Origin of the sequence: Microbacterium sp. HA-8 (assembly GCF_046111165.1) — a bacterium.
GTDB lineage: Bacteria > Actinomycetota > Actinomycetes > Actinomycetales > Microbacteriaceae > Microbacterium.
In genome coordinates, this window is sequence record NZ_CP162025.1 from 2,734,650 (window position 1) to 2,791,740 (window position 57,091).

The following is a 57,091-nucleotide window of genomic DNA, read 5'->3' on the forward strand; positions in this document are numbered from 1 at the left end:
CGCAGCCGCCAGACCGAGGATCACGAGGTGCCTCGGGTAGCGCGCCGCGAGACCCGAGATCGTGGGGGCCCCGATGACGACGCCGAGCGCATACAGGGTGATGAGCCAGCCCGCGTCGGCGATGGCCCGGTCGGGCGAGATCGCCCAGACGTCGGGCAGCAGGTCCTGTGCGATGTCGGGCAGCAGGCCCATGACGGTGAACTCGGTCATGCCGATGCCGAAACTGCCGACGGCGAGCGAGAGGAGCGCCCACGCCGCCGCCCCCCGCGTGCGAGAAGTGGGGGTCACAGGGGCGAGTCTAACGCACCGATCGAATCGATTCGACGAGGGATGCCGGAGGTCAGGGCGTGTCGTCGATGGCGCGCTCGAGGCGCTCGATCTTGCCGTCGAGCTCACCCGTGAAACCCGGGCGGATGTCTGCTTTGAGAACGAGCGAGACACGGGATCCGAAGGGCAGCACCGCCTCGGTGGCCGCACGGACGACGTCGAACACCTCGTCCCATTCCCCCTCCACCTCGGTGAACATCGACGTCGTGCGGTGGGGCAGGCCGGAGTCGCGGACGACCCGCACCGCGGCGGCGACCGCGTCGTGCACGGATCCGTCGGCACGACCGGTGCCGCTGGGGGCGACGCTGAAGGCGATGAGCATGAGGACCTCCGGGGATTCGAGGGAAGGGATCAGGACGAGGGTGCGTACCGCGCGTCGGCCTCGGCGCCGGGTGCAGCCGGCCGCCGGATGCGGGCCCGCCGCACGGGCACGCGCGCGAGGTGCACGAGAACGAGCACGAGCAGACCGATCACGAGCGCATTGCGGGCGGTCAGTACGGTGGCGGCGAAGGAGTCGGCGGCCAGCAGCCCGCCGTAGGTCAGCGGGTACACGGCCATGGTGAGGGCCGCGACGATCAGCGCCAGAGCGGCGGGCAGTCGCGCGGCCGTGCGATCGAGCACGATCCACAGCACGAGCGGCGCGATCAACCAGGTCTGGAACTGCGGCGACCCCACCTTGTTCACGACGATCAGCACGAGCACCAGCGCGAGGGCGAGCGGCGGCATCAGCCGGGCGAACGACGCGCCTCGCCAGGCCTTGATGGCGCCGAGCACAAGCACCGCGCCGCCCGCGCACGCGAGCAGCGGCGTCATGAGGGCGATCACGACGTCGACCTCGGGACCCGCGACCTGGAAGGTGAGCATGTCGCCGTCGTAGTAGATGAAGGACCCGTCCTCGCCGAGGACCGCGCGCCACAGGTAGAACGCGCTCACCGGTGCCTCGAGCTGCAGACCCCGGCCCGTCTGTCCCGTGACGAAGCCCAGCGCGTGCGCGGCACCCCCCGCCGCGACGATCGCACCGAGCACGGCGAGACTGACCGCCGCAGCGGACACGATGACCGAAACCCGGCGGCGAACCGCGACCGCGGCCGCGGCCACCAGCGCGGCGGGCCAGACCTTGATCCACGCACCCGCGGTCAGGAGCGCGGCCGCGAGCACCGGCCGGCGGGCCAGCAGAAGCAGCGCGACCACCGCGATCGGCACGGTGATCGCGTCGATCCGGTACATCCCGATCGGCCCCAGCAGCAGCGCGAACCCGAGCCAGAACCACGCCGCCCGCACACGACCGCGCGATCGCGCACGGCCGACGAGCACGGCGAAGGCGACAGCATCCAACGCCGTCACGAGCACCGCCCACGCGATGATGTACCCGCCTGCCCACGACAGCGCCTCGGCGAGGAGCATCGGGACGAGGGCGAGCTGCGGGTAGACGAAGCTCGAGTGGATGCCCGGGATGCCGGACCCGCTGAGCGTCGACGCCGCCCACGGTTCGTACACGAGATACACATCGCCCATCGGCTGGTTGGGCAGCAGCCAGCCGAGCGCGGCGACGATCAGATGCACGGCGGCGAACGCCGTCCACAGCAGCCCCCGCCTCGACACCCGACAATCCTAGGCGCGCGGGCCCGCGCCGCCGCCGAGCAGGTCGCCGATGACTCGCGGCAACGCCTCGGCGACCTCGAGCGCGACGAGGGGATGCCCGGGGCCGTGTCCGTCCGGATCCCCGGCCGCGCGCCGCCCGGCCACGCCGTGCACCCACGCCCCGGTCGCGGCCAGCGGCCCGAGCGTCTCGACGTCGAATCCCTCGCGCTCGCTCGCCGCCGCGATGATCGCCCCGAGGACGCCGGCCAGCACATCTCCCGTCCCCGCCGTCGAGAGCCACGGGGTTCCGGAGCGGATGCGGGCGCACCAGCCGCCGGGTGTCGCGACGATCGTCTCGGCGCCTTTGCGCAGCACGGCGGCACCGAGCACCGAGGCCGTGCGGCGCACCGCGTCGACATCGGCGCCCGCATCGGGGTCGAGCCCCAGCATCCGTCGCAACCGCGCGAACTCGCCCGCGTGCGGGGTCACGAGCACGGGAGCGGTCGCTGCGGCGGCGAGATCCAGGGCCCCCGCGTCGACGACGACCGGCGTCTCTGCACCGAGCAGGTCGCGAAGGGCCCGCTCCTCCTGCGCGCTGCGATGCTTCGGGTCGGTTCCCGATCCGATCACCCAGGCCTGCACGCGCCCCGCGGCGAGCACCGTCTCGGGGCGCCGGGCGAGCACCGCGCGACCGACCTCGGGCTCTCCGACGTAGCGCACCATGCCGGCGCCCGCGCGCCACGCGGCCTCGACACCCAGAACGGCCGCACCCGGATACGCCGGCGAACCCGTGCGCATCCCGACGACGCCGCGGGTGTACTTGTCGTCGCGATCGGCCGCGGCGCGCAGGTGCGCGGCGGCGTCGGCTCGCGACCACGACCCGGAGTCCTGCATGCCTTCACGCTACTCCGCGGCTCCGAGACCCCGCGCCGACGCGCGCGGGGCCTCCGGTCCGGCGGTCAGACGCGCCGGGTGGCGTCCTGCACCTCGCCGACGAGCTCCTCGATGATGTCCTCGAGGAAGAGCACGCCCGTGGTGCGCCCCTCCCCGTCCCGCACACGGGCCAGGTGGCGGCCGGCGCGACGCATCGTGGCGAGGGCGTCCTCGAGGTCTGTCGTCTCCTGCACGGGGATCATGTGGTGCACCCGCTTCGAGGGAACCGGCTCGTCCAGACGCGCATCGGAGACATCCGCCTCGCGGAGGATGTCCTTGAGGTGCACGTAGCCGACCGGCTCGCCGCCGGCGTCGACGATCACGTAGCGCGAGTAGCCGTGCGTGGCGACCGCGCGCTCGATCTCGAGCGGCGTCGTCGTCTCGGGAAGGGTGACCAGATCGTGCAGGGGCACCGCGATGTCGCGGGCCTTCTTGTCGGTGAACTCCACCGCGGCGAGCACCGCTCCGGTGGAGTCATCGAGCACGCCCTCGCTCGTGGACTGGTTCACGATCGTCGCGACCTCATCGAGCGTGAACGTCGACGCCGCCTCGTCCTTCGGCTCGACTCGGAACAGGCGCAGCACGTGGTTCGCGATCCAGTTCAGCGTCCAGATCACCGGGTGCAGCATCCGGGCCACCCACACCAGCGGCGTCGCGAGCAGCAGCACCGCGCGATCGGGGAGGGTGAAGGCGAGGTTCTTCGGCACCATCTCGCCGAACACGACGTGCAGGTACGACACGATCAGCAGCGCGACCACGAAGGCCGTGACATCGACCGCCGCCTCGGGCAGGCCCGTGAGGGAGAAGGGGATCTCGAGCAGGTGGTGGATCGCGGGCTCGGAGACGTTCAGGATCAGCAGGGAACACACGGTGATACCCAGCTGCGAGGTCGCGAGCATGAGGGTCGCGTGCTCCATGGCGAACAGCGCGGTCTTGGCGGCGCGGGAGCCCTTTTCCGCCAGAGGCTCGATCTGAGACCGTCGCGCCGAGATCACGGCGAACTCCGCGCCGACGAAGAACGCGTTGACCGCGAGCAGCACGACCAGCCAGATGATTCCGGCCCAATCGCTCATCGTGCACCCCTCTCGCTCGCCACGCGGTCCCTGAGGATGCGCTGCGGTCCCGTCATCTGAGCGGTGTCGGCCTCGGGCTCGGGCTCCGGGTCGGGGGTGAAGCGCACGCGGTCGACGCGTCGTCCGTCCATGCGCTGCACCGACAGCATCCCGCCCTCCAGACGGACCTCGTCGCCGACGACGGGGATGCGTTCGAGCTCGCTCATGAGGAAGCCCCCGACGGTGTCGTAGACCTCGCCCTCGGGCACGCGGATGCCGGTGCGGTCGATGAGCTCGTCGGGGCGCCAGTTGCCGGGGAAGGTGATCGAGTCCTTCTGCCGCACGATGCCGGCGCGGCTGCGGTCGTGTTCGTCGGCGACCTCGCCGACGATCTCCTCGACGAGATCCTCGAGGGTGACGACACCGGCGGTGCCGCCGTACTCGTCGACGACGATCGCCAGCTGATAGCCGCGCGCGCGCAGCTCGGCGATGAGGCCGTCGAGGTGCACCGTCTCGGGCACGCGCAGCGGCTCGCTCGCGAGGGCGCCGGCCGGCACTTCGGCGCGGCGCTCGCGCGGCACGGCCACGGCAGCCTTGAGATGGACGACGCCGACGATGTCATCGAGCGACTCGCCGAAGACGGGGAATCGGCTGTGCCCCGTGCGCCGGGCGATCTGGATGACGTCGTCGGCCGAGTCGTCACGGGAGAGGGAGTGCATCGAAGGGCGCGGCGTCATGACATCGGCCGCGCTCAGACGGGAGAAGAGCAGGGTGCGGTTCAGGAGCGACGCGGTGTCCTGCTCGAGCACGCCGGCGCTCGCGGAGCGCCGCACGAGGGAGGAGAGCTCCTCGGCCGTGCGGGCGCCCGAGAGCTCCTCCTTGGGTTCGATGCCCATCGAGCGGAGGATGCCGTTGGCCGAGCCGTTGAGGAGGGCGATCGCGGGCCGGAACACGGCCGTGAAGGCGACCTGGAACGGGATGACGAGCTTGGCGGTCTGACGCGGCAGCGCCAGGGCGAAGTTCTTGGGCACGAGCTCGCCGACGATCATCGACAGCACCGTGGCGACCGTGACCGCGACGATGACCGCGAGCGGGGAGACGAGCCCCGAGGGAAGCCCCCACCCCGTCAGCACCGGCCGGAGGAAGTTCGACAGTGCCGGCTCCATCGTGTATCCGGTCAGCAGCGTCGTCAGGGTGATGCCCAGCTGCGCGCTGGAGAGGTGCGTCGAGGTGATCTTCAGCGCGCTGATGGTCAGCGAGAGCCGTGTCTCGCCGCGATCGCGGCGCGCCTCGAGGTCGGCGCGGTCGAGGTTGACGAGGGCGAACTCGCTCGCCACGAACAGGCCGGTGCCCACGATCAGCAGAAGCCCCACGCCCAACATGATGTAGTCGTACGTCATGCGTCAGCCCCTCGGATGCGAGAGAGCGGGCGGTGGGGCGTGCGTCTGCAACTGGGAGGGTCGTCCATTGTGCCGATCAGTCTAACGGCAGGACGCCCGCCGAAAACCGGGTGACGGCATCCCCGCTACCAGCTGACCGGCAGCGCCTTGCCCTCCTCGTACCCGGCGGCCGATTGCAGTCCCACGAGCGCACGGTCGTGGAACTCGGGCACCGACGCCGCACCCGCGTACGTGAAGGAGGACCGCACACCCGACGTGATCATGTCGAGCAGGTCCTCGAGGCCGGGACGCAGCGGGTCGAGATAGATCCGCGACGACGAGATCCCCTCCGCGAAGAGTTCTTTGCGGGCGAGTTCGTAGGGGTCGAGCCGCCCGAACCGCTCGTGCACGGCCTTGGTCGAGGCCATGCCCCACGACTCCTTGTAGGCGCGGCCTTCGGCGTCCACCAGGAGCTCGCCGGGTGCCTCGATCGTGCCCGCGAACCACGATCCCACCATCACGGATGCCGCCCCCGCCGCCAGCGCGAGCGCCACATCGCGCGGATACCGCACCCCGCCATCGGCCCACACGTGCGCGCCCATCACGCGCGCAGCCTCGGCGGTCTCGAGCACCGCGGAGAACTGGGGACGCCCCACCGCCGTCATCATGCGGGTCGTGCACATCGCGCCGGGACCGACGCCGACCTTCAGGATCGTCGCGCCCGCGACGACGAGATCGTGCACGCCCTCGGCGGTGACGATGTTGCCCGCGGCGATCGGAAGTCCGAGGTCGAGGGCCGCGACCTCGCGGAGCGCCCTCAGCATGCCCTCCTGATGCCCATGGGCGGTGTCGACGACGAGCACATCCACGCCCGCGGCCGCGAGCGCGCGCGCTTTGCCCGCGACGTCGCCGTTGATGCCGACCGCCGCCGCGACGGCGAGGCGGCCCGCGGCGTCCACGGCGGGTCGGTAGAGCGTCGAGCGCAGAGCGCTGCGGCGGCTGAGCGTGCCGACGAGGTGGCCGTGCTCGACGACCGCGACGAGATCGACGCCCGCCTCGACGATGAGATCGAACGCCGCGCGGGGGTCGGTGACGTCCTCGGCGTCGAGGGCCGGGGCGTCGGGTCGCGCGAGGTCGCCCAGTCGGGCGTCGGGCAGCGCGGTCGCGAGCCGTGCGGCCGGCACGATGCCGTTGATCGCGCCCGCTCGCACGCGGGGCCCGCCCTCCCCGACGACGATGCCGTGACCCGGGGTCGCCGGCAGCAGCCGCAGCGCGTCGGCGGCGGTCGCATCGGGGGGCAGCACGAGCGGCGTGTCCCAGGGCACGGGCTGCGACTTCACCCACCGGATGGCGGAGTCGAGCTCCTGCAGCGGGAGGTCCTGCGGCAGGACGCCCAGTCCGCCCCGCCGGGCCAGCGTCGCCGCGAGCCGCGCGCCCGTGACGGAGTTCATGTTGGACGACACGAGCGGGATCGTGGCCGGGGTGCCGTCCGCGGGCGCGAGGTCCACCTGCAGGCGGCTCGAGACATCGGATCGCCGCGGTACCAGGAACACATCGGAGTAGGTCAGATCGACCATCGGGCGTTCACCGGAGAAGTCCATTCCTTTAAGGTAACCCTTCCGCCCGGCCCCGCCAGGGCCGCGCGTGCCGGAACGGGGGCGCGGATTCTGGGATAGGTTGGTAGTCGTGCGCGGCAGGCACGAAAGCCACGCGCGAACCACACTTCATCGATGAAAGAGGGCGATCGAGCGTGTCGAGCCAGGTGGCGGGCGTCGGGACTTCGAACGAGGGAGAATTCGGGGCCAACGAGTGGCTCGTGGACGAACTCTACGAGCAGTTCACCGCGGATCGGAATTCAGTGGACAAGGCCTGGTGGCCGATCCTCGAGGCCTACCACCCCGTCGATGTGGAGAACGGCACGGATGCTGCAGCCGGCGCCGGCGAGCAGTCCGTGCCCACGGCGCCGAGGTCCGAGGCGGCACCGCCGTCGGCGACCGCCGCGAAGGCCGCACCCCCCGCCCCGGCTGACCCGGCGCCCGCGTCGAACTCCGCCGGATCGGAGCCGCACCCCGGGACCGCTCCCATCCCCGTGATGGGCGCGCAGCCCGTCGCCCGGACGACGGCCAAGCCCGCCGCGCGCCAGCCGATCCCCGCGCAGGCACCCGTCACGTCGGCGACGTCCTCCGAAGAGCCGCTCGAGGCCGACAAGGTCACCCCGCTCCGCGGGATGCCGAAGGCGCTCGCGGCCAACATGGACGAGTCGCTGACCGTGCCGACCGCGACGAGCGTGCGCACGATCCCGGCAAAGCTGATGATCGACAACCGGATCGTCATCAACAACCACATGTCGCGCACGCGTGGCGGCAAGATCAGCTTCACCCACCTGATCGGCTGGGCGATCATCCAGGCACTCAAAGAGTTCCCGAGCCAGAACGTCTTCTTCGCCGAGGTCGACGGCAAGCCCGCCGTCGTGGCTCCGGCGCACATCAACCTCGGCATCGCGATCGATCTGCCCAAACCCGACGGCACGCGCGCGCTCATGGTTCCGAGCATCAAGCGCGCCGACACCATGGCGTTCGGCGAGTATCTCGCAGCCTACGAAGACCTGGTGAGCCGTGCGCGGGCGGGCAAGCTCGCGGCGACCGACTTCCAGGGCACGACGATCTCGCTCACCAACCCTGGCGGCATCGGCACGGTGCACTCCGTGCCGCGCCTGATGAAGGGCCAGGGCTGCATCGTGGGCGCCGGCGCCCTCGAGTATCCGGCCGAGTTCCAGGGCGCGAGCGACAAGACCCTCAACGAGCTCGCGATCGGCAAGACGATCACCCTGACGAGCACCTATGACCACCGCGTCATCCAGGGCGCGGGATCGGGCGAGTTCCTCAAGAAGGTGCACGAGCTGCTCATCGGGCAGCGCGGCTTCTACGACGACATCTTCGCGGCGCTCCGCATCCCGTACGCACCGATCCACTGGGCCGCCGACATCAACGTCGACGTCGCCGAGCGCATCGACAAGCAGGCGCGTGTGCAGGAGCTCATCAACTCCTACCGGGTTCGCGGGCACCTGATGGCCGACACCGACCCGCTCGAATACGTCCAGCGGACCCACCCCGACCTCGAGATCGAGGAGCACGGGCTGACGTTCTGGGACCTCGACCGGGAGTTCGTCACGGGCGGCTTCGGCGGCAAGCGCATGATGAAGCTGCGCGACATCCTGGGCGTGCTGCGGGACTCGTATTGCCGCACACTCGGCATCGAGTACATGCACATCCAGGACCCGGAGCAGCGCCGCTGGTTCCAGCAGAAGGTCGAGGTCAAATACACCAAACCCGGCCACGACGAGCAGCTGCGCATCCTCAGCAAGCTCAACGAGGCCGAGGCGTTCGAGACCTTCCTGCAGACCAAGTACGTCGGCCAGAAGCGCTTCAGCCTCGAGGGCGGCGAATCGCTCATCCCCCTCCTCGACGAGATCCTGCAGGGCGCGGCCGAGGCCCGCCTCGACGGCGCCGCGATCGGCATGGCGCACCGCGGTCGCCTGAACGTGCTGACGAACATCGCGGGCAAGACCTACGGTCAGGTGTTCCGCGAGTTCGAGGGCTCCGTCGCGCTCGGCAACAAGCGCGGCTCCGGCGATGTGAAATACCACCTCGGCACCGAGGGCACCTTCATCAGCGACGGCGGCGAGGAGCTGCCGGTCTACCTGGCGGCCAACCCCTCGCACCTCGAGACGGTCGACGGCGTGCTCGAGGGCATCGTGCGGGCCAAACAGGACCGCAAGCCCGTCGGCACCTTCTCGTGGCTGCCGATCCTCGTACACGGCGATGCGGCCTTCGCCGGCCAGGGGGTCGTGGTCGAGACCCTGCAGATGTCGCAGCTGCGCGGCTACCGCACGGGCGGCACGATCCACGTCGTGGTCAACAACCAGGTCGGCTTCACGACCCTCCCCCAGGACGCCCGATCCTCGGTGTACGCCACGGATGTCGCCAAGACCATCCAGGCGCCGATCTTCCACGTCAACGGCGATGACCCCGAGGCCGTCGTGCGCGTCGCCCAGCTCGCCTTCGAATACCGCGAGCGCTTCCACCGCGACGTCGTGATCGATCTCATCTGCTACCGCCGCCGCGGTCACAACGAGGGTGACGACCCCTCGATGACGCAGCCGCTGATGACCAACCTCATCGAGGCCAAACGCTCGGTCCGCCGCCTCTACACCGAGTCCCTCGTCGGTCGTGGCGACATCACCGAGGCCGAGTACGAGAAGGCCAAGCGCGACTTCCAGGATCGCCTCGAGGTCGCCTTCGCCGAGACCCACGCGGCCGAGACGGGGGCGCACGATGTCGTCTCGGACGCCGCCGCCGACGAGACGGGCGAGATCTCGTGGGGCGAACTCGAGACCACGGGGGTGTCGACCGATGTCGTGCACCTGATCGGCGACGCGTTCGTCAACAAGCCCGACGGTTTCACGGTGCATCCCAAGATCCAGCAGCTGCTCGACAAGCGCCTGGACATGAGCCGCAACGGCACCATCGACTGGGGTTTCGCCGAGCTGCTTGCTTTCGGCTCGGTGCTGCTCGAGGGAACGAACGTACGCCTGGCGGGGCAGGACTCCCGCCGTGGCACGTTCGTCCAGCGCCACTCGGTCATGCACGACCGCGCGAACGGGCAGGAGTGGATCCCGCTCGCCAACCTCAGCGAGCGTCAGGGCAAGTTCTGGGTCTACGACTCGCTGCTCAGCGAATACGCCGCCATGGCGTTCGAGTACGGGTACTCCGTCGAGCGGCCCGACGCCCTCGTGCTCTGGGAGGGACAGTTCGGCGACTTCGCCAACGGCGCCCAGTCGGTCATCGACGAGTTCATCTCGTCGGCCGATCAGAAGTGGGGTCAGCAATCCAGCGTCGCCCTGCTCCTCCCCCACGGCTACGAGGGCCAGGGGCCGGATCACTCCTCGGCACGCATCGAGCGCTACCTGCAGATGTGCGCGCAGGACAACATGATCGTCGCACGTCCCTCGACCCCCGCCTCCTACTTCCATCTGCTGCGCCGGCAGGCCTACGCACGGCCCCGCCGACCGCTGGTGGTCTTCACGCCCAAGGCGATGCTGCGCCTGCGCGGCGCGACCAGCCCGGTCGAGGACTTCACGAGCGGCCGTTTCGAGTCGGTGCTCGACGATGACCGGGGGCTCGATGCCTCGGCCGTCACCAAGGTGCTGCTGCACGCGGGAAAGATCCACTGGGATCTGCGCTCCGAACTCGACAAGCGCCCCGACCCGTCGATCGCGCTCGTGCGTCTCGAGCAGTACTACCCGGCGCCGATCGACGAGCTCAATGCCGTCATCGACCGTTACCCGAACGCGCAGCTGTACTGGGTGCAGGACGAGCCCGAGAACCAGGGCGCGTGGCCGTTCATCGCCCTCGAGGTCGTCAAGCACCTGCACGGTCGCACGATCCGCCGCATCTCCCGTGCCGCCGCGGCGTCGCCCGCGACCGGCTCGCCGAAGGTGCACGCGATCGAGCACGCCGAGCTCATGAAGAAGGCTCTCGCGCCGGCCGCCGGCTGATCGCCGAGGAACGCCGACACCTCTCAGAACCGCGCGGAGAATCCACCGTCGGCGTGGAGAAGCTGGCCGCTGATCCAGCGACCCTCGTCGGAGAGCAGGAAGGACGTGATGCCGGCGATGTCCGGGGGCGTTCCGGCTCTTCCGAGCGGCTGATACGCCAGCAGTGTCGCCCGTGTCTCATCGTCCATCCACCCCGTGTCGACCGGACCCGGATTGACCACGTTGGCCGAGATCAGTCGCGGCCCGAGTTCGCGGGCCGCCGAGATGACGATCCGGTCGAGGGCGCCCTTGGATGCACCGTAGGGAAGGTTGCCGGTCGTGTGGTCGCTCGTGAATGCGACGATCGCCCCGCCGGACGCATCGACCTGGCGAGCGAACGCCGCGATCAGAAGGAGCGTCGCGCGCGCATTCACGGCAAGGTGCTCATCGAAGCTCTCGGCCGTTGTATCGAGGATGCCGGACTCGACGCCGTGGGCGTGGCTCAGCACCAGCGCGGACAGCGGACCCCGTTCGCGTGCGATCCGCTCGATGAGGGTGGTGGGCGCCGCGATATCGGACAGGTCGCACGGGTAGTCGCCGGTATCGCGGTCGCTGGTGATCACATCCCATCCGTCCGCGGCGAGCCGGGGAACGATGGCTGCGGCGATGCTGTCCGCGCGCGCCGTACCGGTCACGAGTGCGACGGGCATGTCAGTACCAGATGCCGAGTCGGGGAGCCGTGGGCGCCGTGAACGCCCGATCCAGCGCGGCGATGGCGTCGGAGTCGCCGCGCACGAGACCGGCTCCCCGCAGCGTCGAGAAGCGCACGCCGCCGAGGTAGCCGGCGGCGAGCGCCGCGGCTGAGAGCTGCACCTGTGCCGACGTACCCGTTCGGTCGATGAGGGCGCGACGATCGTCCCCGATCTGCAGGCTCCAGCATCCCGTCGCAAAGCCCTGCGGATCGGCGACCTCGATCGTGACGTCCGCGACGGCGGAGTATTCGCGCGCTCGGAGGGCGGCGGGCACATCGAGGATGCGCAGCCAGCCGTGGTCGCGCACCGTCGAGACGAGGCCACGCTCATCGCGGAGCATCCATGGCAGGGGCTCTTCGATCGACCGCAGCCGCGCGTGAACCCGATGCACCAGGTCATGCTCGATCACGAAGCGCCACAGTGCCGCATAGGCGTCGGGGCCGTCCGCGAAGAGTGCGCGCACATCCAGCGTGTGCCGCGCGAAGTCCGTCTCGTCCTCGGTGATCCGGTAGACGAGCAGCCCGGTGCGCTCCCCCTGCGGACTCGTGTAGGCCACCGCGCGGGTGCGGCCGGGATGCTCCGAGCCGCGAGCCACGGCCGCGAACTGGCGCCAGCGCCCCAGCCACCCATCGACCTCGCCCGGTCGATTCACTCTCACCCGATCGTGGAGCGCGCCGAGCAGAGCCACGGCCTCAGACCGATCGACGTGGTCGAGGGTGCCCGGCGCATCCGGCCCCGCCCAGCCGGCGCGGCGTGTATCGATCACCCAGTCGGCGGTGCGCACAGCGGGAGCGAACCCGAACCGACCGTAGATCGTAGCCTCGGACACGGTGAGGCCCGCGATCGCGAGGCCGGCATCGCGACCCGCGCGCAGTTCGCCCTGGAGCATCGCCCGGGCGATGCCGCGACGGCGACGCGTCGGCGACACAGTCACGCCGCTGATCGCCCAGAACGGGACGGTGCGCTCGCCCGGGACGCTCAGCTCCCCCGTCCACGAGTTGACCGTGCCCACGGGCGCGGAGCCCGTGTCGGCCCCGGCGTCGTACACGCCCACCCACCGCCGGTACGCGAGCTGCTCGCGGAACTCGGCCACCTCGTCATCCGACTGCTCGCCGCCGAGGAATCCGCGACTCTCCGCCTGGATGTACGCACGAGCCGCATCGTCGTCCGCGGGATCGACGACCGCATAGCGGAAGCCGGAGGCGGCGAGCGCCTGCCGTGAGGTGGAATCGAGCGGAACGGTGCGGGCGTCGGTGCGTGCCATGTATCGAGGCTAACGGTGCCGGGCTCGGGCATCCGGCCCGCCGTCGGCGTCAGGTGTGAGAGGCCTGCGCGACGCGCAGTCGGGCGAGGACCTGATCGCGCAGCTCTTCGGGAGCCGTCTCACGGCAGGCGCGGGCGACGACGTCGGTCAGGGTCTTCGCCACAAGAGCCTCGTCACTGCACTCGGGGCAGTGCGCAAGGTGCTCGGTGATGTCCTGGTGCTCGGTCTTGCACACTTCGTTGCGGAGGTACTCTTCGAGGTCGCGCCGCGCCTTCTCACAGCCGCAATCGGTCATTTTGTGCTCCTGGGGGTTGCGGGAACGATGCCCCGCTCTTTTGCGTAGTCGGCAAGCAGGTCGCGCAGCAGCCGCCGGCCGCGGTGCAGGCGGCTCATGACCGTGCCGATGGGGGTTTTCATGATGTCCGCGATCTCCTGATAGGCGAAGCCTTCGACGTCTGCGAGGTACACCGCCAGCCGGAAATCCTCGGGGATGGCCTGCAGTGCGTCTTTGACGGCGGATGCCGGCATGTGATCGATCGCTTCGGCCTCGGCGGAGCGGCTGCTGGTCGCCGTCGTCGATTCCGCTCCGCCCAGCTGCCAGTCCTCGAGGTCGTCGATCGTTCCCTGGTAGGGCTCGCGCTGCTTCTTGCGGTACGTGTTGATGTAGCTGTTGGTGAGGATGCGGTAGAGCCACGCCTTGAGGTTGGTGCCCTGCTGGAAGGTGGCCCACGACGAGAAGGCCTTCACGAAGGTCTCCTGCACGAGGTCGGCCGCATCCGCCGGGTTGCGCGTCATGCGCATCGCAGCCCCGTAGAGCTGATCCATGAAGGGCAGCGCCTGCTCCTCGAACTGATCGCGCGCGGTGCCGGGGTGCGCGAGCACCTCGTCGGGCTCAGGCTGGTCGTCCATGACGACCCAGTCTAGGCGCGCGGTTGCGTTGGCCCGCGGCCTCTCCAGCGTCAGGTTCATCGTGTCCTCTCGAGGGCTCGATAAGGTAGAACCCGATGACCCAGCACGGCTATTCCCGGCTCGCAGACGAGACGCGGGCCGGCGCGCCCGCGCGGGATGCCGCGCAGCCCACCGCATGGACCGCGCCGACCGCATCGGGGCCGCTCCACGCCACCCTCACCCTCCCCGGATCGAAGTCGCTCACCGGCCGCGAGCTCGTGCTCGCGGCGCTCGCCGAGGGGCCGGGGCGTCTGATCGCCCCGCTGCACTCGCAGGACTCCGCCCGCATGGTCGATGCGCTTCGCACCCTCGGCGTCCGGATCGACGCCGAGCCGGGCGCGGGGGGTTTCGGCGACGATCTGCTCATCAGCCCGCCCGCGTCGTTCACCGGAGGCGGCGACATCGACTGCGGCCAGGCCGGCACGGTGATGCGCTTCGTCTCGCCCCTCGCGGGCCTCGCGCGAGGCGATGTGCACCTCACCGCCGACGCGAGCGCGCTGCACCGGCCCATGGGGGAGCTGATCCACGCCCTGCGCGACATCGGCGTCGACATCGACGACGGCGGACGGTGGTCGCTGCCCTTCACGGTTCGCGGTCACGGGCACATCCGCGGCGGAGAGGTGCGCATCGACGCGTCCCGATCCAGCCAGTTCGTGTCGGGGCTGCTGCTGGCGGCACCGCGCTTCGACGTCGGACTGCACCTCATCCACACCGGCAGCCGCCTGCCCAGCGTGCCCCACATCGACATGACGGTCGAGGCGCTCTCCCATCGCGGTGTCCACGTCGAGCGTCCGGCGCCCAACGAGTGGGTCGTCCCGGCCACCGCCCTGCGGGCCAAAGACATCGCCATCGAGCCCGACCTCTCCAACGCGGCGCCCTTCCTCGCCGCGGCCATGGTCGCGGGTGGCTCCGTCACGGTGACCGGATGGCCTGCGCACTCCACGCAGCCAGGCGCGATGCTCAACGATCTGCTGCACACCGCCGGCGCCCGGGTCTCGCGCCGCGGTGGCGCCCTGACGGTCACGGGACACGGCATCCGTGCCTTCGACATCGACCTCTCGGCCGCGGGAGAGCTCGCGCCCACGATCGTGGGACTCGCCGCCCTGGCCGACGGCGAGTGCACCATCACGGGCATCGGGCACATCCGCCTGCACGAGACCGACCGCATCCGGGCGCTCGTCGACGGCATCAACGCGCTCGGTGGCGACGCCGCGGAGCTGCCCGATGGCATTCGCATCACGCCGCGCCCGCTGCACGGCGGTCTGTGGCGCTCGCACCACGATCACCGCATGGCGACGACCGGCGCCCTGCTCGGTCTTGCCGTTCCCGGCGTCGAGATCGACGATCTGAGCGTGACGGCGAAGACTCTTCCGCAGTTCGAACAGCTGTGGATGACGATGCTCGGCGGCACGGGCTGAGGGCGCGCGGCGATCCCATGGACCCGACCGAGAACTGGTGGGACGACGGCGAGACCGACGACGATCCCGAGTTCGACGAAGCCGACATCCGCGTCCGCCCCAATCCCAAAGCCAATCGCCCTCGCACGAAGCGCCGTCCGAGTCACCACGACGCCGTCGTCGGCAGGGTGCTGGGCGTCGACAGGGGCCGGTACGCGGTTCTGCTCGACGAAGACACCCCCGAGGAGCACGAGGTCATCGCCTCGCGAGCGAGGGAGCTGCGTCGGCAGCCGATCGTCACCGGCGACCGAGCCCGTGTCGTCGGCGACACGTCGGGCGCGGTGGGAACCCTGTCGCGGATCGTGGGCATCGAACCCCGCTCGACCCTGCTCCGCCGTTCCGCCGACGACACCGATCTTGTCGAGCGCGTCGTCGTGGCCAACGCCGACCAGATGCTCATCGTGGTCGCCGCGGCCGACCCCGAACCCCGCCCCCGGCTCGTCGACCGCTACCTGATCGCGGCGCTGGATGCCGGCATCCGGCCTCTGCTCGTGATCACCAAGACCGACCTGGCCTCTCCCGCGCAGTTCCTCACGCACTTCGAAGGGCTCGACCTCGTGGTCTTCGAGAGCGCGCGCGGGGAGATGCCGTTGGAGAGCATCGGTGCGAGTCTCGTCGGCCACTCGACGGTTTTTGTCGGGCATTCGGGGGTGGGAAAGTCCACGCTCGTGAACGCCCTCGTCCCGACGGCGCTGCGGGCGACGGGCCACGTCAACGAGGTGACGGGCAGGGGTCGACACACCTCGTCCTCGACGGTGTCGCTGCGTTATTCCAGCGCCGACGGCTCCGGATGGGTGATCGACACGCCCGGCGTGCGCTCGTTCGGCCTCGGCCACATCGATCCCGCGAACGTCCTCCGCGCGTACACCGACCTCGACCGCATCGCAGAGCGCTGCCCGCGCGGGTGCACGCATCTTCCCGACGCCCCCGACTGCGCGATCATCGAAGCCGTGGCCGACGGGGAGCTCGGCCCGACGGGTCCCGCCCGGCTGGATTCGCTGCAGCGGCTGCTGGCGACGTTCGCGCGCATCCACAGCGGCACCGATGCGTCCTAGTCTGAAGGGGTGACTTCCGTGCGCCTCGAACCCGGTTCCCCCGCCCCCGACTTCCGTCTGCACGATCAGGACGGCGAAGAGGTCTCCCTCGCCGATCTCCGCGGCTCACGCGTGATCCTGTACTTCTACCCGGCGGCGATGACCCCCGGCTGCACGACGCAGGCCTGCGACTTCCGCGACAGCCTCGCATCGCTGCAGGGCGGCGGATACACGGTGCTCGGCGTCTCGCGGGACGACCCGGCGAAGCTCCGCGAGTTCCGCGAGCGCGACGGGCTGACCTTCGATCTGCTGAGCGACCCCGATCGCGCCGCTCACGACGCGTACGGCGCGTGGGGCGAGAAGGTCAACTACGGCAAGACCGTCGAGGGCGTCCTGCGGTCCACCTTCGTGATCGATGAGCAGGGCTCCATCGTGCACGCCCTCTACAACGTCAAGGCGACGGGGCATGTCGCGCGTCTGCGCGGCATGCTCGGCCTCGACGGCTGACGCGGCTCAGTCGCCCTCGGCCGGCGCATCGGATCCGGCACGACGTGCCGACCGCCGCGCGGCACTGATCACGAGCAGCAGCACGATCAGCGCGGGAGCCGCGATCAGCACCGCCTGCGCCGGGTGGGCGTACGCGCCCGTCGCGGCGCCGAGCGCGACGGCGAGGATGAGCAGCTGGGCGACGATCGCTCCCGAACGCCCCCACCCCTGATCGCGCAGGATCGCGACGCCGAACGCGACGAGGGCGATGGCCGCCGCCGCCGTGAGCACGACGAGCGCGGTCGCAGTGCCGACATCCATCACCTCGGCACCGAAGAACGACGCGCCCATCCAGAGCGCGATACCGCCCAGCACCAGGCCCTCGAGAGCGACGGATGCTGCCGCCGCGATGGTCACGGGATCGCTGCGCATTCGACGGCCTCTCTCTGCGGGACGCACCCGAAGTTGTTCGGATCCTCCAGGGCTGAGAGCGAACGCTCAGCAATGTGCACAGGAAACACCCGGACGAACCCTTGATCAGTCCGGGGACGTGTGGGACGATGGGACAAGCCATGTGCTCCCACAGCGCCGTGGGGCGAGCTTCCTGCTCGCACCTCACCAGGGTACCGGACCCGAAACCGAACTCTGAGCACTCGCTCATCCCCCACCCCTCGCAACAAGGAGCTATCTGCATGGACTGGCGCGATAAGGCCGCATGCCTCACCGTCGACCCCGAGCTGTTCTTCCCGGTCGGAAACACCGGGCCGGCGGTCGACCAGATCGAGAAGGCGAAGGCCGTCTGCGCCCGCTGCACCGTGACCGAGATCTGTCTGCAGTACGCGCTCGAGTCGGGGCAGGACTCCGGCGTCTGGGGCGGCCTCTCCGAAGACGAGCGTCGCGCCCTCAAGCGCCGCGCCGCCCGCGCCCGCCGAGCCAGCTGAGCCCGACCGCCGAGGATCGCCCGCGCCGGATCAGGTCCTGGCGCGGTCGATCCACCGCAGCGGGATGTCGATCGTGACTTCCGTGCCGCTGCCCATGATCGTGTGCCAGTCGATCGTCCCTCCCAGCTCACCCTGGATGAGGGTGCGGACGATCTGCGTGCCCAGGCCGCGGCCGACCTGACCCTCGGGAAGGCCCACCCCGCTGTCGCGCACACTCACCTTGAGCCGCGACGTGGTGCGCTTGGCCTCGATCTCGACGGTTCCCTCGCGTCCCGCGAGGCCGTGCTCGACGGCGTTGGTCACGAGCTCGGTGAGGGCGAGGGCGAGCGGCGTCGCGTACTCGCTGGGCAGCTCGCCGAAGGTTCCGCTCGATCGGGTCTGCGCGCGCGTTCCCGCGCCCGCCGCGACCTCGGCGACGAGCTTGAGCACCCGATCGAAGACCTCGTCGAAGTCCACAGCCTGCGTGAGCCCCTCCGAGAGGGTGTCGTGCACGACCGCGATCGCCGACACCCGCCGCATCGCCTGGGTGAGGGCATCGCGCGCCTCGTCGGAGTGCGTGCGCCGCGCCTGGATGCGCAGCAGTGAGGCGACGGTCTGCAGGTTGTTCTTGACGCGGTGATGGATCTCGCGGATCGTCGCGTCCTTGGTGATCAGCTCCTGCTCCTGGTGGCGGATCTCGGTCACGTCGCGGCAGAGGACGATCGCGCCCGTGCGCTCGCCGTGATGGCGAAGCGGAATCGCACGCAGAGAGACGGCGACCCCGCGCGCCTCGATGTCCGAACGCCACGGCGCGCGGCCGGTCACGACGAGCGGCAGCGACTCGTCGATCTGCTCCTGGGCGGGAAGGATGCGGGTGGTCACCTCGCTGAGGGATTCGCCCTCGAGCTCGTCGTCGAAGCCGAGCCGCCCCCAGGCGGAGAGCGCATTGGGGCTCGCGAAGGTCGTGATGCCGTCGACGTCCAAACGGATCAGACCGTCCGACGCGCGCGGCGCCCCGCGGCGCGGGCCCGTCGGGGCCGACAGATCCGGGAACTCACCCCAGGCGACCATGCCGAACAGGTCATCGGCGCAGTCGTTGAAGGTGATCTGCTGTCGGCTGGGCGTGCGCGCCTCGCCGAGATTGGTGTGCCGGGTGAGGACGCCGACGACGCGTGCGGGTGCTCCATCCCGCGCGGGCACGCTGATCACGGGGACCGCCCGCACACGTGTGGGGGTCTCCTCGAACCAGTCGGGCGACGCGGAGTCCACGATCCGCGCGGAGTCGAACGCCTCGCGCACCTGTGTTCGCCATTGCGGCCGCACCCGGTCGCCCACGATGTCCCGATAGAACAGCGTCGCAGCGCCCGAGGGGCGCGTATGCGCGACGGCGACGAACGAGTCGTCGGGGGTCGGCACCCAGAGCACGATGTCGGCGAAGGCGAGGTCTGCCAGCAGCTGGCCGTCGCCCGCCAGGCGGTGCAGCCACTCCACGTCCGCTTCGGTCGCGCGGCCCTGGGCGTAGACGATTTCGCTGAGGGTCGACACCCCCCCAGCCTAGGCGCTGAGCCTGTCGGTCCCCGCCCGCCGGCGTGTACGCTTCGTCGCCCGCGACCCCGCGGGCACGAGCTCGCCTCCGACCGCGGGCTGGACCCCTTCCCCGACGAGTCGCCGCGCCGCGGCGACCAGCGGCGACCGGGGCGAGACCTCCGCGAGCGGACGCGCCTGGAGCACCGCAGCATCCGCGCTCCGGGGGTCCAGCGGAAGGAAGAACACGTCGTCGATGCCGGCGAACCGCTCGAGAGTGCGTCGGATCTGTCCGCGAGCGTCGAATCCGAGGGCGCCCGGGCGCAGTTTGTTGACAGCCACCACGACCCTCGTCGAGCCGATCGTCGCGCGCAGCTCCGCGTACCCGCGCAGAAACCGCGCCACGCCCACCGGATCGGCGGCGCAGACCGCGATCACGAGGTCGGCGGACGCCAGGGCGGCCGACGTCGCGCCGTTGCGGCGCGGCCCGTCGAGATCGCTCATGAGCTCCTCGTCGCGCTCGAGCGACGAAGACACGTCGACGACCACGGCGTCGACCCACTCGCGGCAGGCCTCCAGCGCCGCGCTGACGCGGTCTTCGGCGAGCTCAGGCCATCGACCCGTCCGATTGAGCCCGCAGAGCACATCGACGACCCCGCCGGCATGCGCGAGCGGGATGCTGATGCGGGTCAGCTCGCGTGCGTCGAGCGAGCCGAGCCCGGCCTGCCGACACGCCGCCGCAAACCCCGGGCCCTCATCGGCGATCCCCAGGGAGAGCGCGAGGGAGGGCGCGTGCACGTCGGCGTCGATGAGGGCGCAGTGGCGGCCGCCGCGGGCCAGCTCGAAGGCGATGAGCGACGCGATCGTGGATCGCCCTGGCGCTCCCCCGGGCCCCCACACCGCGATGATGCGGCCCCGGCTCCCGAATGCCGCCGTCGCGCCCGGCACGGGATCGGCCCGCAGCGCGTCGATGACCGCCCACGCCTCCGCCGCGATCAGCGCGGGCTCCAGCCCGAAGGCCCCCGCCCACCTCTGCGCATCGGCGTCGTCGCAGACCGGCAGGATCCGCACCCCGCGACGATCGCACGCCGCGACGAGGTCAGCAGTGAGCGTGCGGCGGTCCGCGCGCAGCACCATGGCCGTCGCGCGCGCGAGCGCGTCACGGGTCCGATCGAGATCGGGAGCCGCGAGGAGATCGGATGCTGCCGCAGCGGGCGCGCCCGGATCCACCACGCCCACGATCTCGAGCCCTGCGCGAGAGAGCTCCGACGCGACGCGCGACGCCGCGGAGCCGCCCAGCGCGACGAGGATCCGCGCACTCATCCTGTCACCGCCGCCGGGACGAGCGAGATGGCCGCCCCGGCCGAGAGTGCCTCGAGGGTCGCGGCGACGTCGGCGCGCGGGATGACGATCTCGACATCCGTACCGCCGGATCCCATCATCGATCCCGACTCCCGCACGCGGGCGACCGTCGCGTCGGCCACGAGGATCGACGGTGTCCGCAGGATCCCGTCGGCGTCCGCGGAGGCGGCCCACAGCTCGACCGGAGCGCCCGGACCCATCCCGGAGGGCACCGGCGTGGCGCTGGAGACCACAACCGTCGTGACCTTCACCTCCTCCGCCGGCGCGAGGGCGCTGCGGGGCACCAGTTCGCCCTCGCGGATCGAGCGCGTCGCCACCGAGCCGGGCTGCAGCTGCTCGGCTCCGAAGTAGGCCTCCCCCGCCGCACCGAGAGCCGCATCGACGGCAGTCAGGTCCGCGGCCGTCACGGGGTCTCCGGGCATGAGGGTGCGCGATGCGGCGAACACCGGACTGGTCGTCGCGGCAGCATCCACCACGATCCAGACGCCGGCGACCGACAGCGCGATCAGCGCGATGCCGACGAAGAAACGCAGGTCAGCCCAGAAGACACGGCGGCGTGGTCGGGGTGGGTCCGTTGCGGTCATGGCGATCCTCTCCGGGCGGCGCGGCGGCCGTCCCCTGTCCGATCGCCCATCGTGGCCGATGCGGGCGGATCGGCGCGTCCCGTTATCCACAGGTCACGCGATCCGGGCGTCCGTGGCCGGGTCCATAATGGGGGTCATGTCCGATAGCTCCCCAGGCGGCGTGCGCTACCTCGCGCCGTCACAGGTGGCCGAGCTGTTGAGCATCGACGTCTCCGAGGTCATGGAGCTGGTGCACGAGGGTCGCCTGCGTGGCGCACGACTGGGCTCGCCGGCGAAGTGGCGCATCGAGGAGGACAGCCTGCGCGGGTACATCGACGACCAGGTCGAAGAAGCGCGACAGATGCACCTGTGGCAGCAGTCGCAGGCGGCCAGCTTTCCCGAGGTGTGGGGCGGCGGCGCGAGCTACCGGCCCGAGTGATCGTCCGACGCCGCAGCGCGTCACACCAGGGCGGGAGCCGCGTCCGCGTCGAGGTGGACGCAGGCGATCGCGGCGAACGGCACGATGCGCACCGCGGTGATCTCCCGCTGACGCCGGGGCGTGCCCGCGTCATGCACCGCCAGATCGAGATGATCGGCCGCCACGCGATCGATCGTGCCCGTCTGATGCCGACCCTGCGCGGACACCACACGCACGGGGAGACGGCGGCGAGCGACATCACGCAGGACGAAGCCGAAGGTGAGCCGCTCCGACAGGTGGGCACGCTCGTGCGGCCGTGGGCGCGCACTGCGCACGAGGGCGTGCGGGGCCACGGCCACCGACGCGATCGCCGCCAGCGGGGCGATGACCAGTCCGTGCACGGCGTCGTCGGCGCGGATGGCGGTGAAATCCGCCCCGACCGCCCGCAGCGAGCCGGTCAGCACGTCGCCGCACAGCACCTCCACGCCGACCCGATCGGCGGACCGCGGCGGTGATTCCACGAGCGCGCTCAGTCGGCTCCGCAGCGTCATTCTGGCGATCCGGACGCGTTCGGCTTCGCTGTCGAGGGCAGCACGTTCGGCCTCCCACTCGGAGGCGAGTTGATCCTCGAGGTCTTCGAAGAGCCGATCCCAGCGCACGCGCCGACCCTAGGACAGCCGGGCCGCGCTCCCGGCGAGTTATCCACACGTGCCCCCTTCCCGGGCTACTCCTAGGCTGCGTGTGGTCTACTGCCAACACAGCAAACGCTCGAGAGATGGGGGTCTCCATGAGCAGGTCCGCCGCCGACGGTGCTGGGGCGCCGCGTGCGCGCCGCAGCGCCTATCCGGGCGAGTCCGACGAGTACTTCTCGCGGCAGCGCACACCGACATCCGACCTGCCCGACCCTGACCCGCTCGTCACCAACCTCGCCCGTGGCGTGCTCGAAGTGCTTGCCGGCGTTCGGGAGGTCGACCAGCTCGCCCGATGGCTCTCCGAGGACGCCTTCCGCCGGCTCGTGACCCGAAGCAACCTCGCCACCCGCGCCCGCAGCGCACGGGGCGTCCCGGCCGTCAGGCCGCACCTCGCCGTGCTCTCCACCCGATCGATGAGCCCCGCCGACGGCGTGGTGGAGGCCGTCGTGATCATCTCCGCTCCGCACCGCACGCGCGCGATCGCCCTGCGGCTCGAGGGCACCGACGGGCGCTGGCGCGCGACGTCCCTGGCCGTGCTCTGACTCAGGGCCCGCGGGGCGCTACTGGCGATACGAAGACAGGAAGTTGCCCAGCCGCTCGACGGCATCCGCGAGCACGCGCGCCTCGGGCAGTGTCACGACACGCAGGTGATCCGGCGTGGGCCAGTTGAACCCGGTGCCCTGCACGAGCAGGACGTGCTCCTGCACCAGGAAGTCGTAGACGAGCTTGGCGTCGTCGCGGATCTCATGCACCTCGGGGTCCAGTCGCGGAAACGCGTAGAGCGCTCCCCGCGGGCGCACGCACGAGACGCCCGGGATGCTCTCCAGCCCCTCCCACGCGACATCGCGCTGCTCGTGCAGGCGTCCCGACGGCGCGATCAGCGCGTCGATCGACTGCACTCCGCTGAGGGCCGCCTGCACCGCGTGCTGCGCGGGGACGTTGGGGCACAGACGTGTCGAGGCCAGGAGGTTGATGCCCTCGAGGAATCCGGCCGCGTGCCGCTGCGGACCTGTGATGACCATCCAGCCCGAGCGGTAGCCCGCCACCCGATAGGTCTTCGAGAGCCCGTTGAAGGTCAGGCAGAGCAGGTCGGGAGCCACGCTCGCCATCGGGATGTGCGTCGCCTCGTCGAAGAGGATGCGGTCGTAGATCTCGTCGGCGAGGACCAGCAGCGAGTGCTCCCGGGCGATCTCGGCGATCCCATCGAGCACGGCCCGCGAGTACACGGCACCGGTCGGATTGTTCGGGTTGATCACGACGATCGCCTTGGTGCGCGGAGTGACCTTGGCGCGGATGTCTTCGAGATCGGGCTGCCACTCGTTCTCCTCGTCGCACGTGTAGTGCACGGGAGTGCCCCCCGACAGGCTCGTCATGGCCGTCCAGAGCGGGTAGTCGGGCGCGGGGATCAACACCTCGTCGCCCTCGTCGAGCAGCGCCTGCATCGTCATCGTGATCAGTTCGGACACGCCGTTGCCGAGGAACACGTCGTCCGGATCGATGCGTGGAAAGCCCTCGACCTCTTCATAGCGGTACACGACGGCGCGACGCGCCGAGAGGATGCCGCGGCTCTCGCTGTACCCGTGCGCCGTGGGGATCGCGGCGATCATGTCGCGGACGATCTGGTAGGGCGCCTCGAACCCGAAGGTGGCGGGGTTGCCGGTGTTGAGCTTGAGCACCGTGTGCCCCTCGGCCTCGAGCCGGGCGGCCTCGACGAGGGCGTTGCCGCGGATCTCGTAGAGGACGTTCTTCAGCTTCGAGGACTGATCGAGGGGACGGAGGGTGCTCATCGGCCCAGGATATCCGCGGTGCGAGCAGGCCACCGGACACCCCGTGGCATGCTCGGGAGCCGGGCGACTACTTGCGCTTGGCCGACGCGCGCCGTTCGGCGCGGTTCACCGGAGCCTGGCCCTGCCCCGGGTCGGCCTGATCGGTCGGCTGACCGAAGGCTCCGCGCGCCGCCGGAGCTCCGGCATCCGGCGCCTGCGCACCCCTCTGCGCCGCCGCCCGCTGCAGTTTGGCGGTCGCCGCCTGCTGCACCTGACCGCGCTCGTTACGCACCTCGACCTCGCCCGCGTCGTTGGCCGCCGAGAACTCGAGCCGCTCGTCGCCGGGCCCGGCCGCGAGACCCTTGGCCGCGACCTCGGCGTGGGCCTCGGGGCCCTCGCCCGCGCGCCGCACCTCGACCTCGAGGTTGAAGAGGTAGCCGACGGACTCCTCCTTGATCTGGCCCATCATCGACTGGAACATCTGATAGCCCTCGCGCTGGTACTCGATGAGCGGATCGCGCTGGGCCATCGCCCGCAGGCCGATGCCGTCCTTCAGGTAGTCCATCTCGTAGAGGTGCTCGCGCCAGCGACGATCGAGCACCTGGAGCACAACGCGCCGCTCGAGCTCGCGCATCGCCTGCGCGCCGAGCTTCTCCTCGCGCCCCGCATAGGCGATGCGGGCGTCGGAGAGCAGCTCGCGCGTGAGGCCTTCGGCGGTGATGCGTCCCTTCGCGCCGGCTTCGGCCACGACCTCGTCGATCGTCACGCCGACGGGGTACATCGTCTTCAGCTCGGTCCACAGCGCGTCGAAGTCCCAGCCCTCGCTGTGCCCCGACGAGGTGTGCTCGGCGATGACGGCGCTCACCGCGTCTTCGATGAAGTGCTGCACGCGGTCGGCGATGTCATCGCCCTCGAGGATGTGCCGGCGGTCGGCGTAGATGGCCTCGCGCTGACGGTTCAGGACGTCGTCGTACTTCAGGACGTTCTTGCGGGTCTCGGCGTTGCGCGACTCGACCTGCGACTGGGCGCTCTTGATCGCCCGGCTCACCATCGAGGACTCGATCGCGACGTCGTCGGGGAAGTTCGCCCGCGACAGAATCGCCTCGGCCGCGCCGGACTGGAACAGGCGCATCAGGTCGTCGGTCAGCGAGAGGTAGAACCGGCTCTCGCCGGGGTCGCCCTGGCGGCCCGACCGACCGCGCAGCTGGTTGTCGATGCGGCGGGACTCGTGGCGCTCGGTGCCGAGCACGTACAGGCCGCCGACGGCGACGACCTTCTCACCCTCTTCGGCCACGCGGGAGCGCACGGCCTCATAGACGCCGTCCCACTCGGCCTCGTACTCGTCGGGGGTGTCGACCGGGTCGAGGCCCTTGGTCTTCATCTCCTGCACGGCGAGGAACTCGGCGTTCCCGCCGAGCATGATGTCGGTTCCGCGGCCGGCCATGTTGGTCGCGACGGTGACGGCACCCAGGCGCCCCGCGCGGGCGACGATCTCGGCCTCTCGAGCGTGGTTCTTGGCGTTGAGGACCTCGTGCTTGACGCCCTTCTTGGCCAGCAGACGCGACAGGTATTCGCTCTTCTCGACGCTCACGGTGCCCACGAGGACGGGCTGCCCCGCCTCGTGACGCTCGGCGATGTCCTCCACGACCTGCGCGAACTTGGCCTGCTCGTTCTTGTAGACCAGGTCGGGCTGGTCCTTGCGGACCATCGGCCGGTTGGTGGGGATCGGCACCACGCCCAGCTTGTAGGTCGACATGAACTCAGCCGCCTCGGTCTCGGCCGTGCCCGTCATGCCCGACAGCTTGTCGTAGAGACGGAAGTAGTTCTGCAGCGTGACGGTCGCCAGAGTCTGGTTCTCGGCCTTGACCGGCACGGATTCTTTGGCCTCGATGGCCTGGTGGATGCCCTCGTTGTAGCGCCGGCCCGCGAGGATGCGGCCGGTGTGCTCGTCGACGATCATCACCTCGTCGTTGATCACGACGTAATCGGTGTCGCGCTTGAACAGCGCGAGGGCTTTGATCGAGTTGTTCAGGAACGAGATCAGCGGGGTGTTGGCCGACTCGTACAGGTTGTCGATGCCGAGGTAGTCCTCGACCTTCTCGATGCCGGGCTCGAGCACGCCGATCGTGCGCTTCTTCTCGTCGACCTCGTAGTCCACGCCGGCCTCAAGGGTGGCGGCGATCTTGGCGAACTCGGCGAACCAGCGGTTCGCTTCACCCGACGACGGACCCGAGATGATGAGCGGGGTGCGCGCCTCGTCGATCAGGATCGAGTCGACCTCGTCGACCACCGCGAAGAAGTGACCGCGCTGGACGAGGTCCTCCTTGCGCCAGGCCATGTTGTCGCGCAGGTAGTCGAAGCCGAACTCGTTGTTCGTGCCGTAGGTGATGTCGCACGCGTACTGCTCGCGGCGCTGGGCAGGAGTCTGCCCCGACAGGATGACGCCGGTCGACATGCCCAGGGCCCGGAAGACGCGCCCCATGAGCTCGGACTGGTAGCTCGCGAGGAAGTCGTTGACGGTGACCACGTGCACGCCCTTGCCCGCGATCGCGTTGAGGTACGAGGGCAGGGTCGCCACGAGCGTCTTGCCCTCACCGGTGCGCATCTCGGCGATGTTGCCCAGGTGCAGCGCCGCCCCGCCCATGAGCTGGACGTCGTAGGGGCGCTGACCGAGGGTGCGCTTGGCGGCCTCGCGCACGGCGGCGAAGGCCTCCGGCAGCAGCTGGTCGAGCGTTTCGCCGGCCTCGTGACGCGCGCGCAGCTCGGCGGTCTCGCCGCGCAGCTCCTCGTCGGTGAGGTGCGCGTAGTCCTCCTCGAGCGCGTTGACGGCCTTGACGACCTGCTGCAGCCTCTTGAGGATGCGGCCCTCGCCGGCGCGCAGCAGTTTCTCGAGCGGGTTTGCCACGGGAGGATCTCCATCCGATCGGATGCCGCGCGGCGGTGCAGCCCACGCGACAGGCATATCCCTCCCATGTTACCGGGCCGTGACCTGGATTCAGCCTGGGACTCCACCCGCGCCGGGGTGCGCATCCGACGCACGCATCCGCGGCCCGCAACATGCCCGACACACAGCCGACCTAGACTTCAGGGTGGCCTCCGCGAGGGCGGGCGCCGAGAAGAAAGAGGTGGTAGATGGCACTGCTCGACGCGATGCCCGGTAGCGGAGTCCCCCGGGGATGGGAGTCAGGAGGCGCGCGCGACGACGTCGTGCTCGTGGCCGGCATCCCGCACCTGATCAGAGACGTCTCCGCGGACGAGGCCCAGACCGAGGATCTGCTGCGCATCGCGGCGGTGCTCGAGGCTGTCGGAGTCGAGCCGCTGCTCATCCGCCGATCGAGCGGCCGCCCGGCTCTCGCGGTCGACGCCGTCGAGCGTGCCCGGGCGATCATCGCCCTGTGCGCCGACGACGAGCCCTGGGTCGCCCGTCGCGGCGGCCGGGTGCGGCCCCTGGCCCATCACGGCGCCCGCAGCTTCGGCTCGCACGACGCCGTCACCCTGTACCGACCGCGCACGACCGCCGCGGGCACCCTGCGTCACGGCGCCGATTCCGGCATCCGCCTCGAGTTCTGGCGTCGTGAGGGCGGCCTGATCACGGCACCCTCGGCGAACGCCCTGACCCGCCGGATCATCGCCGAGGACGACATGACGATCGTGCAGCTCGAGAAGCACGGACGCACGTGGCGCACCATCGACGGCATGTTCACTCCCACGCCCGGCGAATTCACCGAGGATGTGGATCTCGTCTTCTCGTGGGTCGACGGGTCATCCAGCGACTTCCAGCGGGAGCGTGCCCGCCGCATGAGCCGATACGTCGTCGGCGACGGCGACGACCACTCCGCGCGCTTCCGCCACGTCGATGAGATCAGGTACGCGCTGCGCAGCGTGCACCTCTACGCGCCGTGGATCCGCCGGATCTTCATCGCCACCGACAGCCCCGCGCCCTGGTGGCTCGCCGAGCACCCGAAGGTCACGGTCGTGCGCAGCGAGGAGTTCTTCGCCGACACCTCGGTGCTGCCCACGCACAACTCCCACGCCGTCGAGGCTCAGCTGCACCGGATCGAGGGGCTCGCCGAGCACTTCCTCTACGCCAACGACGACATGTTCTTCGGGCGCGCGGTGCGCCCCGAGCTGTTCTTCACCCCCGGCGGGGTCTCGCGCTTCGTCGAGTCCGGGGTGCGCATCGGGGTCGGGCCCACGAGCACGGACCGCAGCGGCCACGACAACGCCGCCCGGGTCAACCGTGCGCTCCTGCAGCAGCGGTTCGGCCGCGTGATCACCCGCGATCTCGAGCACTGCGCGGCCCCCCTGCGCCGGAGCGTGATGTACGAGCTCGAGCAGGCGTTTCCCGAGGACTTCGCCCGGACGGCGGCATCCACCTTCCGCTCCGCGACCGACATCTCGGTCACCAATTCGCTCTACCACTACTACGCCCTCATGACGGGGCGCGCCATCGCGACCACCGAGCCGCGCACGCGATACATCCAGACGACGCTGCAGCCGGCGCTCGCGCAGATGGAGCGACTGCTCGCCAAGCGCGACGTCGACATGTTCTGCCTCAACGACGGAAGCCGTCCCGAGGTGCCCGAGGACGTGCGCGAACGGGTCCTGCGCGAGACGCTCGAGGCCTACTTCCCCGTGCGGGCGCCGTGGGAGGTGGCGGTCGACGAGGTCGAGATCAGCCGACGATCCGCAGCGGAGCCGTCGGCGGGTTAGCCGCGAGCGCGGCGTCGCGGGTGTGCTGCGCGCGCAGGGCGCCGGTCGTGGCGTCCGGGATGACGACGCCCGCCCGGGCGAGCAGGCGCGCGCTCTCGTCGGCGTCGACGTAGGTCAGCCCGGGGGCGTCCGAGACCGGGACGACCGAGTGCACGACGGTGTCTTCGTATACGTGCACGAGGTTGAACGCCTGGGCCGCGTCCCAGGGACGCGTTCCCCCCACGGGCACGGACAGGTCCTGCGTGTAGCAGGTGGCCGATGCGACGGAGACGGGGATGCCGGCGAACGTCGCCGATGTCGAGTAGTGCAGGTGACCGGCGAGGATCGATCGGACGTCGCTGCCGCGCAGAACCGCCGCCAGCCTGGACTGCTCGCGAAGCTCGACCGTGACGGCGAGGTCGAGCACGCTCGGCACGGGCGGGTGGTGCATCGCGAGGATCGTCCCGTGCGGCGCGGGCACCGACAGCTCGAGCTCGAGCCACGCCAGCTGCTCATCCGAGATCTCGCCGTGATGGTGGCCGGGCACCGAGGTGTCGAGGGCGATGACGCGGAGCCCGTCGACGTCGGACACCGAGTCGTGGGGCGCGTACGGATCGGCGCCCGAGTCGCCCTCGAGCATCTCGGCGCGGAACGCCGCGCGATCGTCGTGGTTGCCCATCACCCAGATGAGACGGGTGTCCAGGCGCCTGCTCCACGGCTCGACGAGGGCGCGCAGATCCGCGTAGGCCGCGGCCTCGCCGAAGTCGGCCAGGTCGCCCGTGAAGACCACGGCGGCGGGACGCGTACCCGACGCCTCGATCTGCGCGAGGGCCCTCTCGAGGCGCCCCCGGGCATCGATCGACCCGTAGAGCCGGTCGCCCAGGGCGCGCAGGTGGGTGTCGCTCAGGTGCAGCAGCTGGTGGCCGGCGCGCGGATACTCGGCGATCCGCGGGGTCGGTCTGTCACTCGTCACGCCCGAAATGTTACAGGCATGTTTCGTGCACCCGGCGAATGACGCGTGAACGGCCGGAAAATCACCGGTGCACATCACACGAACCGAATTCCGGGTATGCATATACTCAGAATTCAGATACGCGACATGCACCGAGGTCGCGGGGTGGGGGAAGACATGTCCGTGCGCATGAGTCTGCTGGCGATCCTCGATCACGGTCCCTGCTACGGCTATCAGCTGCGCAGCGAGTTCGAGCGACGCACCGGCGGCGCCCGGCCGCTGAACGTGGGGCAGATCTACAACACGCTCGATCGACTCGAACGCGACGGTCTCGTGGCCAAGGGCGATGCCGACCCTGCCGGGCACGTGTACTACCGGATCACCCCGGCCGGAAGCGACGAGGTCGGCGATTGGCTGCTCTCCCCCGTCGCCGCGGCGACGGGCGCGCGCGACGAGCTGCCACTAAAACTGGCATTGGCCGCCAGTCTTCCGCGCGTCGAGGTCGCCCCGGTGCTCCGCGCCCAGCGCCGGGCCTCGCAGGCGGCGCTGGCGGCGCTGCGCTCCGAGCGGCACGATCGCGAGAGCGCCTCCGGCTCCGCCCGCACCGGTGAGCTGCTCGCCTGGCAGATCGTCGCCGACGGCCGGATCGCACAGGTCGAGGCCGAGCTGCGGCTGCTCGACCACGTCGAGGCCCGCGTGCTCGCGCACCCCGCGCCGACTCTGCCGCTCGGGCCCGCGAGCGAGCGGCCCCGCAGAGGCCGGCCGCCGAAGGCGGGAGCGCCCCGACCGCGCACCGCGGCCGTGTAGCTGCCGCGCGCGCCGGGCGCCCGGCATCCACTCGGTCGTTGCGACTTAGGATCGAGAGCATGGCCGGATTCTGGGGCAAGCGAAAACGAGAGCAGCAGGCGGAGCTCGACGCGCACGACGCCGACCTCGCTCGTCGGGCGGGCATCGCGCTCGTGGGGGCGGACGAGCGGATCCGCGTGACGCGCGACGAGCTCGCGTTCGCGGTCGCCGAGCTCGGTGAGGGTCTGACGAAGGATCTTCGCGCAGCGCTGGATGCCGTCACGGAACATCTCGGCGAGGCGTACCACCTGCATCAGCTCAATCACGACGAGATCCCCGACACCCCCGAGGAGCTGCGCACGCGCAATGCGCGCATCATCCAGCTGTGCGAGTGGGCCGAACAGCTGCTCGACGAGCGCACGGAGGCCCTGGCGGCCGACATCGCGCGGGTGCGCCGGGCGCCGGAGATCCTCGCGCAGGTGCGCGCCGACGCCGAGCGGCTGCGCGAACGTCTGCCGCACGCGCGCTCGACGATCGAGCGGATGGGCGCCCGCTACTCGGACGCGGCGCTGCGCCAGATCGTGCAGAGCGCCGATGAGGCCGACCAGCTGCTCTCCTTCGCGCTGCACAGCGCGGACGTGTCCACGCGTCGCCGCGAAGCGGGCCGCACCGAAGAGGCCAACCTGGCCCTCGAGACGGCGACCGAGGCCGTGCGCCGCTCGGCGACGATCATCGACGGGGTCGAGGACTGGGAGATCGAGGCGCTGCGCGCCGAATCCACCCTCGCGGACGTGATCGCCGACTCCCGCGACGACCTCGTGCAGGCGCGGACCGCCCCTCAGACGCCCGCCGTCGTCGAGGCGATGGCGACTCTGCAGCGCGCGCTCGCCGCTCTCCCCCCGGCCGGCACCAAGACCGACCCGTTCGAGGATCTGTCGCAGCTGCGCGAGGCCAACACCGCGCTCGACGCCGCCGTCGACAAGGCCCGCGAACGGGCGGCCCGTCCGCTTCCCGACCCCGCGCACGTGCGCCACGCGGTCGACGATGCCGACCGGCAGATCGCCGTCGCCCGCAACGTGATCGCGGGGCACCGCGGCTGGATCGGCGCCGATGCGCGCACGCGCCTGGCCGAGGCCGAGCGCGTCCGCACGGACATCAACGCTCTGCCCGACGAGGACGACTCGCTCGAGAAGGCGTTGCACATGGCGCGCCGCGCCGGATCGCTCGCGAGCGAGGCGCTTCATCTTGCGCAGCGCGACATCGACTCGTCGCGGCCGCAGGACGGCGGCTGGGGCGGACAGGGCGGCGGAAGACGCGGCGGCGGCGGCATGGGCGACATGATGGGCGGCGTGCTCGGCGGGCTCGTCATCGGCGGCCTGCTCGGCGACATCTTCGACGGCTGAGTTCCGGTGTGTGCACCCGCACACGCGGATACCCGAGGCGGTGAGCCCCGGGCATCCGTCTGATCGTGCGACGCGCGGAGTCTAGGAGGCGATCGCCGCCTCGACCGGCGGTGCGGCGGCCTCGAGCGAGATCACACCGTAGTCCCACCCCTTGCGCCGATACACGACACTCGGGTGGTCGGTGCGCGCGTCGATGAAGAGGAAGAAGTCGTGACCGACCAGCTCCATCCGGTCGACGGCGTTCTCGACGGTCATCCACTCGGCATCGAAGTTCTTCACGCGGATGACGACGGGGGTGTACTCCTCCTCGTCGTCCGCACCGGCCACGACGGGCACCTCGCCGGTCGCCACGGCCCGGATGGCCTCGACGGATGCCGGCTGCACATCGATGCCCTCGATCTCACCCTTGCCCTTCTCGAAGTGAGGGCCGCGGGGGTGGTTGCGGGCGTCGACGCGCTTGCCCTTGGCGCGCCGGAGCTGCTCGCACAGCTTGTCGACCGCAAGATCGAGAGCGGCGAACTTGTCGCCGTCGGTGGCCTCGGCCCGAACGACGGGGCCCTTTCCCAGCAGGGTCAGCTCGACGGTGTCGTCCTCGACCCGTCCGTTGTGGTAGGCCCGGTGCGTCACCTTGACGTCGAGGCGCTGCACGCGCGACGCCAGGTGCTCGATGCGTGCGGCCTTCTCTTCGACCACCGACCGGAACCGATCGGTGACCCCCACACCCACGCCGACGATGTTGGTATCCATCTTTGACCTCCTTGTTCGGGACGGTCCGCCCGTACAAGGGCGGACCGCGGTCGCCTTGTTCGCTCCACCGTAGTGGCGGCCCCCGACGATGTCACGTGTGAATTTGTGATGCGCTCCGGGGGCGATGTCGTCGCGGCGTCGCCGCGATGGTCGCCGCGCCGACAACGACCGCACCACCCGCGTGCAGCGCCCGCGCCGCCTCGCGCAGCGTCGCGCCCGAGGTGAGGACGTCGTCGACGATCACGACGGGCATTCCGCGCACGTTCCGGGCGGCCATGCTCCCGCGCTGGTTCTGCACGCGCTCGGCCAAGCCCAGTTCGCGCTGATCGGCCGTACGTCGCACGGCGACGAGCCGCCGCTCGGGAACCACCCCCGCACGTCGGGTCGCGACCTCCACGACGCGGAAGCCGCGCGTGCGCATGGCGCGGGCGCTCGCGGGCACCGGCACGACGTGCAGCGATGCGGCGTCGGCCCCGAGGTCGTCGGCCAACGCCCGCAGGGCCGCGGCGAGCGCGGGTGCGAACGGACGAAGCAGCCGCGGCCTCGCGTCGGCCTTGACCGCGCGGATGACGCGTGCCGCCACCGCCTCGAACGCCAGCCCGCTGTACACCCGCAGACCGTCGAGATCCGTCGTGACGACCCGCGGGCGGAGGGCTTCCCGGCACCGTCCGCAGACGGGACCGCCCGCATCCCCGCATCCCACGCACGGCGCCGGCAGCACCAGGGCCAGAGCGTCGGCGACGGCACCGCGCGCGAGGGACAGCGCGTCGCGAACGACCGGATCCATGGGCCCAGGATGCCGGGGGGCAGCATCCCGTGTCGCGTCGTGTGTGCGCCCGGGGGGATGACCCTGCCACCACAGACTGGGGAGGACGAGCGATCAGCCGGACGCGGCGCCCAGCTGCGGGGCGAGGACGCGCACGCCCTCGGCGGCCGGCTGCCACGTCGAGCCCCGGCGCAGTGAGAGCACGCCGTCGTCGCTGAGCACGCGGGCCGAGGTCACCGTCGCGCCCGCCGCGATCGTCGTCAACGTCGCGGCGGGCCCCGACAGCGTCTGTCCGGTGCCACCCACGACGTGCTCGATGACGCTCATCTCGCCGTCGTCACCCGCCGACGCGATGCCCAGGGTCTGGTCATCGAGCCACGCGACGTCGATGCCGCTGCCGTCGAGGCGCACGATACGTCGGGACTCCCCGAGTGAGCGGGGCACCCCGTCGGCGTCGCGGACGATGCCGGAGACCACCGCCCAGTCGCGGCCTCCCGCCGTGAGGATCGCGGCCATGCGGGTGCCGTCGCGACTGATCTGGATCGCCTGCACGCGCGAGGACCCGACCCAAGCGCCCTCGATGTCGATCGCCGTGCCGTCCGCGAGCGTCGCCCGCAGCGCGGTCGGCTGGTCGCGCGGCACCGTCCAGATCACGCCGTCCGGGTCGAGCGCGGGTTCGGCCAGTCCCGCCCGCGGGTCGACTGTGGTCGCCTCGCCATCTGCATCCACCCGCGCGACGCCGCCGCCCGTGAGGCTCACCGCGGCCGTCTCCTCGCCCCGGCCCATCGAGACGGCGGTGACACCGAGGGACTCGATGGTCGCGCTCATGCCTCCCAGTCGCGCGACCTCGCCGTCGGAGAGGAAGCCGAACACGTCGTCGGTGAGCACGAGCGGTCGCGCATCGATCGCCGTGCCGCGCACGGGCGCGGGTTCGACGGTGAGCGCCGCGCCGTCGACGAGCATCTCGGCGCCGGCGATGCCGGCCCCCTGCAGACTCGCCAGCAACTGCCTCTGCAGCCGTCCGAGTGTCACCGGGTCGGCGTCGAGAGCCGCCTCGGTGAGCTCGATGCGGGCCACACCCTGCACGACGGGCACCGACTGCCGCGCGAGCGAGACACCCTCGGGCGCGGCCGAGGCGACGGATTCCTGCAGCCAGGGGCTGGGGGTCGACCCGAGCAGCGCCCGCGTGATGCGGGTCGCGGGGTTGCGGGTGGCGAACCAGCGCACGTCCGGAACGAGGTAGTTCCACGAGGGATCGAAGTACATCAGCGAGTAGGCGCGGAAGACGTTGTCGAAGTTGTCCTCGTCGAGCACGATGCCATCGGGCACCTCGGTGATGCGCCACTGCCCGTCGGCCTGTTCGGCGAGGCCGTACGAGAAGGTCTGGGTGGGTTCGTCGGCGAGCTCGTACGCCCCGTTCTCGTCGACCGAGGCGGTGACGACCACGCTCATCTCGACACGGCCGTCCTCGATCGCGGTGACGGTGCGCGAGCCGGGACGGTCGATCGTGACCCCCGCCTCGGGCCGCCAGCTCTCGCGGATCGCCGGGGCGAGGAAGAGCTGCGCGATCTCCCAGTCGTTCTGCGATCCCGTGGCCGCGGCGACGAAGCCCTCGACGATCTGCTCGGGCGTCGCGCCGGGCTGGGGGCGGTCGGGCGAGAAGGAGAAGTCGGGCACGTCCGGTGCCTCGGCGGCGCCCAGGCCCGGGTTGACGGGCCCCGCCGTGGGCAGTCCCGCGCAGCCGGTGAGCGCGAGCAGGAGGGCGACGAGCATCGCGGCGGTGCGGGCCTTCATGAGCGCTCCCCCGCCCGGCGGTCCGCCTCGTCGAGCGCGCGGGCCTCCTGGATGTCGATCGGCTGCGTCATGCCGAGGTCTTCGAGCGGGTCATCCCCCGTGTCCAGCCGCAGCGGTGGGGCATCGATCGGGCCGCCGGGCTGCCGGGGCAGCGTGAGCACGAAGTTGGAGCCGCGTCCGAGCTCGCTCCACACGGCCAGGGTGCCCCCGTGCAGGCGGGCGTCGCCGAGCGCGATCGACAGGCCCAGGCCGGTGCCGCCGATGGAGCGCCGACGTGAGGGGTCGGCCCGCCAGAATCGATCGAACACGCGCTCGACGTCGGATTTCTGCATACCCATCCCGTAGTCGCGCACGCCGATCGCGACGGCGCTCGAGCTGCTGTCCACCGTGACGACGATCGGTCGTCCTTCACCGTGCTCGATGGCGTTGCCGAGCAGGTTGCGCACGATCCGCCGCACGCGCCGGGCGTCCATGTCGACGGGGGAATATCCGCCGGGGGCGACCAGGCGCACGTCGCTGCCGTGCTGATCGGCCAGCTGCTGCATCGAGGCGATGACATCCTCCGCCAGGTGGGCGAGGCTCGTGGGCTCCCACTCGAGCTGCACGGATCCCGCGTCGTACCGGCTGATCTCGAGCAGGTCGCCGAGCAGCGTCTCGAATCGCTGCACCTGCGCGTGCAGCAGCTCGGCGGCGCGCGCCGTCGCGGGGTCGAAGCTCTCGCGCTGATCGTTGATCATGTCGGCGGCGAGCCGGATGGTGGTCAGCGGCGTGCGCAGCTCGTGCGAGACGTCGGAGACGAACCGCTGCTGCACGAGCGAGAGGTCGGCGAGCTCCCTGATCTGGGTCTGGATGCTGTCGGCCATCGCATTGAACGATCGTCCGAGCGTTGCCAGCTCGTCCTCGCCCCGCACGGGCAGCCGCACCTGCAGCTCGCCCGCCGCGAGACGCGCGCTCGTGTCGGCGGCCTCGGCGATCGGGGTCGCGACGGAACGCAGCACGAGCCACGAGATCGCCCCGATCAGCAGGACCAGGGCGATGCCGACGATCCACAGCGTGCCCTGCACGAAGCCGAGCGTCTGCGACTCGGCCGCGAGGTCGTAGGCGAGGTAGAGCTCGTAGGCGCCGACATCGGGGACGAGGATCTGCTGTCCGACGACGACGCCGGCAACCTCCTGCCCGTCCACGGCGAGCGGCACCGACTGCCACCACTGGGTCTGCGCCTGGGTCTGCACGCGCTCGCGAAGGCCGTCGGAGACGATGTCTTCGGAGAGCGCGCCGGAGAAGAAGTTCTGCGGGGCGATCGAGGAGGGGGCGGTGTCGATGCGAAGCGCCGCGATCCCGTCGCTGGAGGACTGCCGGGCGACGTCGCGCGCGACGGCGGTCATGAGGTTCTGCAACTGCACGCGCTCGCCCTGGGGTTCGGCGGCGTCGAGGGTCTCCTGCGCCGAGGCCGTGGCGCCGCGGGAATCGTCGAGCACTCGATCCAGCCGTGCCTGGAACAGGTCGTTCTGGATCGCCAGCGCCATCCAGACGCACGCGATGAGGATCGTCAGGGCCGTCAGGGTGACGGTGATGAGGATCGTGCGGAAGCGCAGCGAGCTGCGCCACAGGCGCGAGGTGCCCTCGATCCACGTCGTCGGGCGGCGCAGATCCAGCGGCACCGAGGTGCGGATGGCCCCCGTCGCCGGACCGCCCCCGCTCCTCGGGCGCGTCATGACCGCGCTCAGACGACGGCGCCGGCGCGGTAGCCCACGCCGCGCACCGTCGTGACGATCTTCGGGTTGTCGGGATCCTGCTCGACTTTGGCGCGCAGGCGCTGCACGTGCACGTTCACGAGGCGCGTGTCGGCCTTGTAGTGGTAGCCCCAGACCTGCTCGAGCAGCATCTCGCGGGAGAAGACCTGCTGGGGCTTGGTCGCCAGCGCGACCAGGAGCTCGAACTCGAGGGGGGTGAGCGGGATGACCTCATCGGCGCGACGCACCTCGTGGGCGGCGACGTCGACGCTGAGGTCGCCGATGCGCAGCAGCGGACCCGCCCCCTCGGGCGTCGGACGCAGGCGGGTGCGGATGCGCGCGACCAGCTCCTTGGGGTTGAACGGCTTCACGATGTAGTCGTCGGCACCGGACTCGAGCCCTTTGACGACATCCGCCGTGTCGGTGCGGGCGGTCAGCATGATGATGGGCACGCCGGATTCGGCACGCACGCGTGTGCACACCTCGATGCCGTCCATGCCGGGCAGCATGAGATCGAGCAGGATCAGGTCGGGCCGCTCGGTGCGGTAGGCGTCGACCGCGATGGCGCCGTCGGCGCAGAACACCGGCTCGAAGCCCTCCGTGCGCAGCACGATGCCGATCATCTCGGCGAGGGCGGTGTCATCGTCGACGACCAGGATGCGTGAGGTCATGGAACGGCGTTTCGTCCTTCGTGAGACGGGGATCACGGGATTCGGCTCCCCCGTGGGGCCGCAAGGCACAGCGTAGTCGACACCGGCCGGACGCCGTCCGATGGCCCGCCGGGAAGAAGCTGGACACCCCGGCGCCCGGGATGATCGGGCCCCGGGCATGTGGAACGATGGGGAACACGTGACGGTCGACCACCCCGCGGGGCGGTCGCGACGACCCGCGGCCCCGGCCGCCGCGGACGGAGGAAGCACATGAGCGCCCAGCCCGGCTGGACACCCGCGGCACGCCCCGGCATCATCCCGCTGCATCCGCTCACCTTCGGAGCCGTGCTCGGCAGGTCGTTCCAGGCCCTGCGCCACAACCCCAAGGTGCTGCTGGGCTTCGCGCTCGGCGTGCAGTCGCTCGTGTTCATCCTGCTGATCGTCGGCATCGCGGGGGTGGGCTGGCTGTCGTTCTCGCGGCTCGACACCCTGACCCCGGGCACGGACGAGTGGGATGCCGTCACCGCAGGATCCGTGCTGGTCACGGCCCTCGCGGGGCTGGTGCTCGGGCTTCTCGCCTCCGCACTCCAGGTCATCGTGCAGGCGGTCGTCGTCGGCGAGGTCGCCCACGCCGTCGTCGCCGAGAAGCTGACGCTGGGCGCGCTGTGGCGCCAGGTGCGTCCCTCGCTGTGGCGGCTGCTCGGCTACACCTTCCTCGTGCTGCTGGCCGTCGTACTCTTCGTCGCGGCGGTGGGCGGTGTCATCTTCGCGGTGGGTGCGGCGGCGGGGCCCGTCCTGGCCGTTGTGCTGACGATCCTCGTATTCCTCGGCGCGATTCCGCTCTACCTGTGGCTGAGCACCAAGCTGCTGCTCGCGCCGAGCGCGATCATCCTCGAGCGCGCGAGCGTGCGGGGGGCGATCGCCCGGTCCTGGCGGCTGACGCGCCGCCGGTTCTGGCCGATCCTCGGTGTGATCGTCGTCATCTCGCTGCTGTTCGGCGTCATCGCCCAGTTCGTGCAGATCCCCTTCTCGCTGCTCTCCAGCGGCTTCCTCACCGTCTTCGCACCCACCGGCGAGCCCGGCGCCGAGGCGGTCATCGGCTTCGTCGTCGCGATCCTGCTCGGCAACATCGTCGTGCTCCTCGTGCAGGCGGTCGCGCTCGTCGTGCAGGCAACCGCCTCGGTGCTGCTCTATGTCGATTGCCGCATGCGGCACGAGGGGCTCGACATCGACCTGCTGACCTACGTCGAGCGGCGGGATGCCGGCGCCCCCACCCTCGAGGACCCCTGGGCCGTGCATCCCGGCCGCCCGGCGCCGGTGCGTGCGCCCGCGTACGGGCCGGCCTACGGCGCGCCCGCACAGCCACCGTACGGATACGCCCAGCCACCGTACGGGTATCCCATGCCGCCCGGCGCGCAGGCCCCTTACGGATATGCGCCGCAGCCGCCCGCCACCCCACCGCCGCCCGTCCCGCCCGCGGCGACGCAGTGGACGGCGCCCGGTGCCGGATCGGCCGACCGAGAGCCGCCGCCGGCGTGATCTTCGCCGAACCACCGCTCACGCCCGACGGCGACGAGGCGCGCGAGCAGGCCGAACGTGTGCTCTCCCGGCCCGAGTTCGCCGCCGCCGAGCCGACGCCGCTCGACCGCATCGCGCAGGCGATCGGCGACGCGCTCGAGGCCCTCTTCGGCGCACAGGCGCCGGCGGGCCTGGGCCCCGCGATCCTCGTGGGGATCGCGGTCGTCGCGATCGGCCTGATCGCGGCCGCCTTCGCGATCTGGGGCAGGCCGCGCATGTCGGCGAGATCGCGTGCCGCGGGCCCCGGCCTGTTCGACGGCGACGAGGCGCGCTCGGCCGCGAGCCTTCGGGCCGAGGCCGAGGCGTCCGCGGCCTCGGGGGACTATGACACGGCGGTGATCCTGCGCCTGCGCGCGCTGGCCCGCGGGACCCTCGAGCGCGGCGTGGTGGATCTTGCGCCCGGAGCGACCGTGCACGCCTTCGCACGTGCGGCCACCCGGGCGTTCCCGACGCTGGCCGCCGATCTCGACGCCGCGGCCGACGCGTTCGACGATGTGCGGTATCTGCGCCGCCCCGCGACCGCCGCACTCTACGAGCGTGTCGCTCGCGCCGACCGTGAGGTCGGCTCTGCCCGCCCCGCGCTCGTTTCGGTGACCGGTGCAGCCTCGGAGGCCCCCCGGTGAGCGGCGCGACGACGTCCTCGATCGCGCCCGGGGCCGCCTCGCGTGCCGCGCCCCCCGGTGCCGCCCCGTCCTCCCGTCGCCGGTCGCTGTGGGCCTGGGCGGCGATCGCCGGTCTGCTGGTGGTGGTCGGCGGTGCCGGCGCCGCGCTCTCCGGCCTGGGCGAATGGTCGGAGCGCGACGTGCTCGACCCCGAGAGCCGGGGGCCGGACGGCGCCGCCGCGGTGGTCGAGCTGCTGCGCGAGGGCGGGATCGATGTCGTGATCGCCCGCGATCGCGAGAATGCGCGGGAGGCTCTGGCGACAGCATCCCCCGCCACGCTCGTCACGGCGGACTCCCCCCTGCTCAGCGACGACACCCTGCGCGGGATCGTCGACGCCGCGACCGACGTCGTCCTGATCGACCCCCGCGCGCGGGCGGTCGAGATCGTGCTGCCCGGCGCGCTGTCCGAGGGCTTCGCGCCCGACGCGCCCGTCGCGCCCGAGTGCGCGAGCGAGGTGGCGGCCCGCGCGGGCGAGATCGTGCCGGGGCGCCTGCTGCAGCCGGGAACGGCCGCGGGCCTGACCGCCTGCTACCCCACAGGCGGGGGCTACGGCCTGCTGGTGGGCGAGAGCGCGACCGGCGGTGTCGCCTCGGCCCTGGACGGTCGCGAGATCGTGATCAACTCGGCCCTCGCGCAAAACGGCAACGCCGCGCTCGCGCTCGGCCTCATGGGACGCCTGCCCACCGTGGTCTGGTACTCCCCCGGCGTCGACGACGCCGACATCGCGGCCGAGCCCACGCTCGGCGAGCTGACACCCGGGTGGGTCACCCCCGCGATCGTCGTACTCGCCGCTGCGGCGGTCGCGGCCGCGATCTGGCGCGGACGGCGGTTCGGCCCTCTCGTCGTCGAGGACCTGCCGGTGACCGTGCGGGCGTCCGAGACCATGGAGGGCCGCGCGCGCCTCTACGCCCGCGGCCGCGACACCGCGCACGCCGCCGACGCGCTGCGCATCGGCGCGGCGGGCAGACTTGCGCGGATGCTGGGACTCGGTCGCGCCGCAGATGTGCACACGATCGCGGACGCTGCGGCCGACCGCACGGGGGCGCCGCGGGCGCGCGTGCGGTCGCTGCTCGTGGACGACGTCCCCGGCACGGAGAAGGATCTCGTCGCGATCAGCGACGGGCTGGACGACCTCGAGCGCGCCGTGCGCGCCGCCCTGCGAGACGAAGGAGCAACCCGATGAGCGACGACGCCCTGCGCGACGCGATGAACCGCGTGCGGATCGAGGTCGGCAAGGCGGTGATCGGCCAGGACGGCGCGGTCACCGGCCTGCTGATCGCTCTGCTCGCCCGCGGCCACGTGCTGCTGGAGGGCGTGCCCGGGGTGGCCAAGACCCTGCTCGTGCGCTCGTTCAGCCAGGCGCTGGGGCTCGACACCACACGCATCCAGTTCACGCCCGATCTCATGCCGGGCGACGTGTCGGGATCGCTCGTCTACGACGCCCGCTCCGGCGAGTTCGCCTTCCGCGAGGGCCCGGTGTTCACCCACGTGCTGCTGGCCGACGAGATCAACCGCACGCCGCCGAAGACCCAGTCGGCGCTGCTGGAGGCGATGGAGGAGCGACAGGTCTCGGCCGACGGGGTCACGCGCGCGCTGCCCGACCCGTTCCTCGTCGCGGCGACCCAGAACCCGATCGAGCACGAGGGCACGTACTCGCTGCCCGAGGCGCAGCTCGACCGGTTTCTGCTCAAGCTCGTGATCGACGTGCCCGACCGCGATGCCGAGGTGGCCGTGCTGCGCCGCCACGCCGAGGGCTTCTCGCCGCGCGACCTCGCTGCGGCGGGCGTCGGTGTCGCGCTCTCGATCGCCGACGTGCACGCGGCGCAGCGGGCCGCGGCATCCGTCACCGTCACCGACGACGTGCTGGCCTACGTCGTCGACCTCGCCCGGGGCACCCGGGCCGCCCCGTCGGTGCAGCTGGGCGTCAGCCCCCGCGCCTCGACCGCTCTGCTGGCCGCCGCGAAGGCCTGGGCGTGGCTGGGCGGCTACCCGGCGATCACCCCGGATCACGTGCAGACGATGCTCGTGCCGGTGTGGCGGCACCGCATCCGGTTGAGCCCCGAGGCCGAGATCGAGGGCGTGTCGCCCGACGCGACGCTCCGCTCGGTGCTGCAGCAGACCCGCGTCCCCCTCTGACCCGCCTCGCGAATCGATCCGCCATGTACCTCACCGGCCGCGCCGCCCTGCTCACGGGGCTCGGTGTCGTGCCCGTCGTGCTGCTGTCCGCGGCGGCGGGGGGCCGGGCATCCGTCGCCTGGATCGCCGCGGGCGGCTGGATCCTCCTCTGCCTCGCCCTGTTCGCGGCGGATCTCGTCGCGGCGGCCGATCCGCGGACGCTGCGCATCGCACGCGACCTGCCCGCGCGGGCACGCCTCGGCGAAGCGGTCCCCACCTCGGTGATCGTCGCCAACGACGGTGCGCGCCCGGTGCACGGGTGGCTGCGCGATGGATGGCAGCCCACGGCGGCAGCCGAACCGGCGCGCGCGCGCCTGGAGGTGCCGCCCGGCGAGAGCCGCCGCATCGGCATCGTCCTGCGTCCGCGCCGCCGCGGCGAGCGCCGCACCGGGTTCGTCGTCGTGCGCTCGGGCGGCCCGCTGGGATTCGCCGGCCGGCAGGCGCGCAGGGATGCGCCCGGGGCGCTGCGCGTGCTGCCTCCCTTCGCGTCGCGGCGGCACCTGCCCTCGCGCTTTGCCCGGCTCCGTGAGCTGGACGGATCGACCAGCGTGCAGATCCGCGGCCAGGGCACCGAGTTCGATTCGCTGCGCGAGTACGTGCGCGGCGACGATGTGCGCTCGATCGACTGGCGCGCGACCGCCCGCGCGCGCACGACGATGCTGCGCACGTGGCGCCCCGAACGCGATCGTCACGTCGTGATCGTGATCGACTCGGGCCGCACGTCGGCCGCGCGCGTGGGCGATGGCACCCGGCTGGATGCGGCGATGGAGGCGGCGCTGCTGCTCGCGGCCCTCGCCGACCGGGCCGGCGATCACGTGCATCTCGTCGTGTTCGATCGCCTCGTTCGCGCGCGGGTCACGGGTCGGCGCGGGCAGGCGCTGCTGCCGGCGATGGTCGACGCGCTCGCCGGCGTCGAGCCGCAGCTGATCGACACCGACTGGGATCAGGCGCTCGGCGAGGCGGCGCGCCTGACCACGCGTCCCTCCCTCGTCGTGCTGCTGTCCGCCCTCGATGCCGCAAGCGCCAGCCGTGCCCTGCTCGGCGCCCTGCCGCGCCTGACCGCCCGCGCACGCGTCATCGTCGGCTCGGTCACCGACACCGGCATCGCGGAGGCGGCGACGCGTCGCTCCTCCGCAGACGACATCTGGCGGGCGGCGGCCGCGGAGCGCACGCTCCTCGACGCGCGCCGCCTCGCCGACGCCATCACGCGCCTGGGGGCCGAGGCGATCGCCGAGGGCCCGGACGAGCTGCCCCCGAAGGTCGCCGACAGGTATCTCGAGCTGAAGGCCGCGGGACGGCTGTGACGACAGCATCCCGTGCAATTCACGAGGTGTTCATTGTTGCTAATCATTCAGGATTAGCTAGACTGGGACGGTGACGATCACCCCCCTCGACGATGTCTCCGGCCTGCCGGAGCAGTTCGAGGCGTCGCCGCTGCTGCGCGCCGCGGGGCTCCGGGTCACGGCACAGCGCACCGCCGTGCTCGAGGCGCTGAACGAGGCGCCGCACGCCCCCGTCGATCTGCTGCACGGAGCGGTCCGCGCACGTGTGCCCGGCATCGCGCTGCAAACCGTGCACGGGGTCGTGAACGACCTCACCGCCGCCGGCGTCGTGCGCCGCGTGAGCCTTCCGGGCGCCCCGAGCGCACTGTACGAACTGCACCGAGACGACGACAACCACCATCACGTGCAGTGCATCGTGTGCGGTCGTGTCGAAGACGTCGAGTGCGCCGTGGGTGCGGCGCCCTGCCTGCACCCCTCCCATGACCACGGCATGCGCGTCCTCGAGGCGAGCGTGACGTTCCGGGCCATCTGTGCCGAGTGCGAAAGGAAACAGAGAGATGACTGATCCGACTTACACCACGAAGGACAACGGGGCGCCCGTCGCGTCCGACGAGTTCTCGCGCACGGTCGGCGCCGACGGCGCCACCGTGCTGCACGACCACTACCTCGTCGAGAAACTCGCGCAGTTCAACCGCGAGCGCGTGCCGGAGCGTGTCGTGCACGCCAAGGGCGGCGGCGCCTTCGGCACCATGACCATCACGGAGGATGTGTCGGCCTACACCCGCGCAGCGCTGTTCCAGCAGGGCGCCGAGACGCCGCTGCTGCTGCGCTTCTCGTCGGTCGCCGGTGAGCTCGGCTCGCCCGACACATGGCGCGACGTGCGCGGCTTCGCGCTGAAGTTCTACACCCCCGAGGGCAACTACGACCTCGTCGGCAACAACACCCCGGTGTTCTTCATCCGCGACGGCATCAAGTTCCCGGACTTCATCCGCTCGCAGAAGCGCCTGCCGCACACGCACCTGCGCGACGCCGACATGCAGTGGGACTTCTGGACCCTCTCCCCCGAGTCGGCCCACCAGGTCACCTACCTCATGGGCGACCGCGGGCTGCCCACCTCGTGGCGTCACGTCAACGGCTACGGCTCGCACACGTACCAGTGGATCAACGCGGCCGGCGAGACGTTCTGGGTGAAGTACCACTTCCACTCCCAGCAGGGCGTGCACAACATCACGGGCGAGCAGGCACAGCAGATCGTCGGCGAAGACACCGACTACTACCTGCGCGACCTGTACGACGCGATCGACCGGGGCGAGTTCCCGAAGTGGGACGTCTCGGTGCAGATCATGACGAACGACGAGGCGAAGACCTATCGCTTCAACCCGTTCGACCTGACCAAGATCTGGCCGCACGCGGACTTCCCGCTGCGCAAGATCGGCGAGTTCGAGCTCAACCGCAACCCGGTGAACTACTTCGCCGAGATCGAGCAGGCCGCCTTCGCGCCGTCGAACTTCGTCCCCGGCATCGACGCGAGCCCCGACAAGATGCTCCTCGCGCGCATCTTCTCCTACGCCGACGCGCACCGCTACCGCATCGGCACCAACTACAACGAGCTGCCGGTGAACCGCCCGCTCTCCGAGGTGCACTCCTACGGCAAGGAGGGCGCGATGCGTCACTTCTTCTCCGGCGGCGAGCGCCCGGTCTACGCCCCGAACTCGCTGGGCGGCCCCCGCGCCGACGCCGTGCGCGCCGGTGAGGGCGGATGGCAGAACGACGGCGACCTCGTGCGCTCGGCCTACACGCTGCGCGCCGAGGACGACGACTTCGGCCAGGCCGGCACCCTCGTGCGCGAGGTGTTCGACGACGCGCAGAAGGCTCGATTCGTGGAGACCCTCGTCGGCCAGTACGAGTCGCTGACCCGCCCGGAGGTGCGCGAGCGCTTCCTCTGGTACTGGGGCCAGGTCGACCAGACCACGGCCGACAAGGTGCGCGCTCAGGCCGAGGCGAACGCCGCCGCCGACTCCCCCGGCGCTCCCTACAGCACCGAGCCCGAGGCCGAGCCGGTGGGCGTCTGACCGCACGGACAGGTGAACGCCGAGGGGCGAGGGGATCGACATCCTCTCGCCCCTCGGCGTTTCCGCTTTCGCCGCGCCCCGCCCGCCTGCCATGATGCGGGTGGCGCGCGATCGGGTCGCCGCCACGAAGGAGAAGGCGATGTCCCCCGCACGCAACGACGATCCGCGCCCTGAGACACCGATCGACCCCACCGAGCTCGCGCACACTCCCGAGCTGCAGCCCGCCGGCCCTTCGACCGGCGCCAAGCTCGCCGCCGAGGGCTTCGGCACCTTCTTGCTCGTGTTCGGCCTCATCGGCACCGCGCTCTTCGGCTCGCACCTGGCGAACGAGGCCGGCGCGTTCGCCCCCGGAATCGTCTACATCGCGGCGTCGTTCGCGGTCGGGCTCACCGTGATCATGGGCGCCTACGCCTTCGGGCCGATCTCGGGCGGGCACTTCAACCCCGCCGTGACCCTGGGCCTTGCGGCCGCGGGTCGCTTTCCCTGGCGCGAGGCCGGCGGCTACATCGCCGCGCAGATCGTCGGCGGTGCGGCCGCGACGACCGCCATCGTCCTCGTCGGCCTGTTCGGCCCCGAGGGCTGGCTCTCGGCGGCCCAGGACGGCGGCTTCGCCAGCAACGGCTGGGGCGTGCTGTCGCCGGGCGGCTTCGGCATCGCCGCCGCGATGATCATCGAGGTGATCCTCACGTTCCTGTTTCTGCTCGTGATCCTGGGCGTCACGCACTCGACGCGCGGCACGACCTTCGCGGGCCTCGCGATCGGGCTCTCGCTCACCCTCATCCATCTCGTGAGCATCCCCGTCGACAACACCTCGGTGAACCCCGCCCGCTCGATCGCCACGGCGATCTACGGCGGACCCGACGCGCTCGGGCAGCTGTGGGTCTTCCTGGTCTTCCCGATCCTCGGCGCGCTGCTGGCCGGCTGGTCGTACCGCGCACTGTTCGACGCGACGAAGAAGTCGTAGCTGCAGCATCCCGCGCCGTCTGTGCCGCGTTGGGGCGTTCAAACCACCGTGGGGCGCGCTGCAGCACGCCCCAACGCAGCCCCGACGCCCCAACATGGGCAAACACCGCCATCCCCGCGCCCTCCACTCGCCTCGGGGCGTTCAAACCACCGTGGGGCGCGCTGCAGCACGCCCCAACGCAGCCCCGACGCCCCAACATGGGCAAACACCCCGCATCCCCGCGCCCTCCACTCGCCTCGGGGCGTTCAAACCACCGTGGGGCGCGCTGCAGCACGCCCCAACGCAGCCCCGACGCCCCAACATGGGCAAACCCCGCCCTCCCCGCGCCCTCCTCTCGCCTCGGGGCGTTCAAACCACCGTGGGGCGCGCTGCAGCACGCCCCAACGCAGCCCCGACGCCCCAACATGGGCAAACACCCCGCATCCCCGCGCCCGCACGCAACACGCGACGCGCGGGCAGGATGCTGTCGCGTCAGCCCGCGACGAGCCTCGGGCTTCCTGCTTCCCACTCCGTGAGGTCGCCCGTCTCGCCGGCTCGCGCCGCGCGGCCGCCGACCCACAGCATGTAGAACAGGAAGAGGCCGAGAGCGAAGGCCCCGATGCCGATCTTGATCGGCCAGGGCCAGGGCTGCGCCGTGACGAACCCCTCGATGAGGCCCGAGAGCAGCAGAGCGAGCACCAGCCCGATCGCGACCGTCGCCAGCGACCTGCCCGCCTGAGCGAGAGCTTCGCCGCGCGTGCGGGGGCCGGGTGCGATCCACGCCCAGAAGATGTGGAGCCCGGCCGCACCCGCCACGAAGATGCTCGTCAGCTCGAGCAGGCCGTGGGGCAGGATGAACAGCACGAACACGTCACCGCGATCGAAGGCGAACATCACCGCAGCCGCCATGCCGACGCTCACCGCGTTCTGCACGAGCACCATGATCGGCCAGATGCCGGTGATGCCGAAGAGCACGCACTGCGCCGCGATCCAGGCGTTGTTGGTCCACACCGTGCCGGCGAAGACCGCCGCGGGGTTCTCGGAGTAGTACGCCGTGAACTCCTCCTCGGCGTAGTACTCGAGCGACGCCTGATCGCCCAGGGCCGCCACCAGCACCGGATCGCGCGACACCCAGAACGCGATCAGGGCGACCACGGCCACGAAGGCCGTCGCGATGACGAGCGTCGTCCAGCGCACCCGGTAGAGAGCGGCCGGCAACTGCAGCGCGAAGAATCGCGGCAGCACGCGCAAGGGGTTCTCGGCGCCGGCGGTCAGACGCATCCGGGCGCCCGCGATGAGGGTCGAGACGACGTCGGCCTGCGGCGAGCGGCCCGCGGATGTCTTGATCTCGGCGAGATCCGCCGAAGCGGCCTGGTATCGCGCCACGAGCTCGTCGGACTCGGGTCCGGTCAGGCGCCGCCTGCGTTCGAGCTCGCGCAGGCGCCGCCATTCGCCCTGGCGGGCCGCGGTCAGCGCGTCGAGGTCCACCCCGCCTAAACTACCCGCATGAGTGCGCCCGAGCTGACCCGCGTCGCTTCGGACGAGGTACTCACCGGAGAGGCGGTCGCGCTCGATGTGCAGCCGGCGGGACTGTTCCTGCGGGCGCTCGGCGCCATCATCGACGTGCTGATCGGCATCCTGCTCCTCGTGCTGGTGTTCGTGCTCGGCTCGGGCCCGCTGGCCCAGGTGATCCCGCCCGAGGCGCTGCAGATGACCGTCATCGTGCTGCTCGTGCTCATCATGGTCGTGATCCCGACGGCGGTCGAGACCCTGACGCGCGGCCGGAGCCTCGGGCGCCTGGCGATCGGTGCGCGCATCGTGCGGGCGGATGGGGGCGCCTCCGGATTCCGACAGGCGTTCATCCGCGCCCTCGTGGGCGTGCTCGAGATCTACTTCACGCTGGGAGTCGTCGCCGTCCTGACGGCGGCATTCACCCCGCGGGCGCAGCGCCTGGGCGATCTGATGGCCGGCACGTACTCGCAGCGCACGAGAGTGCCCGCCCTGCCGGCCCCGCTGCCACCGGTGCCGCCTGCGCTTGCCGGCTGGGCGCAGATCGCCGACGTCGCACGGATGCCGGACCGACTCGCCCGACGTCTCTCGCAGTTCCTTCACCAGGTCGATCGGCTGGCGCCCGCTGCGCGGGATCGCGTCGCGGGTGATCTGCTGGCCGAGACGAGCGCATTCGTCACTCCCCCGCCTCCCGCCGATCCGATCACCTCTCTGTTCGCGATCGCCGCCGTGCGCCGCGACCGCGAGTACCGCGCGCTCATGGGCGAGGCCCAGCGCGTGCGCACGCTGGCACCGGCGCTCGAGCGCCTGCCCCACGGCTTCCCCGAGCGCTGATCGGTGAGTGTGTGACAGCATCCCGCCGTCGCCCGTGGATGCCGCTTCCGGCGCTCCTGCGGTGAGCCCCGGCGCAGCCCGCGGCCGACGCTCCGCTGTCGCCAATTGCGGGTCAGGGCGCCCCACACCCGCACTTAGCGACAGGCCAACCCCGACGCGCAGCCCGCGGCCGACACTCCGCTGTCGCCAATTGCGGGTCGCGGCGCCCCACCCGCACTTCGCGACAGGGGAGCCCCCGCGCGGACGGGGCCGGAACGCCGCCGCAGCAGCAGCACGCAGCAGCTCGCAACCGAGCACGGCACAACCTGCAGCCCCGCAGCGCGACGACGCCCTCAGCCGGCGCCAGGCGAATGCGGCGCGAGGATCAGCCGTCGCCGGCCGAAGACGGCGCGAGGATCAGGCGCGCATCGTCTCGTGTCGCACGACGACCCAGCCCTTGGGCACCGACATGCGCTCGGTGTGGATCGCGCACAGATCGTGAGCGTGGGGGTCGCCGGTGGCGCCGAGCGGTCCGAGGGCGGCCATCTGGTCGCCGTAGTCGTACGTCAGCGTCGAGACGGCCTCGCGGGCGCAGCCGACCTTGGAGCAGAGTCTTCCGTGCATCGTCGTCAGCCTAGACTCCCCTCGCGCCCGCGGGGCGGCGCCGCGCCCGGGGATAGGATCGGGAACATGGTTGCACGGCGTGGCAGGTCACCTCGGCGGGCGGATGCCGCGTCCCGACCTGATCGTCACGGTCGACACGGTCGGCAGGGCCGCAGTTCGGTCGTCCGCCCCCCGATCGGTCCCCTCGACACCCGCTTCGAGCGGTTCGATGTCGCGGTCGGCGCCGCCTCCGAGTTTCTCCGGTCGGCCTGGCCCGAGCTGCACGATGTGAGCTTCGAGATCGGCTCGATGCCTCCGCATTCGCACGCCGACGGCATCCCGCGCTGGCACATCGACCGCACGGCCAAGCGCATCGTGCTCTTCCGCATTCCGATCGAGCGGCTCGGGCGGCTGCACCGCGACGACGAACTGCACAGGCGGATGTCGATCGAGGGCACCGTGTTCCGTGCGGCCGCCGAGTACCTCGATCGCGACCCGTGGGATCTCGGTCCCGAGCGCTTCCGCTACTTCTGACCGCGCCGGATTCCTCAGGATCCCCGCTCAGGGGACGACGCGCACGGCGGCCGCGGCCCCCTGACCGGGCTGCACGGGATACCCCGCCACGGCCGTGGGAGAGGCGTACGACACCGCCGCGTGCACGGGGGCCGTCGCCTCGATGCGCCAGCTTCCGGCCGGCACCGCAACCGCCCCGGCCTCATCGGCCGTGAGGGACAGGGTGCGCGCCTCGCCGCCGTTGACGGGGGTGAGGACGACCTCGGCGGCCTCGGATCCCGCGACGACGTGTACGGCGGTCGCCGCGCCCGCCGGCGCCTCCGCGACCGCGAGGAGCGCCGGCTGCTCGAGCATCGGGGCGGCCGCGATCCAGGCGAAGTCCCGCTCCCCGCCGAGGGCGCTGGAGGTCCATGCGGAGGCGATCACGGGCACACCCTCCGTCTCGACGTCGACCGTGTAGCTGCCCGCCGGAAGCCCCGCGAGGTCGATGTCGAGCGGCACACCCTCGGCCAGGTCCAGCTCGGCGGGCGCCACCGCCGGAGACGACGAGCCCTGCGCGGTGACGGTGACCGTCGCGCGCGCGGTGGCGCTGGGCGCGAGCACCCGCACCCGCACCGTCGAGGAGCCCTCGATGGCGGGGTCGGCGGCGCTCGGGGTGACGATGCCGGCGATGACCTGCCGCGTCGCGGGAGCGACCGTCGCGCCGGTCACATCCACCCCGACGGGCTCGAGCGTGACGGTGCGGCTGGCCTGCAGGTGCGCCGTCACGGGCGCGCCGCTGGCCTGTACACGCAGAACGGGGGTGAATTCGCCGAGCGCGAGCCCCGCGAGCGAGAGCACGATCTGAGCGCGCGCCGGCACGATCACATCGTCGCCGCCGGGCGGCGTGGTCAGACCCGCCTGCCCGTAGACGCCGATCTGCACCGTTGCGGCCACGTCGCCGGGATTCGAGAGCACGACGAGGTCCGAGGCTCCGGTCGATGTCGCGCCGGCGGCGAGCCAGGACTCGAAGCGGGGCGCCTCGCAGGCAGACGCGGCGAAGCCGATCAGGTCCTCGGCGGTGGCGGTGGATGCTTGGGCTCCGGCGAGGGATGCCGCTTCACGATCGATGGGGCTCATCCGGAGCACCGACGGGCCCGACGAATCGACGACGCTCGCCGCGCGCAGGCCCTCCTGTGCGGGCTCGCCCTCGGCGGATCCGTACCGTAGGTCGGCATCGGCGGCCACCGCGATCTCGGACGCCGCGCCCGACGTGCGCCCCGTGGCCAGCAGCGGGCCCGCGCACACGGCGACCGTCTCGGACGGCGTCGGCGTCTCGACGATGCTCACCGCGGAGCGGGCGAAAGTCGGCAGGGGTGCGGCGACCGCAACGGCGACCGCGGCGACCAGCACGACGGCGACGGCGGCGCCGATCAGGACGCGCGCGCTCGTCAGAATCGTGCGCAGCGTGCGTCGCTCGGTCATCGGGCACCTCCCGGGCGGTCGTCGTCGGAGTCGTCGGATGCTGTCGGCGCAGAGTCCTGTTGCGGCAGCGCCTGCGCCGCCTCGGCGTCGGACTCGGATTCGCCGTCAGATTCGGATTCGCCGTCAGATTCGGATTCGGATTCGGATACGAAATCGGTATCGGAATCGGCGTCGCTCGCGTCCTCGGACGCGATGTCAGATTCAGCCGCCGGGTCGGATTCAGCCGCCGGTTCGGACTCGACCCCCGAGTCGGACTCGACCCCCAGGTCGGACGCGGCCCCCCGGTCGGATTCAGCCGCCGGGTCGGACTCGGCCGCCCAGTCGGACTCGGCCGGTGCCCCGGACTCACCCGTCGGGCCGGACTCACCCGGCACGCCGGCCCCGACCCCGGACTCCGCACCCGCACCGACACCCGCGCCGACGCCGGACGGCACCGCGGCGGCAGCATCCCCCCGCTTCCGCGCGCGTCGCGCCCGCCCGGCCGCGCCCCAGGCGGGGGCAGCGCCCACGATGCGCGGTTCGGCGCGCGCGGCCCGGCGCGAGGCCGCGGTCGGGAAGGCCAGCAGCACGGCGATGGCCGCCACGACGAGCTGGGCGAGCGAGATCGAGCCCTGCAGCGCGGTCTCGGCGCGCGTGAGCTCAGGGCGCGGCTGCAGATCGCCGGTGACGCGCCAGAGACGTCCGCGCGTGGTGTCGCCGACGGTCTCGAGTCCCGCGCGCGCGTCGAGCGAGGCGACCGCCTGCAGCACGAGCGCGTCCGCAGCTTCGGTAACGGCGCCGGGTGCCAGCAGCACGAAGCCGATGGCACGAGAGGACAACTCCCCCGCGACGTCGGCGGCGCTCGGGGCGACGAGGTCGGCCGAGAGGGCGGCGACCTCGCGATCGGATGCGCTCGCCCCGGCACGCGCCGAGAGCGCCGTACTCTGCCCGCCCAGGCTCTCGCCGGAGCCCCAGACGATGCGGGCGGCGACACCGCCGTCCGCGAGCGGGGTGAGGACCATGGTGGCGACGTCGGGATCGTCGCGCCCGACGGCGGCGACGTAGGCGGGCAGCGTGCTCTCGGGGCCGTTGGTGAGCGCGCTGTCGTCGCGCAGCATCGCCGTCAGGGAAGGGAAGGCGAGCGCGGTCACGGCGAGGACGCTGATGGCCGCCGCCCAGGGTCGCAGCGCCCGCACCCGCCGCGGCAGCGGAGTGTCGAGGGTGATCATCGCCGCCCCGACGACGCCGAGCCACGCCAGGCTCAGGGCAGGTCCCGGCCAGAGGGCGACCGGTTCGCCGTTCGCCGACTGCACCGCGATTCCCACCGCCGCGAAGGCCGTGGCGATTCCGAGCAGAGCGGTGACCAGCAGCACCGCGCCCGCGGGCCAGCGTGGCGAGATGAGCGAGACGAGGGCGAGAGCGGCAAGCGGGGCGAGTAGCAGCATGGGCAGCAGCTGCGGCACGCTCGGGGCGAGGGTTGCCCACCCTGCCAGATCGGGGGTCGCGAAGCCCGTCGCGAGCAGCATCCTGCCTGCCGCGTCGGCTCCGGCCTGGGGCGCGGCCCAGACGAGCCCGGGGTCGGCGAGCAGGCCCCAGGCGTCGCCGCCGACGATCGCGCGCTCCCAGATCAGGGGGGCGAACGCGGCGACGGCGGGGATCGGAATCCAGGCCACCCGCAGGGCACGCCGCCCCGCCGTGACGAGCGCGGCCAACCACAGCACGAGCAGGGCCGGCGCGAGCGAGGGCGCGCACGCCAGGACGGCGGCGAAGAGCAGGGATGCCGCGCCCGCCGGGCCCCAGGAGCGCTTGGCGACGCTGCCGGTGTAGAAGAGCCACGGCAGCAGCAGGTGGGCGAGCACCGCGGCGGGCCGCCCCTCGACGAGCGCCGTGAGGAAGGAGGGTGCGAGGGTGAAGAGCATCGCGGCCACGATGCGCACGCCGGCGCGGGCCGAAAGGCGGGTTGCGGCGAACCAGCCGCCGAGCGCCGCGAGCGGGAGGGCCAGCACCCAGAGGATCACGAAGGCCTGCGAGGGATGCCAGGGCGTGAGCGATCCGAGCAGCGCCACGATGGCGGCGAAGGGATCGGCCGCGCCGACCTCGTCGAGCCCCAGAGCGCGCCGCCCGTAGGCGGCGTCGCCCCACAGGTCGACGAGGCTCTCGCGCAGCGGCAGCAGCCCGCCGCCGCCGAGCACGGGCCACGCGAGCAGCGCGAAGAAGGCCCCGAGCCCGAGCGCGAGCGCGCCGAGGACGATCCAGGCGCCTCCGCCGGTGAAGAAGTGCAGCTCGCCGCGCCGATCGATGTCGGCGCTGGAGTCCTCGCCGTCGTCGAAGCGGCGTTTGAGGTCGGCGCGGCGCACACGCAGGGGTGCCACGAGCGCCCAGGCCGGGCGCGTGCCCGTCACCCGGGCGGCATTGCGGATGCGCGCGCGGGATCGAGCGATCGCCGCCAGACGCAGCCAGGCCACGAGGCTCGCCCGCCATTCCGAGCCCACCAGGGCCGGCGCCTTGCGCAGCAGGTGCATGACCGAACGGGCGAGGGCGAGGGGCAGGATGCTGAGCCAGATCAGCGGCACGAGTGCCGCGTTCGCGTAGGTCAGGCGCCGGTGCAGCGCGGCGGTGCGGGAGGCGTAGGCGCGACGTCCGCGCCGGCGGGAGTCGGTGGGGGCGGGCAGCCCTGCGACGCCGTCGCCGTGCACGATGACCGATGCCGCCGGCACGAGGGCGACACGGCCGCCGACCAGCCGGGCGCGCACACCCAGGTCGAGTCCTTCGTCGGCGCCCAGCAGCGCCGGGTCGGCACCACCCAGCAGGTCCCACACCTGGCGGCGCACCAGCATCCCGCGCACGTCGGCGGCGAGCGCGTCCTCGGCGGCATCGTGCTGACCCTGATCGAGCTGGCCGTCGACGAGGCCGACCGTGCGCCCGAGGGCTGTCATCGAGACGCCGAGCGAGACGATGAGGTCGGGGTCGCGGGCATCGCGGAGTTTGGGGGCGACCATCGACACCGACGGCTGGCTCTCGAGCGCTCCCGCCAGAAGGCGCAGTGCACCGGGCTCGGGGGCGGTGTCCTGGGCGAGCAGCCACACAGCCTCGGCGGCACCCAGCCGCACGCTCGCCATGCGCAGCGCTGCGGCGTATCCCGTGCCGCGGGCGGCCTCGATGACCGCCTCGGCTCCCCCGCGCCCGGCAAGGGTGCGCAACTCGGCGGTGGCCTTGCCGCACACGACGACGGTCAGTGCGTCGACGGCGCGGGTCTGCGCGCCGATCAGCTCGAGCGTGTGCTCCAGGTGCTGCAGGGTCTCGTCGCCCGCACCCTCGGGGCGCACGACGAGCAGAGCATGGACACGGGCTGGCATGGCGCACTCAGCCTAGGCGCGGCGCGCACCGCTGCTGCGGTGAACGCGCCGCGCAGGTCTAGACCGCGCGCCGTTTGAGCTTGCGCCTCTCTCGCTCCGACAATCCTCCCCAGATGCCGAAGCGCTCATCGTTCTGCAGGGCGTAATCAAGGCACTTCCCCCGTACCTCGCACGTCGTGCAGATGCGTTTGGCATCGCGCGTCGAGCCGCCCTTCTCCGGAAAGAATGCTTCCGGATCCGTCTGCGCACACAGCGCATCCGTCTGCCATGACAAAGGATCGTCGCCGTCAACCGGCCGTCGAACCCCCGGGACCCCCAGCCTCACCGGGTCGACGAACCAGTTGTCGGGTACACCGGAACGGAATTCCGAGCCCGCCATTTCGTCTCCCACCTATAGCCCCCCACGCGAACCGCGCAGTGCACTAATTACACCGTTGTCATTCCCGATCAGTCAAGCGGAGCATCGTAAACCCTCAATGCGCGCATGAACCTTCACGACGCGCCCGGCGTGTCCAGAACGATGCAGACGGATACGTCAGTCGTGCGACACGCCGCCGGCCTGCGCCACGAACACCTCGCCGGCGCCCTCGATGAAGACCTCGGACTCGCCGTCGACGAAGGCGGCCGACCCCGGGGGGAGGGCGAGGGATGCTGCCGCGCAGCGCACCGTCGCGGCTCCGGCGGTCGCGAGCACGATCGCGGGGCCCGCCACCGCGACCGGCGTCGCCGCGGCCGCGGCGCCCGTGCGTCGCACGCGCGCGAGGGCAAAATCGGGGATGGGCGGGGTGAACGCCTCGACGCCGGCCTCGGAGCGCGACGGCGACAGGCGGGGCGCGGCCCCGGGGGCGCAGTCGAGCACCGCGAGCAGCTCGGGCACGTCGACGTGCTTGGGTGTCAAGCCGCCGCGCAGCACGTTGTCGCTCGCGGCCATCAGCTCGACGCCGAGTCCCGACAGATACGCGTGCGGCATCCCCGCCGGCACGAACAGCGCCTCGCCGCGGCGCAGGACGACGCGGTTGAGCAGCAGCGCGACCACGACGCCCGGATCGCCGGGGTAGACGCGCGCGATGTCGCGCACCGCCGCGATGTCGTCCGCGAACGCACCGCTCGCCTGCAGCTCAAGACCCGCCTCGATCGCCGCGACGGCGGACGACGCCTCTCCCGAGAGCAGCGCACCCACGAGCTCGCGCAGCGCCGCGGCCGGGTCGGACGCCGTGAGACCCTCGCGGAGCGCCCGGACGGCGGCATCCTGCCCCGCCACCGCGTCCAGCAGCGCGTCGATCTGCTCGAGCACACGAAAGCCCGCCAGCGCCTGGAACTCGTCGCTCAGCGCGACGATCACCTCGGGTTTGTGATTGTCGTCACGGTAATTGCGGTGGGCGGCGTCGCGGGGCACACCCTGCGCCTCCTCTGCCGCGAAGCCCTCGCGCGCCTGCGCCAGCGACGGGTGCGCCTGGATCGACAGCGGCGACGCGGCCGCGAGGATCTTCAGCAGAAACGGCAGCGGCCGGCCCCCCGCGCGGGCGATCCACGCGTCGAGGGTCAGTCCCGAACCGTCATCGACCTCGGCCGGGTCGCCGGGGTGGTCGCCCAGCCACACCTCGGCCTCGGGCGATCCGCCGGGCTCCCGCCCCTGCAGATCGGCGATGGCGCGCGGGTCTCCCCACGCGTAGTCCCGGGGCGCGTTGGAGATCGGCACGATCATGCTCCCACTGTATTGCCGCCCGCGGCCGGTACCCTGAACTCACCATGGCCCTGCACACGCGACACCCCGTCGGCGCGCCCCCGCAGGCACCGGCCCGCGAGTCCACCGGTCATCTGCTGCTGCGGGCCTACAGCGTCCTGCTGCTGGTCATCGCCCTTGCCACGACCTTCTGGTTCAACCTGCTGGGCGCGGCGGGCCTTGTCGCCCTGGTCGGTGCGACGACCGTCGCGAGCGTGATCGTGTGGCTGGTCGTGCGGCCCACGATCGGCTGGCGCCGGCTGCCGTGGCTACCGCTGGCGTACGTCGCGTTGGCGGGCGCATCGGTGATCTGGTCGCAGTGGCCGCAGGCGACCCTGCTGACCTGGGCTCTGCTGGTGGCGACGACCGTGCAGGGCATCTTCTTGGGCAGCGTCCTCACGTGGCGCGAGCTCGTGCGTGCGCTCGCGTCCGCTCTGAAGTGGATCATGGGGCTCTCGCTGCTGCTCGAGCTGTTCGTCTCGATCGTGCTGCGGCATCCGATCCTGCCGAACTTCGTGCTGTGGGAGGGCGAGGTCGTCACCGAGCTGTACTGGGTGCGCGACAACCTGTTCGACGGCGGGCGCATCCAGGGCATCGTCGGCAACGCGCATCTGCTCGCCGTCGCGGCGCTGCTGGCGATCATCGTCTTCTCGGTGCGCATCGCCTCGGGCGCCCGCCGCGGCTGGCTGATCGGCTGGATCGTCGTGTCGGCATTCCTGCTCTGGCGATCGAGCTCGGCGACCGTGTGGCTGACCGTCGGTGCGACCGCGCTCGTGCTCGCGACGGCCCTGCTCATGCGCACGACGAGGCGACCCGGCGAACGCACCAAGTACTACGTCGCCTACGCCGGCATCGGCGTGGCCCTCGCGGCGGTGCTGTGGTTCGGTCGCGACATGCTGC

51 protein-coding genes (2 of these 51 only partly in view) are annotated in these 57,091 nt (G+C 71.6%); 21 read left to right on the forward strand and 30 right to left on the reverse strand.

Annotation, left to right across the window (positions count from 1 at the left end; genetic code table 11):
* From AB2L57_RS13065 to AB2L57_RS13095, 7 genes are all read right to left on the reverse strand, one after another.
* A protein-coding gene (locus AB2L57_RS13065) for an MFS transporter (protein ID WP_409047277.1) crosses the window boundary here: on the reverse strand, positions 1–288 show its 5' end (the start). The gene continues 1,008 nt to the left of window position 1, outside the view; only the first 288 of its 1,296 coding nucleotides appear in the window; the start codon lies at positions 286–288; the stop codon falls past the left edge of the window.
* Positions 289–340: 52 nt separating this feature from the next.
* Positions 341–649 carry a thiamine-binding protein gene (locus AB2L57_RS13070; protein ID WP_292810358.1) on the reverse strand — a complete coding sequence of 103 codons (309 nt, stop codon included), beginning with the start codon at positions 647–649 and terminating at the stop codon, positions 341–343.
* A 29-nt stretch (positions 650–678) separates the two neighbouring features.
* Positions 679–1,929: a hypothetical protein gene (locus AB2L57_RS13075; RefSeq protein WP_409047278.1), complete on the reverse strand. Its 1,251-nt coding sequence runs from the start codon at positions 1,927–1,929 to the stop codon at positions 679–681.
* Between the two features lie 9 nt (positions 1,930–1,938).
* Positions 1,939–2,802 (reverse strand): ADP/ATP-dependent (S)-NAD(P)H-hydrate dehydratase, encoded by an 864-nt coding sequence (locus AB2L57_RS13080; RefSeq protein ID WP_292810354.1) that lies wholly within the window; start codon positions 2,800–2,802, stop codon positions 1,939–1,941.
* Between the two features lie 65 nt (positions 2,803–2,867).
* On the reverse strand, positions 2,868–3,914 hold the full coding sequence (locus AB2L57_RS13085) for a hemolysin family protein (protein WP_292810352.1): 1,047 nt from the start codon (positions 3,912–3,914) through the stop codon (positions 2,868–2,870).
* Entirely contained in the window at positions 3,911–5,293 is a 1,383-nt protein-coding gene (locus AB2L57_RS13090) for a hemolysin family protein (RefSeq protein ID WP_292810350.1), read from the reverse strand. The genes AB2L57_RS13085 and AB2L57_RS13090 overlap by 4 nt, the downstream gene beginning before the upstream one ends.
* Positions 5,294–5,418: 125 nt before the next feature.
* Positions 5,419–6,873: a GuaB1 family IMP dehydrogenase-related protein gene (locus AB2L57_RS13095; protein WP_292810348.1), complete on the reverse strand. Its 1,455-nt coding sequence runs from the start codon at positions 6,871–6,873 to the stop codon at positions 5,419–5,421.
* 149 nt (positions 6,874–7,022) lie between these two features.
* On the opposite strand from AB2L57_RS13095, the gene AB2L57_RS13100 reads away from it, so the two are divergent.
* Positions 7,023–10,829 carry a multifunctional oxoglutarate decarboxylase/oxoglutarate dehydrogenase thiamine pyrophosphate-binding subunit/dihydrolipoyllysine-residue succinyltransferase subunit gene (locus AB2L57_RS13100; RefSeq protein ID WP_409047279.1) on the forward strand — a complete coding sequence of 1,269 codons (3,807 nt, stop codon included), beginning with the start codon at positions 7,023–7,025 and terminating at the stop codon, positions 10,827–10,829.
* A gap of 23 nt (positions 10,830–10,852) precedes the next feature.
* Here the strand turns inward: AB2L57_RS13100 and AB2L57_RS13105 are convergent, their stop codons facing one another.
* Genes AB2L57_RS13105 through AB2L57_RS13120 form a run of 4 tightly spaced genes read right to left on the reverse strand, consistent with a single transcriptional unit; the run spans position 10,853 to position 13,733 of the window.
* On the reverse strand, positions 10,853–11,518 hold the full coding sequence (locus tag AB2L57_RS13105; protein WP_409047280.1) for an SDR family oxidoreductase: 666 nt from the start codon (positions 11,516–11,518) through the stop codon (positions 10,853–10,855).
* A 1-nt stretch (position 11,519) separates the two neighbouring features.
* Positions 11,520–12,824, reverse strand: a complete 1,305-nt coding sequence (locus AB2L57_RS13110) for a GNAT family N-acetyltransferase (protein ID WP_409047281.1) — start codon at positions 12,822–12,824, stop codon at positions 11,520–11,522.
* A gap of 49 nt (positions 12,825–12,873) precedes the next feature.
* The gene (locus AB2L57_RS13115; protein ID WP_292810340.1) at positions 12,874–13,119 is read right to left on the reverse strand and encodes a zf-HC2 domain-containing protein; all 246 of its coding nucleotides are present in this window, start codon (positions 13,117–13,119) and stop codon (positions 12,874–12,876) included.
* Positions 13,116–13,733 (reverse strand): sigma-70 family RNA polymerase sigma factor, encoded by a 618-nt coding sequence (locus AB2L57_RS13120; protein WP_409047282.1) that lies wholly within the window; start codon positions 13,731–13,733, stop codon positions 13,116–13,118. The genes AB2L57_RS13115 and AB2L57_RS13120 overlap by 4 nt, the downstream gene beginning before the upstream one ends.
* A gap of 95 nt (positions 13,734–13,828) precedes the next feature.
* Between AB2L57_RS13120 and aroA the strand changes: the two genes are divergently transcribed.
* Genes aroA through bcp form a run of 3 tightly spaced genes read left to right on the forward strand, consistent with a single transcriptional unit; the run spans position 13,829 to position 16,770 of the window.
* Positions 13,829–15,190 carry a 3-phosphoshikimate 1-carboxyvinyltransferase gene (gene aroA, locus AB2L57_RS13125; RefSeq protein ID WP_409047283.1) on the forward strand — a complete coding sequence of 454 codons (1,362 nt, stop codon included), beginning with the start codon at positions 13,829–13,831 and terminating at the stop codon, positions 15,188–15,190.
* 17 nt (positions 15,191–15,207) lie between these two features.
* On the forward strand, positions 15,208–16,284 hold the full coding sequence (gene rsgA, locus AB2L57_RS13130; protein ID WP_409047284.1) for a ribosome small subunit-dependent GTPase A: 1,077 nt from the start codon (positions 15,208–15,210) through the stop codon (positions 16,282–16,284).
* Between the two features lie 9 nt (positions 16,285–16,293).
* Positions 16,294–16,770, forward strand: a complete 477-nt coding sequence (gene bcp / locus AB2L57_RS13135) for a thioredoxin-dependent thiol peroxidase (protein WP_292810333.1) — start codon at positions 16,294–16,296, stop codon at positions 16,768–16,770.
* Between the two features lie 6 nt (positions 16,771–16,776).
* Here the strand turns inward: bcp and AB2L57_RS13140 are convergent, their stop codons facing one another.
* Positions 16,777–17,181 carry a histidine kinase gene (locus AB2L57_RS13140; protein WP_409047285.1) on the reverse strand — a complete coding sequence of 135 codons (405 nt, stop codon included), beginning with the start codon at positions 17,179–17,181 and terminating at the stop codon, positions 16,777–16,779.
* Positions 17,182–17,441: 260 nt separating this feature from the next.
* On the opposite strand from AB2L57_RS13140, the gene AB2L57_RS13145 reads away from it, so the two are divergent.
* Positions 17,442–17,690: a WhiB family transcriptional regulator gene (locus tag AB2L57_RS13145; RefSeq protein ID WP_036295594.1), complete on the forward strand. Its 249-nt coding sequence runs from the start codon at positions 17,442–17,444 to the stop codon at positions 17,688–17,690.
* 30 nt (positions 17,691–17,720) lie between these two features.
* On the opposite strand, the gene AB2L57_RS13150 is transcribed toward AB2L57_RS13145, so the two are convergent.
* The 3 genes from AB2L57_RS13150 to AB2L57_RS13160 are packed head-to-tail and all read right to left on the reverse strand — an operon-like array spanning position 17,721 to position 21,139.
* On the reverse strand, positions 17,721–19,214 hold the full coding sequence (locus AB2L57_RS13150) for a sensor histidine kinase (RefSeq protein ID WP_292810325.1): 1,494 nt from the start codon (positions 19,212–19,214) through the stop codon (positions 17,721–17,723).
* A 9-nt stretch (positions 19,215–19,223) separates the two neighbouring features.
* Entirely contained in the window at positions 19,224–20,516 is a 1,293-nt protein-coding gene (locus AB2L57_RS13155) for a P-loop NTPase (protein WP_292810323.1), read from the reverse strand.
* Positions 20,513–21,139 (reverse strand): SAF domain-containing protein, encoded by a 627-nt coding sequence (locus tag AB2L57_RS13160; protein WP_292810321.1) that lies wholly within the window; start codon positions 21,137–21,139, stop codon positions 20,513–20,515. Before AB2L57_RS13160 ends, AB2L57_RS13155 begins: the two co-directional genes overlap by 4 nt.
* Before the next feature lie 136 nt (positions 21,140–21,275).
* Between AB2L57_RS13160 and AB2L57_RS13165 the strand changes: the two genes are divergently transcribed.
* A complete protein-coding gene (locus AB2L57_RS13165) occupies positions 21,276–21,557 on the forward strand; it encodes a helix-turn-helix domain-containing protein (protein WP_292810319.1) in 282 nt (93 codons plus the stop codon).
* Between the two features lie 20 nt (positions 21,558–21,577).
* On the opposite strand, the gene AB2L57_RS13170 is transcribed toward AB2L57_RS13165, so the two are convergent.
* The gene (locus tag AB2L57_RS13170; RefSeq protein ID WP_292810317.1) at positions 21,578–22,195 is read right to left on the reverse strand and encodes a hypothetical protein; all 618 of its coding nucleotides are present in this window, start codon (positions 22,193–22,195) and stop codon (positions 21,578–21,580) included.
* A gap of 128 nt (positions 22,196–22,323) precedes the next feature.
* Between AB2L57_RS13170 and AB2L57_RS13175 the strand changes: the two genes are divergently transcribed.
* Positions 22,324–22,770, forward strand: a complete 447-nt coding sequence (locus AB2L57_RS13175; RefSeq protein ID WP_292810315.1) for an Rv3235 family protein — start codon at positions 22,324–22,326, stop codon at positions 22,768–22,770.
* Positions 22,771–22,788: 18 nt separating this feature from the next.
* Here the strand turns inward: AB2L57_RS13175 and AB2L57_RS13180 are convergent, their stop codons facing one another.
* The gene (locus tag AB2L57_RS13180; RefSeq protein ID WP_409047286.1) at positions 22,789–24,015 is read right to left on the reverse strand and encodes a pyridoxal phosphate-dependent aminotransferase; all 1,227 of its coding nucleotides are present in this window, start codon (positions 24,013–24,015) and stop codon (positions 22,789–22,791) included.
* A 67-nt stretch (positions 24,016–24,082) separates the two neighbouring features.
* Positions 24,083–26,899: a preprotein translocase subunit SecA gene (secA, locus tag AB2L57_RS13185; protein ID WP_409047287.1), complete on the reverse strand. Its 2,817-nt coding sequence runs from the start codon at positions 26,897–26,899 to the stop codon at positions 24,083–24,085.
* Between the two features lie 227 nt (positions 26,900–27,126).
* Here secA and AB2L57_RS13190 point away from each other — a divergent pair, with 227 nt between their 5' ends.
* Complete coding sequence (locus tag AB2L57_RS13190; RefSeq protein WP_292810311.1) at positions 27,127–28,707, forward strand: stealth family protein; 1,581 nt, start codon at positions 27,127–27,129, stop codon at positions 28,705–28,707.
* On the opposite strand, the gene AB2L57_RS13195 is transcribed toward AB2L57_RS13190, so the two are convergent.
* Complete coding sequence (locus AB2L57_RS13195) at positions 28,670–29,659, reverse strand: phosphodiesterase (RefSeq protein WP_292810309.1); 990 nt, start codon at positions 29,657–29,659, stop codon at positions 28,670–28,672. The genes AB2L57_RS13190 and AB2L57_RS13195 overlap by 38 nt on opposite strands.
* A gap of 156 nt (positions 29,660–29,815) precedes the next feature.
* Here AB2L57_RS13195 and AB2L57_RS13200 point away from each other — a divergent pair, with 156 nt between their 5' ends.
* Positions 29,816–30,445, forward strand: coding sequence for a PadR family transcriptional regulator (locus AB2L57_RS13200; RefSeq protein WP_409047288.1), 630 nt, complete (start codon positions 29,816–29,818; stop codon positions 30,443–30,445).
* A gap of 59 nt (positions 30,446–30,504) precedes the next feature.
* Positions 30,505–31,827 (forward strand): hypothetical protein, encoded by a 1,323-nt coding sequence (locus AB2L57_RS13205; RefSeq protein ID WP_292810306.1) that lies wholly within the window; start codon positions 30,505–30,507, stop codon positions 31,825–31,827.
* 81 nt (positions 31,828–31,908) lie between these two features.
* On the opposite strand, the gene hpf is transcribed toward AB2L57_RS13205, so the two are convergent.
* From hpf to mtrA, 5 genes are all read right to left on the reverse strand, one after another.
* Positions 31,909–32,574: a ribosome hibernation-promoting factor, HPF/YfiA family gene (gene hpf, locus AB2L57_RS13210; RefSeq protein WP_292810304.1), complete on the reverse strand. Its 666-nt coding sequence runs from the start codon at positions 32,572–32,574 to the stop codon at positions 31,909–31,911.
* 91 nt (positions 32,575–32,665) lie between these two features.
* Positions 32,666–33,361, reverse strand: coding sequence for a ComF family protein (locus AB2L57_RS13215; protein ID WP_292810302.1), 696 nt, complete (start codon positions 33,359–33,361; stop codon positions 32,666–32,668).
* A 93-nt stretch (positions 33,362–33,454) separates the two neighbouring features.
* Entirely contained in the window at positions 33,455–35,134 is a 1,680-nt protein-coding gene (locus tag AB2L57_RS13220; RefSeq protein WP_409047289.1) for an LpqB family beta-propeller domain-containing protein, read from the reverse strand.
* A complete protein-coding gene (mtrB, locus tag AB2L57_RS13225) occupies positions 35,131–36,849 on the reverse strand; it encodes an MtrAB system histidine kinase MtrB (protein ID WP_292810298.1) in 1,719 nt (572 codons plus the stop codon). Before mtrB ends, AB2L57_RS13220 begins: the two co-directional genes overlap by 4 nt.
* Positions 36,850–36,857: 8 nt before the next feature.
* Positions 36,858–37,538, reverse strand: coding sequence for an MtrAB system response regulator MtrA (gene mtrA, locus AB2L57_RS13230; protein ID WP_292810294.1), 681 nt, complete (start codon positions 37,536–37,538; stop codon positions 36,858–36,860).
* A gap of 249 nt (positions 37,539–37,787) precedes the next feature.
* Between mtrA and AB2L57_RS13235 the strand changes: the two genes are divergently transcribed.
* From AB2L57_RS13235 to AB2L57_RS13270, 8 genes are all read left to right on the forward strand, one after another.
* Entirely contained in the window at positions 37,788–39,056 is a 1,269-nt protein-coding gene (locus AB2L57_RS13235) for a glycerophosphoryl diester phosphodiesterase membrane domain-containing protein (RefSeq protein ID WP_409047290.1), read from the forward strand.
* Positions 39,053–39,718 carry a DUF4129 domain-containing protein gene (locus tag AB2L57_RS13240; RefSeq protein ID WP_292810290.1) on the forward strand — a complete coding sequence of 222 codons (666 nt, stop codon included), beginning with the start codon at positions 39,053–39,055 and terminating at the stop codon, positions 39,716–39,718. Before AB2L57_RS13235 ends, AB2L57_RS13240 begins: the two co-directional genes overlap by 4 nt.
* Positions 39,715–40,941, forward strand: a complete 1,227-nt coding sequence (locus AB2L57_RS13245; RefSeq protein WP_409047291.1) for a DUF4350 domain-containing protein — start codon at positions 39,715–39,717, stop codon at positions 40,939–40,941. The genes AB2L57_RS13240 and AB2L57_RS13245 overlap by 4 nt, the downstream gene beginning before the upstream one ends.
* On the forward strand, positions 40,938–41,894 hold the full coding sequence (locus AB2L57_RS13250) for a MoxR family ATPase (RefSeq protein WP_292810286.1): 957 nt from the start codon (positions 40,938–40,940) through the stop codon (positions 41,892–41,894). Before AB2L57_RS13245 ends, AB2L57_RS13250 begins: the two co-directional genes overlap by 4 nt.
* A 23-nt stretch (positions 41,895–41,917) precedes the next feature.
* Complete coding sequence (locus AB2L57_RS13255; protein ID WP_292810284.1) at positions 41,918–43,237, forward strand: DUF58 domain-containing protein; 1,320 nt, start codon at positions 41,918–41,920, stop codon at positions 43,235–43,237.
* Positions 43,238–43,307: 70 nt separating this feature from the next.
* Complete coding sequence (locus AB2L57_RS13260; protein WP_292810282.1) at positions 43,308–43,781, forward strand: Fur family transcriptional regulator; 474 nt, start codon at positions 43,308–43,310, stop codon at positions 43,779–43,781.
* Positions 43,774–45,288: a catalase gene (locus AB2L57_RS13265; protein WP_292810279.1), complete on the forward strand. Its 1,515-nt coding sequence runs from the start codon at positions 43,774–43,776 to the stop codon at positions 45,286–45,288. Before AB2L57_RS13260 ends, AB2L57_RS13265 begins: the two co-directional genes overlap by 8 nt.
* Before the next feature lie 139 nt (positions 45,289–45,427).
* Positions 45,428–46,252 (forward strand): aquaporin, encoded by an 825-nt coding sequence (locus AB2L57_RS13270; protein WP_292810277.1) that lies wholly within the window; start codon positions 45,428–45,430, stop codon positions 46,250–46,252.
* Between the two features lie 471 nt (positions 46,253–46,723).
* Here AB2L57_RS13270 and AB2L57_RS13275 read toward each other — a convergent pair whose 3' ends face one another.
* On the reverse strand, positions 46,724–47,719 hold the full coding sequence (locus AB2L57_RS13275) for a stage II sporulation protein M (RefSeq protein WP_409047292.1): 996 nt from the start codon (positions 47,717–47,719) through the stop codon (positions 46,724–46,726).
* Positions 47,720–47,737: 18 nt separating this feature from the next.
* Here AB2L57_RS13275 and AB2L57_RS13280 point away from each other — a divergent pair, with 18 nt between their 5' ends.
* Positions 47,738–48,574: an RDD family protein gene (locus AB2L57_RS13280; protein ID WP_409047293.1), complete on the forward strand. Its 837-nt coding sequence runs from the start codon at positions 47,738–47,740 to the stop codon at positions 48,572–48,574.
* A 396-nt stretch (positions 48,575–48,970) separates the two neighbouring features.
* On the opposite strand, the gene AB2L57_RS13285 is transcribed toward AB2L57_RS13280, so the two are convergent.
* Positions 48,971–49,177 carry a DUF3499 family protein gene (locus AB2L57_RS13285; RefSeq protein WP_292810271.1) on the reverse strand — a complete coding sequence of 69 codons (207 nt, stop codon included), beginning with the start codon at positions 49,175–49,177 and terminating at the stop codon, positions 48,971–48,973.
* A 66-nt stretch (positions 49,178–49,243) separates the two neighbouring features.
* On the opposite strand from AB2L57_RS13285, the gene AB2L57_RS13290 reads away from it, so the two are divergent.
* Positions 49,244–49,690: a hypothetical protein gene (locus AB2L57_RS13290; protein ID WP_409047294.1), complete on the forward strand. Its 447-nt coding sequence runs from the start codon at positions 49,244–49,246 to the stop codon at positions 49,688–49,690.
* Between the two features lie 27 nt (positions 49,691–49,717).
* Here the strand turns inward: AB2L57_RS13290 and AB2L57_RS13295 are convergent, their stop codons facing one another.
* From AB2L57_RS13295 to manA, 4 genes are all read right to left on the reverse strand, one after another.
* Positions 49,718–51,133 (reverse strand): DUF5719 family protein, encoded by a 1,416-nt coding sequence (locus tag AB2L57_RS13295; RefSeq protein ID WP_409047295.1) that lies wholly within the window; start codon positions 51,131–51,133, stop codon positions 49,718–49,720.
* The gene (locus AB2L57_RS13300) at positions 51,130–54,468 is read right to left on the reverse strand and encodes a glycosyltransferase (RefSeq protein WP_409047296.1); all 3,339 of its coding nucleotides are present in this window, start codon (positions 54,466–54,468) and stop codon (positions 51,130–51,132) included. The genes AB2L57_RS13295 and AB2L57_RS13300 overlap by 4 nt, the downstream gene beginning before the upstream one ends.
* A gap of 58 nt (positions 54,469–54,526) precedes the next feature.
* Positions 54,527–54,847: a WhiB family transcriptional regulator gene (locus tag AB2L57_RS13305; protein WP_292810263.1), complete on the reverse strand. Its 321-nt coding sequence runs from the start codon at positions 54,845–54,847 to the stop codon at positions 54,527–54,529.
* A 156-nt stretch (positions 54,848–55,003) separates the two neighbouring features.
* Entirely contained in the window at positions 55,004–56,173 is a 1,170-nt protein-coding gene (gene manA / locus AB2L57_RS13310) for a mannose-6-phosphate isomerase, class I (RefSeq protein ID WP_409047297.1), read from the reverse strand.
* A gap of 44 nt (positions 56,174–56,217) precedes the next feature.
* Between manA and AB2L57_RS13315 the strand changes: the two genes are divergently transcribed.
* A protein-coding gene (locus AB2L57_RS13315) for an O-antigen ligase family protein (RefSeq protein WP_409047298.1) crosses the window boundary here: on the forward strand, positions 56,218–57,091 show its 5' portion. It continues 527 nt past the right edge of the window; only the first 874 of its 1,401 coding nucleotides appear in the window; the start codon lies at positions 56,218–56,220; its stop codon lies off the right edge, out of view.

Coding starts and splice junctions, on each gene's coding strand:
- AB2L57_RS13270 (WP_292810277.1), top strand. CDS start 45,428: ATGTCCCCCGCACGCAACGACGATCCGCGCCCTGAGACACCGATCGAC.
- AB2L57_RS13300 (WP_409047296.1), bottom strand. CDS start 54,468: ATGCCAGCCCGTGTCCATGCTCTGCTCGTCGTGCGCCCCGAGGGTGCG.
- AB2L57_RS13180 (WP_409047286.1), bottom strand. CDS start 24,015: ATGAGCACCCTCCGTCCCCTCGATCAGTCCTCGAAGCTGAAGAACGTC.
- AB2L57_RS13115 (WP_292810340.1), bottom strand. CDS start 13,119: ATGACCGATTGCGGCTGTGAGAAGGCGCGGCGCGACCTCGAAGAGTAC.
- AB2L57_RS13205 (WP_292810306.1), top strand. CDS start 30,505: ATGGCCGGATTCTGGGGCAAGCGAAAACGAGAGCAGCAGGCGGAGCTC.
- AB2L57_RS13165 (WP_292810319.1), top strand. CDS start 21,276: ATGTCCGATAGCTCCCCAGGCGGCGTGCGCTACCTCGCGCCGTCACAG.
- AB2L57_RS13070 (WP_292810358.1), bottom strand. CDS start 649: ATGCTCATCGCCTTCAGCGTCGCCCCCAGCGGCACCGGTCGTGCCGAC.
- AB2L57_RS13280 (WP_409047293.1), top strand. CDS start 47,738: ATGAGTGCGCCCGAGCTGACCCGCGTCGCTTCGGACGAGGTACTCACC.
- AB2L57_RS13305 (WP_292810263.1), bottom strand. CDS start 54,847: ATGGCGGGCTCGGAATTCCGTTCCGGTGTACCCGACAACTGGTTCGTC.
- AB2L57_RS13095 (WP_292810348.1), bottom strand. CDS start 6,873: ATGGACTTCTCCGGTGAACGCCCGATGGTCGATCTGACCTACTCCGAT.
- AB2L57_RS13090 (WP_292810350.1), bottom strand. CDS start 5,293: ATGACGTACGACTACATCATGTTGGGCGTGGGGCTTCTGCTGATCGTG.
- AB2L57_RS13175 (WP_292810315.1), top strand. CDS start 22,324: ATGAGCAGGTCCGCCGCCGACGGTGCTGGGGCGCCGCGTGCGCGCCGC.
- rsgA (WP_409047284.1), top strand. CDS start 15,208: ATGGACCCGACCGAGAACTGGTGGGACGACGGCGAGACCGACGACGAT.
- hpf (WP_292810304.1), bottom strand. CDS start 32,574: ATGGATACCAACATCGTCGGCGTGGGTGTGGGGGTCACCGATCGGTTC.
- manA (WP_409047297.1), bottom strand. CDS start 56,173: ATGATCGTGCCGATCTCCAACGCGCCCCGGGACTACGCGTGGGGAGAC.
- AB2L57_RS13285 (WP_292810271.1), bottom strand. CDS start 49,177: ATGCACGGAAGACTCTGCTCCAAGGTCGGCTGCGCCCGCGAGGCCGTC.
- AB2L57_RS13120 (WP_409047282.1), bottom strand. CDS start 13,733: ATGGACGACCAGCCTGAGCCCGACGAGGTGCTCGCGCACCCCGGCACC.
- AB2L57_RS13155 (WP_292810323.1), bottom strand. CDS start 20,516: ATGAGTGCGCGGATCCTCGTCGCGCTGGGCGGCTCCGCGGCGTCGCGC.
- AB2L57_RS13250 (WP_292810286.1), top strand. CDS start 40,938: ATGAGCGACGACGCCCTGCGCGACGCGATGAACCGCGTGCGGATCGAG.
- AB2L57_RS13215 (WP_292810302.1), bottom strand. CDS start 33,361: ATGGATCCGGTCGTTCGCGACGCGCTGTCCCTCGCGCGCGGTGCCGTC.
- AB2L57_RS13145 (WP_036295594.1), top strand. CDS start 17,442: ATGGACTGGCGCGATAAGGCCGCATGCCTCACCGTCGACCCCGAGCTG.
- aroA (WP_409047283.1), top strand. CDS start 13,829: ATGACCCAGCACGGCTATTCCCGGCTCGCAGACGAGACGCGGGCCGGC.
- AB2L57_RS13110 (WP_409047281.1), bottom strand. CDS start 12,824: ATGGCACGCACCGACGCCCGCACCGTTCCGCTCGATTCCACCTCACGG.
- AB2L57_RS13220 (WP_409047289.1), bottom strand. CDS start 35,134: ATGAAGGCCCGCACCGCCGCGATGCTCGTCGCCCTCCTGCTCGCGCTC.
- AB2L57_RS13080 (WP_292810354.1), bottom strand. CDS start 2,802: ATGCAGGACTCCGGGTCGTGGTCGCGAGCCGACGCCGCCGCGCACCTG.
- AB2L57_RS13200 (WP_409047288.1), top strand. CDS start 29,816: ATGTCCGTGCGCATGAGTCTGCTGGCGATCCTCGATCACGGTCCCTGC.
- mtrA (WP_292810294.1), bottom strand. CDS start 37,538: ATGACCTCACGCATCCTGGTCGTCGACGATGACACCGCCCTCGCCGAG.
- AB2L57_RS13190 (WP_292810311.1), top strand. CDS start 27,127: ATGGCACTGCTCGACGCGATGCCCGGTAGCGGAGTCCCCCGGGGATGG.
- AB2L57_RS13290 (WP_409047294.1), top strand. CDS start 49,244: ATGGTTGCACGGCGTGGCAGGTCACCTCGGCGGGCGGATGCCGCGTCC.
- mtrB (WP_292810298.1), bottom strand. CDS start 36,849: ATGACGCGCCCGAGGAGCGGGGGCGGTCCGGCGACGGGGGCCATCCGC.
- AB2L57_RS13255 (WP_292810284.1), top strand. CDS start 41,918: ATGTACCTCACCGGCCGCGCCGCCCTGCTCACGGGGCTCGGTGTCGTG.
- AB2L57_RS13235 (WP_409047290.1), top strand. CDS start 37,788: ATGAGCGCCCAGCCCGGCTGGACACCCGCGGCACGCCCCGGCATCATC.
- AB2L57_RS13265 (WP_292810279.1), top strand. CDS start 43,774: ATGACTGATCCGACTTACACCACGAAGGACAACGGGGCGCCCGTCGCG.
- AB2L57_RS13295 (WP_409047295.1), bottom strand. CDS start 51,133: ATGACCGAGCGACGCACGCTGCGCACGATTCTGACGAGCGCGCGCGTC.
- AB2L57_RS13140 (WP_409047285.1), bottom strand. CDS start 17,181: ATGCGCAGCGATCCCGTGACCATCGCGGCGGCAGCATCCGTCGCTCTC.
- AB2L57_RS13085 (WP_292810352.1), bottom strand. CDS start 3,914: ATGAGCGATTGGGCCGGAATCATCTGGCTGGTCGTGCTGCTCGCGGTC.
- AB2L57_RS13105 (WP_409047280.1), bottom strand. CDS start 11,518: ATGCCCGTCGCACTCGTGACCGGTACGGCGCGCGCGGACAGCATCGCC.
- AB2L57_RS13160 (WP_292810321.1), bottom strand. CDS start 21,139: ATGACCGCAACGGACCCACCCCGACCACGCCGCCGTGTCTTCTGGGCT.